54 protein-coding genes (1 of these 54 running past the window's edge) are annotated in these 54,755 nt (G+C 73.5%); 25 read left to right on the top strand and 29 right to left on the bottom strand.

All coding sequences use genetic code 11. The annotated features are described in order from the left end of the window. The 6 genes from fabD to ACLBX8_RS21940 all read left to right on the top strand — a co-directional run. A protein-coding gene (gene fabD, locus ACLBX8_RS21965) for an ACP S-malonyltransferase (RefSeq protein WP_447715746.1) crosses the window boundary here: on the top strand, positions 1-601 show its 3' portion. The gene continues 344 nt to the left of window position 1, outside the view; only the last 601 of its 945 coding nucleotides appear in the window; its start codon lies off the left edge, out of view; its stop codon occupies positions 599-601. Positions 602-631: 30 nt separating this feature from the next. After that, positions 632-1,369, top strand: coding sequence for a 3-oxoacyl-[acyl-carrier-protein] reductase (gene fabG / locus ACLBX8_RS21960; RefSeq protein ID WP_020095203.1), 738 nt, complete (start codon positions 632-634; stop codon positions 1,367-1,369). Positions 1,370-1,701: 332 nt separating this feature from the next. Next, a complete protein-coding gene (locus ACLBX8_RS21955; RefSeq protein ID WP_007559070.1) occupies positions 1,702-1,941 on the top strand; it encodes an acyl carrier protein in 240 nt (79 codons plus the stop codon). 183 nt (positions 1,942-2,124) lie between these two features. After that, positions 2,125-3,387: a beta-ketoacyl-ACP synthase II gene (gene fabF / locus ACLBX8_RS21950; protein WP_447715745.1), complete on the top strand. Its 1,263-nt coding sequence runs from the start codon at positions 2,125-2,127 to the stop codon at positions 3,385-3,387. Positions 3,388-3,733: 346 nt separating this feature from the next. Then, positions 3,734-3,985 carry a DUF4926 domain-containing protein gene (locus tag ACLBX8_RS21945; RefSeq protein ID WP_447715744.1) on the top strand — a complete coding sequence of 84 codons (252 nt, stop codon included), beginning with the start codon at positions 3,734-3,736 and terminating at the stop codon, positions 3,983-3,985. Beyond that, entirely contained in the window at positions 3,982-4,323 is a 342-nt protein-coding gene (locus ACLBX8_RS21940) for a DUF6883 domain-containing protein (RefSeq protein ID WP_447715743.1), read from the top strand. Before ACLBX8_RS21945 ends, ACLBX8_RS21940 begins: the two co-directional genes overlap by 4 nt. Before the next feature lie 7 nt (positions 4,324-4,330). Here ACLBX8_RS21940 and ACLBX8_RS21935 read toward each other — a convergent pair whose 3' ends face one another. From ACLBX8_RS21935 to ACLBX8_RS21920, 4 genes are all read right to left on the bottom strand, one after another. Further along, positions 4,331-5,044, bottom strand: a complete 714-nt coding sequence (locus tag ACLBX8_RS21935; protein ID WP_447715742.1) for a YidB family protein — start codon at positions 5,042-5,044, stop codon at positions 4,331-4,333. A gap of 74 nt (positions 5,045-5,118) precedes the next feature. Beyond that, positions 5,119-5,319: a hypothetical protein gene (locus tag ACLBX8_RS21930; RefSeq protein WP_020095200.1), complete on the bottom strand. Its 201-nt coding sequence runs from the start codon at positions 5,317-5,319 to the stop codon at positions 5,119-5,121. 85 nt (positions 5,320-5,404) lie between these two features. Next, positions 5,405-5,674 (bottom strand): hypothetical protein, encoded by a 270-nt coding sequence (locus ACLBX8_RS21925; protein WP_447700656.1) that lies wholly within the window; start codon positions 5,672-5,674, stop codon positions 5,405-5,407. A 97-nt stretch (positions 5,675-5,771) separates the two neighbouring features. Further along, a complete protein-coding gene (locus tag ACLBX8_RS21920; RefSeq protein ID WP_447715741.1) occupies positions 5,772-7,787 on the bottom strand; it encodes a hypothetical protein in 2,016 nt (671 codons plus the stop codon). A gap of 199 nt (positions 7,788-7,986) precedes the next feature. Here ACLBX8_RS21920 and ACLBX8_RS21915 point away from each other — a divergent pair, with 199 nt between their 5' ends. The 4 genes from ACLBX8_RS21915 (at position 7,987) to ACLBX8_RS21900 (ending at position 10,799) form a co-directional block, all read left to right on the top strand. Further along, positions 7,987-9,009 (top strand): hypothetical protein, encoded by a 1,023-nt coding sequence (locus ACLBX8_RS21915; RefSeq protein ID WP_447715740.1) that lies wholly within the window; start codon positions 7,987-7,989, stop codon positions 9,007-9,009. A 79-nt stretch (positions 9,010-9,088) separates the two neighbouring features. Continuing rightward, positions 9,089-9,337 (top strand): hypothetical protein, encoded by a 249-nt coding sequence (locus ACLBX8_RS21910; RefSeq protein ID WP_020095196.1) that lies wholly within the window; start codon positions 9,089-9,091, stop codon positions 9,335-9,337. Positions 9,338-9,499: 162 nt separating this feature from the next. Next, on the top strand, positions 9,500-9,856 hold the full coding sequence (locus ACLBX8_RS21905) for a hypothetical protein (protein ID WP_026605252.1): 357 nt from the start codon (positions 9,500-9,502) through the stop codon (positions 9,854-9,856). Positions 9,857-10,547: 691 nt separating this feature from the next. Then, positions 10,548-10,799: a hypothetical protein gene (locus tag ACLBX8_RS21900; protein ID WP_056523875.1), complete on the top strand. Its 252-nt coding sequence runs from the start codon at positions 10,548-10,550 to the stop codon at positions 10,797-10,799. 51 nt (positions 10,800-10,850) lie between these two features. On the opposite strand, the gene ACLBX8_RS21895 is transcribed toward ACLBX8_RS21900, so the two are convergent. The 3 genes from ACLBX8_RS21895 to ACLBX8_RS21885 form a co-directional block, all read right to left on the bottom strand. Then, positions 10,851-11,093, bottom strand: a complete 243-nt coding sequence (locus ACLBX8_RS21895; RefSeq protein WP_447683216.1) for a hypothetical protein — start codon at positions 11,091-11,093, stop codon at positions 10,851-10,853. Positions 11,094-11,175: 82 nt separating this feature from the next. Beyond that, positions 11,176-11,397: a hypothetical protein gene (locus ACLBX8_RS21890; protein WP_447699065.1), complete on the bottom strand. Its 222-nt coding sequence runs from the start codon at positions 11,395-11,397 to the stop codon at positions 11,176-11,178. A gap of 99 nt (positions 11,398-11,496) precedes the next feature. Continuing rightward, positions 11,497-11,676 carry a hypothetical protein gene (locus tag ACLBX8_RS21885; protein WP_020095191.1) on the bottom strand — a complete coding sequence of 60 codons (180 nt, stop codon included), beginning with the start codon at positions 11,674-11,676 and terminating at the stop codon, positions 11,497-11,499. Positions 11,677-11,773: 97 nt separating this feature from the next. On the opposite strand from ACLBX8_RS21885, the gene ACLBX8_RS21880 reads away from it, so the two are divergent. After that, positions 11,774-11,992 carry a hypothetical protein gene (locus tag ACLBX8_RS21880; protein WP_210383195.1) on the top strand — a complete coding sequence of 73 codons (219 nt, stop codon included), beginning with the start codon at positions 11,774-11,776 and terminating at the stop codon, positions 11,990-11,992. Positions 11,993-12,087: 95 nt separating this feature from the next. Here the strand turns inward: ACLBX8_RS21880 and ACLBX8_RS21875 are convergent, their stop codons facing one another. The 5 genes from ACLBX8_RS21875 to ACLBX8_RS21855 all read right to left on the bottom strand — a co-directional run bounded on the left by ACLBX8_RS21875 (position 12,088) and on the right by ACLBX8_RS21855 (position 14,520). Further along, entirely contained in the window at positions 12,088-12,501 is a 414-nt protein-coding gene (locus tag ACLBX8_RS21875) for a PilZ domain-containing protein (RefSeq protein ID WP_447715739.1), read from the bottom strand. A 128-nt stretch (positions 12,502-12,629) separates the two neighbouring features. Next, the gene (locus ACLBX8_RS21870; protein WP_020095188.1) at positions 12,630-12,812 is read right to left on the bottom strand and encodes a hypothetical protein; all 183 of its coding nucleotides are present in this window, start codon (positions 12,810-12,812) and stop codon (positions 12,630-12,632) included. A 281-nt stretch (positions 12,813-13,093) separates the two neighbouring features. Further along, entirely contained in the window at positions 13,094-13,468 is a 375-nt protein-coding gene (locus ACLBX8_RS21865; RefSeq protein ID WP_447715738.1) for a hypothetical protein, read from the bottom strand. Between the two features lie 85 nt (positions 13,469-13,553). Further along, positions 13,554-13,829: a hypothetical protein gene (locus ACLBX8_RS21860; protein ID WP_026605251.1), complete on the bottom strand. Its 276-nt coding sequence runs from the start codon at positions 13,827-13,829 to the stop codon at positions 13,554-13,556. 223 nt (positions 13,830-14,052) lie between these two features. Next, positions 14,053-14,520: a MucR family transcriptional regulator gene (locus tag ACLBX8_RS21855; RefSeq protein ID WP_020095185.1), complete on the bottom strand. Its 468-nt coding sequence runs from the start codon at positions 14,518-14,520 to the stop codon at positions 14,053-14,055. Positions 14,521-14,838: 318 nt separating this feature from the next. Here ACLBX8_RS21855 and ACLBX8_RS21850 point away from each other — a divergent pair, with 318 nt between their 5' ends. The 5 genes from ACLBX8_RS21850 to ACLBX8_RS21830 all read left to right on the top strand — a co-directional run bounded on the left by ACLBX8_RS21850 (position 14,839) and on the right by ACLBX8_RS21830 (position 16,411). Continuing rightward, entirely contained in the window at positions 14,839-15,045 is a 207-nt protein-coding gene (locus ACLBX8_RS21850) for a hypothetical protein (RefSeq protein WP_026605250.1), read from the top strand. Between the two features lie 33 nt (positions 15,046-15,078). Further along, entirely contained in the window at positions 15,079-15,264 is a 186-nt protein-coding gene (locus ACLBX8_RS21845; protein ID WP_012318898.1) for a hypothetical protein, read from the top strand. A 52-nt stretch (positions 15,265-15,316) separates the two neighbouring features. Next, entirely contained in the window at positions 15,317-15,571 is a 255-nt protein-coding gene (locus ACLBX8_RS21840) for a hypothetical protein (protein WP_020095183.1), read from the top strand. A gap of 141 nt (positions 15,572-15,712) precedes the next feature. Further along, positions 15,713-15,946 carry a DUF6894 family protein gene (locus tag ACLBX8_RS21835; protein WP_026605249.1) on the top strand — a complete coding sequence of 78 codons (234 nt, stop codon included), beginning with the start codon at positions 15,713-15,715 and terminating at the stop codon, positions 15,944-15,946. A 39-nt stretch (positions 15,947-15,985) separates the two neighbouring features. Next, complete coding sequence (locus ACLBX8_RS21830) at positions 15,986-16,411, top strand: hypothetical protein (RefSeq protein WP_091980288.1); 426 nt, start codon at positions 15,986-15,988, stop codon at positions 16,409-16,411. Positions 16,412-16,427: 16 nt separating this feature from the next. Here ACLBX8_RS21830 and ACLBX8_RS21825 read toward each other — a convergent pair whose 3' ends face one another. Both ACLBX8_RS21825 and thrS read right to left on the bottom strand, forming a co-directional pair. Continuing rightward, on the bottom strand, positions 16,428-17,438 hold the full coding sequence (locus ACLBX8_RS21825; RefSeq protein WP_447699066.1) for a diguanylate cyclase domain-containing protein: 1,011 nt from the start codon (positions 17,436-17,438) through the stop codon (positions 16,428-16,430). A 277-nt stretch (positions 17,439-17,715) separates the two neighbouring features. Further along, entirely contained in the window at positions 17,716-19,743 is a 2,028-nt protein-coding gene (gene thrS, locus ACLBX8_RS21820; protein ID WP_100251996.1) for a threonine--tRNA ligase, read from the bottom strand. Between the two features lie 999 nt (positions 19,744-20,742). Between thrS and ACLBX8_RS21815 the strand changes: the two genes are divergently transcribed. Then, on the top strand, positions 20,743-21,648 hold the full coding sequence (locus ACLBX8_RS21815; RefSeq protein WP_447715737.1) for an NAD(P)-dependent oxidoreductase: 906 nt from the start codon (positions 20,743-20,745) through the stop codon (positions 21,646-21,648). A 60-nt stretch (positions 21,649-21,708) separates the two neighbouring features. Here the strand turns inward: ACLBX8_RS21815 and ACLBX8_RS21810 are convergent, their stop codons facing one another. The 3 genes from ACLBX8_RS21810 to ACLBX8_RS21800 form a co-directional block, all read right to left on the bottom strand. After that, positions 21,709-21,945: a DUF6894 family protein gene (locus ACLBX8_RS21810; RefSeq protein ID WP_020092366.1), complete on the bottom strand. Its 237-nt coding sequence runs from the start codon at positions 21,943-21,945 to the stop codon at positions 21,709-21,711. Between the two features lie 72 nt (positions 21,946-22,017). Next, complete coding sequence (locus tag ACLBX8_RS21805) at positions 22,018-23,940, bottom strand: ABCB family ABC transporter ATP-binding protein/permease (protein WP_091680197.1); 1,923 nt, start codon at positions 23,938-23,940, stop codon at positions 22,018-22,020. An 87-nt stretch (positions 23,941-24,027) separates the two neighbouring features. Then, positions 24,028-24,222: a DUF1127 domain-containing protein gene (locus ACLBX8_RS21800; protein WP_447715736.1), complete on the bottom strand. Its 195-nt coding sequence runs from the start codon at positions 24,220-24,222 to the stop codon at positions 24,028-24,030. 104 nt (positions 24,223-24,326) lie between these two features. Between ACLBX8_RS21800 and ACLBX8_RS21795 the strand changes: the two genes are divergently transcribed. Beyond that, positions 24,327-25,661: an aminotransferase-like domain-containing protein gene (locus tag ACLBX8_RS21795; RefSeq protein ID WP_091680198.1), complete on the top strand. Its 1,335-nt coding sequence runs from the start codon at positions 24,327-24,329 to the stop codon at positions 25,659-25,661. Positions 25,662-25,671: 10 nt separating this feature from the next. Here ACLBX8_RS21795 and ACLBX8_RS21790 read toward each other — a convergent pair whose 3' ends face one another. Beyond that, on the bottom strand, positions 25,672-27,168 hold the full coding sequence (locus ACLBX8_RS21790; protein WP_447699205.1) for a LysM peptidoglycan-binding domain-containing protein: 1,497 nt from the start codon (positions 27,166-27,168) through the stop codon (positions 25,672-25,674). Between the two features lie 227 nt (positions 27,169-27,395). Between ACLBX8_RS21790 and ACLBX8_RS21785 the strand changes: the two genes are divergently transcribed. The 3 genes from ACLBX8_RS21785 (at position 27,396) to ACLBX8_RS21775 (ending at position 33,378) form a co-directional block, all read left to right on the top strand. Then, the gene (locus tag ACLBX8_RS21785; protein ID WP_091925932.1) at positions 27,396-27,992 is read left to right on the top strand and encodes an LOG family protein; all 597 of its coding nucleotides are present in this window, start codon (positions 27,396-27,398) and stop codon (positions 27,990-27,992) included. A 34-nt stretch (positions 27,993-28,026) separates the two neighbouring features. After that, complete coding sequence (locus tag ACLBX8_RS21780) at positions 28,027-29,805, top strand: methanol/ethanol family PQQ-dependent dehydrogenase (protein ID WP_091680204.1); 1,779 nt, start codon at positions 28,027-28,029, stop codon at positions 29,803-29,805. Between the two features lie 411 nt (positions 29,806-30,216). After that, entirely contained in the window at positions 30,217-33,378 is a 3,162-nt protein-coding gene (locus tag ACLBX8_RS21775; RefSeq protein ID WP_447715735.1) for an autotransporter domain-containing protein, read from the top strand. Here the strand turns inward: ACLBX8_RS21775 and ACLBX8_RS21770 are convergent. Next, on the bottom strand, positions 33,362-34,282 hold the full coding sequence (locus ACLBX8_RS21770) for a LysR family transcriptional regulator (protein WP_447715734.1): 921 nt from the start codon (positions 34,280-34,282) through the stop codon (positions 33,362-33,364). The genes ACLBX8_RS21775 and ACLBX8_RS21770 overlap by 17 nt on opposite strands. A 92-nt stretch (positions 34,283-34,374) precedes the next feature. Between ACLBX8_RS21770 and ACLBX8_RS21765 the strand changes: the two genes are divergently transcribed. After that, complete coding sequence (locus ACLBX8_RS21765; protein ID WP_447715733.1) at positions 34,375-35,265, top strand: aldo/keto reductase family oxidoreductase; 891 nt, start codon at positions 34,375-34,377, stop codon at positions 35,263-35,265. A gap of 158 nt (positions 35,266-35,423) precedes the next feature. Here the strand turns inward: ACLBX8_RS21765 and ACLBX8_RS21760 are convergent, their stop codons facing one another. The 7 genes from ACLBX8_RS21760 to ACLBX8_RS21730 all read right to left on the bottom strand — a co-directional run bounded on the left by ACLBX8_RS21760 (position 35,424) and on the right by ACLBX8_RS21730 (position 42,574). After that, complete coding sequence (locus ACLBX8_RS21760) at positions 35,424-36,653, bottom strand: ABC transporter substrate-binding protein (RefSeq protein ID WP_447715732.1); 1,230 nt, start codon at positions 36,651-36,653, stop codon at positions 35,424-35,426. Positions 36,654-36,915: 262 nt separating this feature from the next. Next, entirely contained in the window at positions 36,916-37,803 is an 888-nt protein-coding gene (locus tag ACLBX8_RS21755; RefSeq protein ID WP_447715731.1) for a 3-keto-5-aminohexanoate cleavage protein, read from the bottom strand. An 18-nt stretch (positions 37,804-37,821) separates the two neighbouring features. After that, positions 37,822-38,580, bottom strand: coding sequence for an SDR family NAD(P)-dependent oxidoreductase (locus tag ACLBX8_RS21750; protein ID WP_447715730.1), 759 nt, complete (start codon positions 38,578-38,580; stop codon positions 37,822-37,824). Next, entirely contained in the window at positions 38,577-39,527 is a 951-nt protein-coding gene (locus ACLBX8_RS21745) for a 3-hydroxyacyl-CoA dehydrogenase family protein (RefSeq protein ID WP_447715729.1), read from the bottom strand. Before ACLBX8_RS21745 ends, ACLBX8_RS21750 begins: the two co-directional genes overlap by 4 nt. Positions 39,528-39,591: 64 nt before the next feature. Continuing rightward, complete coding sequence (locus ACLBX8_RS21740) at positions 39,592-40,443, bottom strand: AAA family ATPase (RefSeq protein ID WP_056532716.1); 852 nt, start codon at positions 40,441-40,443, stop codon at positions 39,592-39,594. Between the two features lie 233 nt (positions 40,444-40,676). After that, positions 40,677-41,318: a hypothetical protein gene (locus ACLBX8_RS21735; protein WP_020092351.1), complete on the bottom strand. Its 642-nt coding sequence runs from the start codon at positions 41,316-41,318 to the stop codon at positions 40,677-40,679. Then, positions 41,315-42,574, bottom strand: coding sequence for a hypothetical protein (locus ACLBX8_RS21730; protein WP_020092350.1), 1,260 nt, complete (start codon positions 42,572-42,574; stop codon positions 41,315-41,317). Before ACLBX8_RS21730 ends, ACLBX8_RS21735 begins: the two co-directional genes overlap by 4 nt. 310 nt (positions 42,575-42,884) lie before the next feature. Here ACLBX8_RS21730 and ACLBX8_RS21725 point away from each other — a divergent pair, with 310 nt between their 5' ends. Then, positions 42,885-44,729 (top strand): cation:proton antiporter domain-containing protein, encoded by a 1,845-nt coding sequence (locus ACLBX8_RS21725; RefSeq protein ID WP_447699077.1) that lies wholly within the window; start codon positions 42,885-42,887, stop codon positions 44,727-44,729. Positions 44,730-44,791: 62 nt separating this feature from the next. On the opposite strand, the gene ACLBX8_RS21720 is transcribed toward ACLBX8_RS21725, so the two are convergent. Then, a complete protein-coding gene (locus ACLBX8_RS21720) occupies positions 44,792-45,199 on the bottom strand; it encodes a hypothetical protein (protein WP_447699078.1) in 408 nt (135 codons plus the stop codon). A gap of 335 nt (positions 45,200-45,534) precedes the next feature. Between ACLBX8_RS21720 and ACLBX8_RS21715 the strand changes: the two genes are divergently transcribed. Continuing rightward, complete coding sequence (locus tag ACLBX8_RS21715) at positions 45,535-46,710, top strand: vWA domain-containing protein (protein WP_447699079.1); 1,176 nt, start codon at positions 45,535-45,537, stop codon at positions 46,708-46,710. Positions 46,711-46,879: 169 nt separating this feature from the next. On the opposite strand, the gene ACLBX8_RS21710 is transcribed toward ACLBX8_RS21715, so the two are convergent. Both ACLBX8_RS21710 and ACLBX8_RS21705 read right to left on the bottom strand, forming a co-directional pair. After that, positions 46,880-47,200, bottom strand: a complete 321-nt coding sequence (locus ACLBX8_RS21710) for a 2Fe-2S iron-sulfur cluster-binding protein (protein WP_020092346.1) — start codon at positions 47,198-47,200, stop codon at positions 46,880-46,882. A 133-nt stretch (positions 47,201-47,333) separates the two neighbouring features. After that, a complete protein-coding gene (locus ACLBX8_RS21705) occupies positions 47,334-47,654 on the bottom strand; it encodes an Hpt domain-containing protein (protein ID WP_091680223.1) in 321 nt (106 codons plus the stop codon). A 288-nt stretch (positions 47,655-47,942) separates the two neighbouring features. Here ACLBX8_RS21705 and ACLBX8_RS21700 point away from each other — a divergent pair. Next, positions 47,943-54,755, top strand: a 6,813-nt coding sequence (locus ACLBX8_RS21700; RefSeq protein WP_447715728.1) for an apolipoprotein A-IV repeat region-like domain-containing protein, incomplete at its 3' end; no start/stop codon positions are given.

The raw sequence follows: 54,755 nt of genomic DNA, 5'->3' as shown, positions 1-54,755 counted from the left end.
GCTGCGCCTGCGCGGCGAGGCCATGCAGGCGGCCGTCGCGCCGGGCGCCGGCGCCATGGCGGCGCTGATCGGCACCGATCTCGAGGCCGCCCGGTCCGTCGCCGAGGCGGCGGCCGACGAGGCCGGCGACGGCGCGGTCTGCGACGTCGCCAACGACAACGGCGGCGGCCAGGTGGTGCTCTCCGGCCACCGCGCGGCCGTGGAGCGCGCTGTCGGCATCGCCACCGGCCGCGGGATCAAGCGCGCCGTGATGCTCAACGTCTCGGCGCCGTTCCACTGCCGCCTGATGGCCCCGGCCGCCGAGGCCATGGCCCGGGCGCTCGCCGGGGTCGCGCTGGCGGCCCCGCGCGTCACCCTCTACGCCAACGTCGCGGCCGCCCCGGTCACCGATCCGGAGGCGATCCGCGCGGCCCTGGTCGAGCAGGTCACCGGCACCGTGCGCTGGCGCGAGAGCGTCGCCGCCATGGCGGCCTCCGGCGTCGACCGGTTCTACGAGCTCGGCGCCGGGAAGGTGCTGACCGGCCTCGTCAAGCGCGTCGCCCCCCAGGCGAGCGCCGCCGCAATCGGCACCCCCGCCGACGTCGCCGCCTTCGCGCTCTGACCCGCGCGCTCTGATCCGACGGAGTCCCGCATGTTCGATCTCACCGGCCGCAAGGCCCTCGTCACCGGCGCGACCGGCGGCCTCGGCCAGGCGATCGCCCGGGCCCTGCACGCGCAGGGCGCCACCGTGGCGCTCTCGGGCACGCGGCCCGCGGCCCTGGAGGCGCTCGCCGCCGAGCTCGGCGAGCGCGCCAGCCCCGTCGCGGCCGACCTGTCCGACAAGGACTCGGTCGAGGGCCTCGTCCCGGCCGCCGAGGCCGCGATCGGCCCGCTCGACATCCTCGTGAACAATGCCGGCATCACCCGCGACAACCTCTTCATGCGGATGAAGGACGAGGAGTGGGAGCAGGTGATCGCCGTCAACCTCACCGCCGCCTTCCGCCTGTCGCGGGCCGCCGTGAAGGGCATGATGCGCCGCCGCTCCGGGCGGATCGTCAACATCGGCTCGGTGGTCGGCAGCACCGGCAATCCCGGCCAGGGCAACTACGCCGCCGCCAAGGCGGGGCTCGTGGGCATGACCAAGGCGCTCGCCGCCGAGGTCGCCTCGCGGGGAATCACCGTCAATTGTATCGCCCCGGGCTTCATCAGCTCGCCCATGACCGACGCCCTCAACGAGAAGCAGCGCGAGGGCATCCTCGCCCGCGTGCCCGCCGGGCGGCTCGGCGAGGGGTCGGAGGTCGCGGCGGCCTGCCTCTACCTCGCCTCCGCGGAGGCGGGCTACGTCACCGGCCACACGCTGCACGTGAATGGCGGGATGGCCATGTACTAGGGCGCGTATACCGGTTCCCGACCGGCGGGAACGGCGCGCGAATCACCCCCGCCGACACGCAAGTGCCACACCCATGAAGGCTTTCTGAACGGGCCCTCGCCAGGGCTGGAACCCTGTGCTACCACGCCCCGCAGCCGTACAGGGGGTTGACGGTTCAGCGGGTTTTCAGTCCAAGGCCCTCCGGCGGAGGCGTCCCGGCTCACGCGCCGGTTCACCTCAGAAGCACGCGCGATCGGACACCGGCCCGTCACAACAAGCCCGCAGGGGCGCGACGCGGCCACGGCACCACCCCGAGAAGACTGACAGACCAGAAGGACGAGGACGGAAGACCGATGAGCGATATCGCTGAGCGCGTGAAGAAGATCGTCGTCGAGCACCTGGGCGTGGAGCCCGAGAAGGTGGTCGAGAGCGCCAACTTCATCGACGACCTCGGTGCCGACAGCCTCGACACCGTCGAGCTGGTCATGGCCTTCGAGGAGGAATTCAACGTCGAGATCCCGGACGACGCTGCCGAGACGATCCAGACGGTCGGCGACGCCGTGAAGTTCCTGGAGAAGAACTCCGCCGCCTAAAGGCGCCGGGGACCGGGTTTGACGCGGCGCGGGTGAGGCGAAACAGCCCCCGCGCCGTTATGCGTTTCAAGGCTCGGAGTCGTGACGGGGCCCGCGGGGACCGATTCTGCCTCCGAGCGAGTTAGGACGATGCGCGACCGCGGCGGTGCCGGCGGGGCGGCGCCTCAAGACGGGACAGGGCACATGCGGCGGGTGGTGGTCACGGGTCTGGGGATGGTCACGCCGCTGGGCAGCGGGGTGGAGCACACCTGGAGCCGGCTGATCGCGGGCGACAGCGGCGCCGGCCCGATCCGCGGCTTCGAATCCGCCGACCTGCCCTGCCGGATCGCCGCGCAGGTCCCGTTCGGCGACGGCACCGACGGCACCTTCAACCCCGACCTCGTGATGGAGGTGAAGGAGCAGCGCAAGGTCGACCCGTTCATCGTCTACGCGATGGCGGCGGCCGACGAGGCGCTGAAGGATGCCGGCTGGGCGCCGAAGAGCCACGAGGACCAGTGCGCCACCGGCGTGCTGATCGGCTCCGGCATCGGCGGCATCGGCGGCATCTACGACGCCTCCGTGACCCTGCACGAGAAGGGCCCGCGCCGGATCTCGCCGTTCTTCATCCCGGGCCGGATCATCAACCTCGCCTCCGGCCAGGTCTCGATCGCCCACGGCCTGAAGGGCCCGAACAACGCGGTCGTGACGGCCTGCTCCACGGGCGCCCACGCCATCGGCGACGCGAGCCGCCTGATCGCGCTCGGCGACGCCGACGTGATGGTGGCGGGCGGCGCCGAATCGCCGGTGAACCGCCTCTCGATCGCGGGCTTCTCGGCCTGCCGGGCCCTGACCACGGGCTTCAACGACACGCCCGAGAAGGCCTCGCGCCCCTACGACCGCGACCGCGACGGCTTCCTCATGGGCGAGGGCGCCGGCATCGTGGTGCTGGAGGAGTACGAGCACGCCAAGGCCCGCGGCGCGAAGATCTACGCCGAGGTGGTGGGCTACGGCCTCTCGGGCGACGCCTACCACATCACCTCCCCCTCCCCGGACGGCGACGGCGCCTTCCGCTGCATGACCGCCGCGGTGAAGCGCGCCGGGATCGCGCCGTCCGAGATCGGCTACATCAACGCCCACGGCACCTCGACGCCCATGGGCGACGAGCTGGAGCTGAAGGCCGTGGAGCGTCTCCTGGGCGACGCCGCCGCGAGCGCCACCATGTCGTCCACCAAGAGCTCGGTCGGCCACCTGCTGGGCGCCGCCGGCTCGGTCGAGGCGATCTTCTCCATCCTCGTCCTGCGCGACAACGTCATCCCGCCGACGCTCAACCTCGACAACCCCTCCGTCCAGACCAAGATCGACCTCGTGCCGTTCGAGGCGAAACGCAAGCAGGTGGATGTCGTGCTGTCGAACTCGTTCGGGTTCGGCGGGACGAATGCGTCGCTGGTGATGCGGCGGGTCGCGTAGGCGCGTCGCCGTCTCGCTCCGCTTCGCGGCCCGGGTCTTCCGCAGGATTTGACCGCGCGCCGCCCCGACCCCGTGTCCGGCTACCCCGGCACCCGCCCCTTCGGCGTGATCCTGTCCACCGTGCGCGGCCGAGCGCACGGGCGAGCCGGTCCGGGGCCACCGGGCGGTAGGTGCCGCGGCCGATCAAGGGCTCGATCACGTCGCCGAGGCCGCCCGGGCGGAACCGGTCGATCAGCCCGTCGAGGCCGCCGACGGACAGCACCATCAATCGCCTGAGCCAGAGCGCGCGCCGGTTTCCGGATCCACGAACGCTTGCAAACCCGAGGCCGGCACATATCCTCCCACCATGGTGTTGGCTCGTGCCGATCAGTTCCGCCACGACGACCCGCGATCGGACCTTCGGGATCTGGATCGCGTCGCGCTGACGGTCGCCGTGGTCAGCGACGACGGCGACGCGCTCCCACCCGGCACGGAGGGCACCATCGTCAGCGTCTATCGCGACGGGGAGGCCTACGTCGTCGAGTTTCCCAATCCGCTCGGCGCCCTGGCGACGGTTCGGCCCGGCGACCTGAAGCGCATCGAACGCGCGCCGATGTGACGACTGACGTCGCGGCCGTTGCCTGGACCGTCGAGCGGTCCAAGATCGTCGGCTATCTGCTCAATCCCGCACACACGGACGGCGCCTCCAAGGCAAAATATCTTCTCGCGTTCGGCTACACGGTCAATGCACCCGAGCGGCTGGCCGACGATCTGGTGAGCCACGCCGTCGCCCACTGGCCCGGGCGCCGGATACTGCCCCCGATCGGGCAACCGCGCCTGATCTTCGAAGGACCCGTGAGAGCGCCGGACGGCCGCTCCATGTCGCTACGCGGCGTGTGGGAGGAGACCGCGCCCGTGCAACTGCGCTTCCTCACGGCCTATCCGTGGAAGCCCTGAAGGCGCGCTACCACCCCCGCCGCTCGGCCTCCCCCGGCACCCGCCCCTGCGGGGTGAGCGCGTGCACCACCTCCGGCAGCGCCTGGGCGAGCTGCGACAGCAGCGTCTCGCGGTCCATCCCGGTCTGCTGCTGGAGGGTGTCCACCGTGTCGGGGCCGAGCGCCCGGGCGAGCTGGTCCGGGGCCACGGGGCGGTTGGTGCCGTGGCCGATCCAGGATTCCATCACGTCGCCGAGGCCGCCCTGGCGGAAGCGGTCGACCAGCCCGTCGAGGCCGCCGAGATCCCCCTGCCCGTACGGGGCGGCGCGGCTCGGCGGCGGGGCGTCGCCGGGGCCGTCGAGCATGCCGGAGAGGTCCGAGAAGTCGCCGGGCGGCAGGGACGGGTCCGACGGCCCGCCCGGGCCGCCGTCGCGGCGGCCGCCGTACTGGTCCCAGCCGCCGATGTCGCCGCCCTCTTCCGGAGGACGGCGCCCGCCGGCATCGGCGGGGTGCTGGCCGGGATCGCGCCCGTAGGGTCCGGCGCCTCCGGAGCGGTCGGCCTCGGGGCCGGGCTCGCCCTGGCGCCCGCGGCCGAAGATGTCGCCGAAGCCGCCGCTGGCGCCCTTGGCCAGCAGGAGCATCAGGAGTGCCTTGACCAGGGGCGACATGCCCCCGGACCCCTGCTTCTGCCCGCCGAACACCTGACCGAGCACGCCGCCGATCGCCGATTCGAGCAGTCCCATGCGCGTCTCCCCCTAGGCCCGGGCCGGACGGGCCCGGGCGAACAACATTCCGGGGCGGGCGCGGGTTGCCTCGCTCAGCGGGCCGGCGTCGCGAGCGCCGCCTGCGCGGTGCCGCCACCGGTCGTGGCGTCGGCGGGCTCGACCAGCGGCACCGTCGCGGCCGAGAGGATCAGTCCGGCCAGGAACAGGCCGGTGGCGGCGGCGCCGGCGCGGGGGCGCGGCAGGCGAACGGCGCGGCGTCGCGCGGGATGGGGACGGTCGACGGTCCTGGGCATCGCGGCCTCTCCGGGTTCGGGGCGGGCCCTCGGGGCCCTTTCTGCTGGAAAAACGCCGTCGGGGGGCGGAGAGGTTCCCGCGCCGTCAGGTCCGGCCGGCGAGGCGGCGTCCCAGCGCCCCGAGCAGGCAGGCCGCGCAGTAGACCGGCAGCATCAGGGCCGCGCCGTCGAGCCACAGGCCGGGCAGCCCGGGCACGAACCCGGCGATCGCCGCCGCGGCCACGAACCCCGCGACCACGCAGAGCCCCAGCGAGGCGGCGAGGCGGTCCGGCCAGCCGACCAGCGCGCCGACCACGAGGCCGAGCGCGGCCGCCCCGGCGAGCCCGGGCCAGAATCCGGCGAGCAGCAGCGTCACGGCCGTTCGGCCTCCCTGCGGGCGCGATGGTGGCGCGCGGCCGGGCGCGCGGATGGGCGCGGCCCGGCTGGCGGACGCGCGGCGGAGCGGATCTCCCTCACGGCAGCAGCGCGAAGACGACGGGGCCGGCCAGCCCGTCCGGCCCGGCCGTGACCTGCTCCGGCCGGGCTCCGGCCTGGAGGAGGTAGTCCACCACCGCCTGGGCGCGCAGGCGCGGCAGGTCGACCGGCGGCTCGTCGGGGGCCTCGGCGGGCTTCTTCGCCGCCGCCTTGCCGGGTCCGGCCGGCTCCTTCCTGGCCGCGCCCGCCTTGCTCCGATCCTTCGTCGCGTCCTTGGCCGCGTCCTTGGCCGCGATTTTGGCCGCGTGCGTCGCGGCTTCCTTGGGCGCCGGGGCCGGCGGCGCGGGGGTGGCCGGCTTGGCGGCGTCGGCGACCCGGGTCGGCTCGGCGGTCGCGCCCTCCCCCGGTGCCGGTCCGGCGGCCGGGGTCGCGGGCGGCTTCGCCGGGTCGGCGGGGCCGGAGACCGCGACGCGCAGCGACGGGCAGGTCTTCGCCAGGGCGGCCAGCGCGTCGAGGGTCGGGTAGAAGGCGGGCGTGAGCGCGGCGCCGCCCGCGGGGAAGTGCAGGTCCGCCCCCGCCAGGGCGGCGGTGAAGTCGGCGCGGCAGGTGGCGGGGTCGCGCCGCTCCGCCGCGTCCCGGGCCGTGACGCTGGCCTGCCCGGTCCAGCCCGGGGGCAGCGCCTCGGCGAGCCGGTCGGGGGTGCGCGCGGCGCCCTCCCGGTAGAGGCTCTCGCCGGTGAGCGTCACGGCGCGGTCCGAGACCGCGACGGTCCCGTCCGCGAGGTTCGTCACCAGCGGGGCGGCGGCGGCCAGCGCGTCCCCGAGATCCGGCGGGGCGCCGTCGGCGAGGCGGGTGCGGTCGATGACCGGCTCCCGGAACAGGCGCGGGCGCAGGGCGGCCAGTACCCGCTCCCGGGTCGCGGCGTCCGGCAGGTGGCCGGTGAGGGTCACGGCGTCGGCGGTCCGGCGGATCGCCACCCGGTAGGGCGAGAGCGGCCGCGCCGTGAGCGCCACCCGCCCGGCCGCCACGCCGGCGGGCCGGCCCTCGCGCATCAGCGCCTCGGCGTCGGGGAGCGCCTGCCCGTCGATGGCGTCGCCGGTCACCGAGACCGCCCCGTCCCGGAACACGACCTGCCCGGACTGGATCAGCTCGGCGAGCTTGAACGCGAAGGCGATGAGGCTCTTCGGGTCGATCGCCGGGTCGAGCCCCCGGGCGGCCAGGAGCCGGTCCTCCACGGTACCGCCCGCGGCGGCCTCGGTGGCGGCGCGCAGGGCGGCCTCGCGGTCGGCCGCCGAGGGGGCGAAGCCGTCGAGGACGATGCCCCGGCCCGATTTCTCCACGGCGAACCGGTACGCGGCCACCTTCGGGGGCAGGATCTCGACCCGCCCGACGCTGAACCCCTCCGGCGGGTCCGACAGGGCGGCCCGCAGGGCCTCGTAGGCCGGCACGTCGAGGGCCTCGCCCGACAGGCTGAGCACGGTGTCGCTGAGCGCCGCCCGCCCGCCCTTGGCGAGGCCGGAGAGCCGGGCCGCGAGGAACGCGGCCGCGCCGGCGAAATCCGGCGGCGCGCCCCGGGCGGCCCGGGCGGTGTCGTCGAGGCCGGTGCCGGGATCGAGGGCGCCGGCGATCCGCGCCTCCAGGGCCCGCCGGCCGATCTCCACCGGGCGGCTGCCTTCGAGGGCGATCCGGTTCTGACCCGTGCGGATCGCCGCCCACTGGAAGGGCGCGGCGGTCTCCACGATGCCGAGTTCGGAGACGATGCGGCGCGGGCCGTCGAGGGCCGCGAGGCGGGACAGCACGGTGGCGCGCTCGGCGACGTCCGGCGCCTCGCCGGCGGCCACGAGGTCGCGCCCGACGGCCTCCAGGCGCAGCCACGGCTCGCCGGTGGCGGTGGCCGTGCCGGCGGCGATCGCCGCGCCCTCCGCCGCGAGGCCGTCGGCGATCCGCGGGGCGGCGTAGAGGGTCGCGCTCGCCCAGATCAGCGCGAGGGCCGGGAGGCCGGCGAGCCAGCCGGCGCCGCGCAGGCCTTGGGCGAGAGTTTCGGGCAACGGCACGGTCGCAGGTTCGGGCGCGGGTCGGGACGTGGGGGCAGGCGGATCCGGTGCCGAGAGCACACCGTCTTTCCGGCAGCATGAAGGCCGGCGGTCTCCTTTCTCCCACGGGTCAGCGCCGCGCCGCGTCCCCGCGCCGCCGGAACCGGCCGGACGCCCTCCGGTTTCCGAGCCAGACCCCGTCCCCGCTGAGGAGCGTGCCATGCGATCCATCCTCGCCGCCGCCCTCCTGCCGGCGATCGCCGTCCCGGCCGGGGCCCAGAGCCTGTCGGCATCGCTGGAGCCGATCACCCCTGTCGCCAATCCGGGCCAGCTGAGCCTCGGCGGCAGTTCCACCACCGGGCCGTTCCCGACCGTCTCGGCGCAGACCGGCGGCCTCGTGAATGCCGGCCAGCTGAGCTTCGGCGGGGGCGGCGGCGGTGGCGGCGGCCGCATCGGCGCGTCGGGCGGCCTCTCGGCCGGGACGACGCTCGGCGCCACGACCGCCGGTTCGGGCGGGGCGGGCCAGCTCGGTGGCCTGGGATCCACCGCGACCGGCGGTGCCGGCGTCACCGGCACGACCCTCGGGACCGGCGGGACGATCGGCGCCACCGGTGCCCGCAGCGGCCTCAGCGGCGCGTCCCGCACGGGCCTGGGCTCGACCGCGGGGAGCCTCCTGACACCGACCCTCGGAACGGACGGTCTCGGGGGTGGGTCGGGCCTGTCCCCCGGCCTGGGCACCGGGCTCTCGGGAGCCGGCCTCGGCGCAGGTGTCGGCGCAGGTGTCGGCGCAGGTGTCGGCGCAGGCGTTGGAGTAGGTGTCGGCACGGGCCTCAACGCTGCCGGAAGCCTCGGCTCCTCGCTCGCGACCGGCTCGTCCGGCGTCTCGTCGGCCGGTCTCGGTAGCGGCGTGGCCGCGTCGGGCATCGGCGCGACGGGCGCCACCCTGTCCCCCGGCGGTCTGTTCGGGCTGTTCGGACTGTTCGGGCTCGGGACCGGAACGGCCGCGAGCGGGGCCACGGCCGCGACGGTTTCCGGGACGGGCGGCGCCGGCACGGGCGGCGCCGGGATTCCCGGGACGCCCGGGTTGCCCGCGGACGATCCCGCCCAGGCGGCCCGCACCCTGCCGACCGGCGGCGGGGCGATCGGCGGTGCCGGCATCGGCGGCGCGGCGGCCGCGCCGGTCCGGACCGGCGACCTCTGCGGCGGGCCCTTCGCCGAAGCCTGCCTCGGCCAGGGGTTCTGAGCGGCCTCAGGGGCCGGAACCGCGCCGAACCGCTGCCGTTCCTTCTGTGCCGGCACCTCGGCCGGGACAGGAGACAGAGATGAACGTCATGCTGGGCCGCGTCTCGCTCGCGGCCGCTCTCGTGATCGGCGTCTCGGGCGCTGCCCTGGCGCGCGATGCCGGGCCGAAGGCCCACGGCGCCAAGGGCACGGCGGGCCTGCACGGGATCGGCTTCAACGAGCCGAAATTCCGCTCGGACCTGCGCACCGGCAAGGAGCAGCCCTATACGTGGCCGGTGAGCGACCGCTATCGCCCGGTCTCGCAGCCCTTCTACGGTCGGGCCTACTGAGCCGCCCGGCGCACGCTCCGCCGAATGGATGAGTGGCGGCGCCCCGCTCCGCCGCGCACAACCGGGGCCGGCCCCGTTCCGTCTTCGGAGCGGGCGCCGATCCGGCGATGGCCCAGAGGCACGGGGTCCGTGGCGTGCCGGCTCCCGAGGCAGGAGAGTGTGATGCATCCGCTGAACCGGCGCGTCGTCGCGGTCCCGGCCGTCGCGCTTCTGGTCGTCGCGCCCCTGCCGGGGCGCGCGGGCGAGTTCGCGCAGGTCCCGCCGGTGCCGGGCATGGCCCTGACCCTGCCCGATCCCGGCATGGCCAACGGGGCGCCCGCGCCCGCTCCGACGGCGGCACCGGCCCCCGCCGCGGCCGCGGAGCCGCCCGCTCCGGTCAGGGCGGCCTCCGTTCCGGCGGTCGAGCGCCGGTTCCGGGGCTTGGGCAGCGGGCTCTCGTCGATCGACGGGCAGCTCCCGAACCAGCGCACCGGCCAGCGTCACCAGCACGTGGTCCGCGACATCTGCATCGGCTGCTGATCCGATCCGCCTCCGGCGCGGCGCCGGTTAGTGCGGCGCCCGCGCTCGGGAATTCGCCTGGATCCAGCGCGGCGAGAGGATGTCGCCGGCCTCGGTGATGATCCAGGGCTGGGCCTCTCCGGATTCCATCGCCGCGATCGCGACGGCGAGGGCCTCGCGCAGGGTCGCGAACGGCCGCCCCTCCGCGGCGCGGGCCGGTGTGCCCTTGGGTCAGATGGTCAGTTCGGCTCGTCTGTCGAGGTCGGAGGGCGTCATCGGCGCTCTCGTGGTGCTTCGCAGGGTGCTTCGGCGGGATGTGGGCGTTCTACCGTGCCTGTGTGCGTGCCTGTGTGACGCGGATCTGGCGCCGCGGTCTCCGATTCGCGCCACGGGCCGCGACGCCAGCAACGCGCGCGCTCGCCCGGCGGTTTCGATCGGTCCGGGGGCGCGCGCGAAAAACAAATCACCCGCTCCTCAAGTTTGATTTGAGAACGCGTCGGTGGAAGTTTAGTTCATTTGCATCGAATGCATGCCGCTCGGGATCGGCGCCTGAATTCACGGCTGAGAATTCCCAGGAAACACTGCAATACCGTGCCGCCATGGCGATATGGTGCAATGCGATAAATGCATGCCGCGACGCACAAATCCGTGGTCTCATGCGCTGGTCGATCGCATCCCGCGGTCGACACCGCGATCGAACCGGAGACGCACCATGCGCACGATCCTCATCCTCGCGTCGGCCGCGCTCACCTCGGCGGCCTTCACGGGCCTCGCCGCCGCCGACGACCGCCTGCACCTGACGCCGCCGCTCTATCGCGATCAGGCCCGGCCCGCCCAGCAGATCCGCGCGATCCACGATCTGACCACCACGCCCCAGCCCGTCGCCGCGCCGGCGACCGTCAATCGGACGGTCTCGTCCCTCGGCCGGCCGATCGTCCAGGCCGCCGTCGAGGCGAGCCGCTGAGCCGGCTGCCGGAGACGGAGCGCCCCGGGCGGCTCCGTCTCCGGCCGACGCTCAGACGATGTGCAATTCCTGCGCGGCCACCGACGGTTCCACGCCGCGACGGATCAGGCGCCGCGTCCGCGCCCGCTGATCGCGCGCGGTACTGAGGGCAGTCCCCGCCGCGCGGTACCCCTCGAACCACAGATCCGCCCACGCATACTGCGCCGCCATCGCGAGCAGGACGGCGTTCTCGGCCTGTCTCAGGCCCAGCCGCAGGCTCTCATCCACCAGGCGGCCAACCTCCCCGTACATCATCTCCAACTCCGCGTCCGAACACGGCCGGCAGCGCCGCGAAGGGCCGCCGGCCACCCGCCCAGAGGCCGCTCGGCTCTCCCGCTCAGTGCGACGCCGCCCCGGCAGCGTCGCGAGCCGCGGCCGCCGCTTCCCGGGCCGCAACCTGCCCTCGCACCACTTTCGTGCGGACCGTGTCGGAGGCGCGGCGCGCCGCTCCGACGACGCTTCCGAAGGCCGTCCGGGCCTGCGCGAGACCGGTCCCGGCGACGTCGCGGATCTGGGTCGGGACCTCGTGGCCCGACGACTGTGCTATGCACTGCGCCATGCGCGGTCTCCTGTCGGCCGCCATCCGGGTGCGGCCGGCCCGTTTGTGCATCGCACATGGACCGACGTCCAGGGATCGCCCGCGCGTCGGCGCGACCGGTCAGATCTCCGTCTCGCGCCGGACGATCGCCTCTTCCCCGCTGCCCTTCTGCGCGAGGCCGACCTCGGGATCCTCGGTCGGGATCGTGGCCGGCGCCGCCTTGACGCGCTCCGCCGGAGGCTCGTCCGCCTCGCGCGCGTCCGGTCCGCGGCTCGTCGGGTCTGCGGTCTCGCGCGTCATGCGGTCTCTCCCTGCCTGCAGCCAACGCGACGGGGCGTGTGCGGGTCCCGGGGCTCCGTCACGATGGCGGGAGGCGCGACGCGGATCGCGGCTCTATATGGGAGGTGCGAGCAGGGAGAGTGGTGTGTTCACCGTCAAGGGGATTGATCCGTCCGGGCGCGTCATGACGTTCGCCTGCGGGACGGACGAGCAGGCGATGGAGAAGACCTGGGAGCTGGCCCGGCGCGGCTTCCGCGAGATCACGGTCGCCGATCCGAAGGGCAAGGAACTCTCCGCGGCCGCCTTCGAGCGCTCGCTCAACATCGACTGGGAGTGACGCGCGTCGGCGCGCGCCGGGAGCCCCGCCGCCCCCGAGCCTGCCGACGACACTCTGGCCGCGCCGAGCGCCGGTCGACCCGAGGCAGGCGCCTGTCAGGTCGCCTCGAGTTCGCGCCAGAGGTTCGCGCGGCCCGACCGCGCCGTCTCGGGGATGTCGGTTGTGGCGCCGATCTCCTCCGCCTTGCGCCAGATGGCGCGGCAGACGAGGATCTCGCTGCTCGCATCGATGCTGAGGATGAAGCTGTCCGGAACGATCTCGGCATCCGGGAGCGCGACCCGCACGCCGCCGGCCGACCGGTCGTAGACGATGCACGGCAAGCTTCGATGCTCGTCGACCGAGATGCTGCCGGTCTCGTTGAGAAGCGTGCGTGGAGCGCTGCGTCGTTCGAACATCACCGCCTCGAGAACCTCTGCCCGATAGGATCGGTCACCCGGGTTCAAGGGCGGTTTGCGAAATGCCTCGAATTGTCGGGAAGCTGCCGTCCCTGTGAATTCTGCGCTCTTCATGCGCGCTCGGCCGGAGGCCGGGTGCGCGGAGCACCGACGCCCGCGGAGCGACCGGGGTGACGGAGCCGCAGGGACGGAGACGGCCTCGGTCGGACCGCTCGGCGCGTGTGACCGGCCTCAGGATCGACCTACTCGGTCACGACCTCGACGAGGGTGGTGAGAAAGCCCAGCGCGACGGCCCCGATGCCGCCCATGAAGGCCGCATCCCACCCGGCGAACTCCCTCGACTGGGGCGCGCGCAGGAAGGCGAACAGCGTCACGGCGGCCCCGCAGACGACGAGAGCGAGGGCCAGCAGGATCGATCGAGACATGGCGTTTCCCTATGCGCCGGTCTCGCGGCCCTTGAGGGCTCTTGTAAACGGACGAGTGCGACCGGCTTGATCTGTTCAGTCTCGTCCGTCGTCGAAACATGACAGACGAGAGCGCGGTGAACAAGGTGTTCATCTGTTCTGCACTGCGGAACAGCGGCCGGAATGACGCTCTCATCTGATCCGCACAGGACTGAAGTCGCGCGCGGCCAGGGCTGCCCTTCACGAGGGGCATCGACCGGCCGGCCGCGGGGAGTGCCCCGCCGGGACGGGATCCGGCGCGGTCAGTCGATGAAGACGCGGACGCCGTCCGTGTTGAGCAGGTCGCGCTGGTCGGCGCACCATTGCTCCGGTCCGACCGCGGCGATCTCGTCCGCGACCCGCCGGCCCTCCTCGGCGATGGCGTTCCGGGCACGCTGGTGGCCGAGGCCGGCGTCGAGGGCTCGGCGGACCGTGCGGGACAGGCCCTCGGACACCGTGTCGTCGATGGTGTAGAGCTTGCGGCAGTGCAGGACGATGCCGGCCTGCGCGCCGACGATCCGCACGAGACCCCGGATCGTCTCCGCGCGCTTGGTGTCGTCTGCCTCCTCGGCAGCCCAGGCGGTGCCCGGCACGACCGCCGTTCCCAGGAGGGCGGCGAACAGCAGGGCGCGAGTCATCCGGGCATTCCTTCTGGCCGATGCCGGAGCCGTCTCCGGAACGCCGCACCGGGCGGGCCGCGCCCGCCCCGTCAGATTCGGCCGGTCACTTCCGGGCGGCCATCAGGTCGTGGGTCAGGACGGTCAGCTTGCCGATCAGGTTGCTGATATCGGAGCCCTTGCACGACCATTGCGTGCCGACCGCCTCGCCATCGGCCGAGACGGAGACGACCGCCACCGAGCGCAGGCGACCCTCGCGGGCCAGGGCCAGCTGATCCTGCAGCACGGCGATGATCGACGCGGTGTCCTCGTCCACGACCGCGGGCGCGATATGCGCCGGGAACGGCACGACCGAACTCGTCATCGTCTGCTCTCGCTTCATCTCGCCGACCCCTTCGGTAGCATCCTCGGGCCCCGGCGTGCGCATCAGCTTTGTGCAGAGTGTGGCAGCTTGTCCGTGTCCCGCGATGTCCTGGACGTGTGTGGCGACGATGCAACGGTCTCGGCGCGGCTCCGGGCCGCGCGGCGGAACGAGGCGCCGGGCTCCGCGGCGCTTCGTTACGAGGGGGCCCCGCCGAGCGGGGCGCCCCCGGAGGCCGTCATCCTCAGGCGGCCTTGCGGCCCTTGCGCTCGCGCTCGGCCATGGCGCCGGGCTGGCCCAGGCCGATCGCCTTGGCGAGGGCGGAGCGCTGCTCGGCGTAGCTCGGCGCGACCATCGGATAGTCCGCCGGCAGGCCGTAGCGGTCGCGGTAGCTGCGCGGATCCAGGCCGTGGCTGGTCAGGTGGCGCTTCAGCGTCTTGTATGTCTTGCCGTCGATGAAGCTGACGATCCCGTCGTGCCGGACCGACTTGCGGATCTGGGCCGCGCTCGGCTTCTCGACCTCGGCCTGCGGGACCGCCCCGATCTCCGCCGTCAGAGTCCCGGTGACGAGCCCGCTGATCGCGCCGTGCACGCGCGCGATCAGGGCCGGCAGCTCCGCGGCCGGCACCGGATTGTTCGACACGTAGGCGGCGACGATATCGCCCGCCAGCTCGATGAAGTTGGAGTTGGGCCCTGTGGTTTCTTCTGACACTGTAAGATTCCTGGTGTGCCCCTCGCCCGGGATCTGCTACTTTTGAGCACTGAATGCAAGTTACAAAACCGTTGGCGGGCCGCTTCCGGTGCATGATCGGGGTGCCCGCCGCGGAGATCGGCCGACCATTTCTGGCGATTTCCGGCGGAGTATTTCAGGGCGCCGTCCGAGTCGGCCTATCGACTGCGGTAGAGTTTCCGCTCTGCAGAACGACCAGAACGTGCATCTGGCGGACTTGAAGTCGGCCCGGGCCGGCCCGTGGGACGTTCCGCCGTCATCCGCGGTGACGCGGCGCCCCGGTCGTGGCATGGCGCGGCCATGCTGATGCTCGCCCTCCTCATCGCCCTGCTGGCCGTCGTGGTCGCCATGTTCGTGCTGCGGCGGTGGACCGGGCGGCTGGCCTCGCTCGCGACGCTCCTGGCCGGAGCGATCATGGTCCTGTGGCTCGCCGAGGTCGGACTGCTTCCCGGAACGCAGGGCCCGTTGACGGCGTACCGCCCCCTCGTGCCCGGGCTCGACCGGTAACGGTTCGGTAAGCGTACCGGCGGAGCATGGGGTATGCCCACGCTCTCCGCCCCGCGCCTGCTCACGTTCCTGGTGTCGGCCGTGCTGATCGGCCTCGCCGTCGCCAGCCTCTACACGCGCATCCCGATGGTCGGAAAAACCGTCGTGGCGCACCGGCAATGGTTCTTCATCGGCGCCTACGCCCTCCTCGCCCTCGGGGTGACCACCCGCAGCCTGTAGTGGACCGCGCCGCGGTCCGTTCGCCACCGCGCGCCGCGCCGCGGAGGCCGGAATGGCCCTGAAGACCACCTACCTCGTGCAGCCGTTCGAGCTGCACCGGAACCGCCTGCGGCCGGCCCGCCAGGAGCCCGCGCAGAGCGAGTTCGGCGCCCTCAAGAAGGCAGAGGCGCTGGCCGCCCGCATGCCCGGCGCGGCGGCCCTCAGGGTCGTGGCCGACGACGAGACCGGGGAACTCGAGGGCGTCACGATCCTCGGCCAGTTCGGGACCGTTCCGGACGATTTCGCCGAGAGCCTGCTGGGGGGCTGATGCCGTCCGCGGACGCCGACTTACATCCGGCCGCGTCTGGGGGTGCGACACGGGCGACCTCCGATTGCGGCCCTCCGGAAACTACGTAGAAACAGCGGAGACTGATCCTTGCGAGCTCCGGCGCTCGCCGAGCTCGCATCCGTGCCCCGCTATTTCATCGACCTCCACGACGGCGCCAACTTGGTTCGCGACCGCGACGGCTTCGATCTTCCGGATCTCGCCGCGGCGCGGGCGCAGGCGGTGCGCATCCTGACGCGGCTCGCGCAGGGCTTGACCGATCCGATGGAGCGGCAGGATTACGTGCTCGCCGTGCGCGACGAGCAGGGCGCGGTCCGCCTGCGCCTGCGGCTCTCCTACGATGTCGAGGGCGGCTGACGGCCCGGCCGCGCGCGGGTCGGGAAAGCGGGAGATCGCATGCGACGCTCAACAGGTCTGACCGGCCCGCTCGCGGCGGCGCTCGTGCTGCTCGTCGCCGCCGGACCGGCAGGGGCGCAGACCGCGCCGCCCCCGCCCACGGGATCCGCCGCGGCGACGGCCGACAACGCCGTGCTGCTGACGGTCTTCCTGCGCCACGACCAGTCCCGACCGCTGGCGGAGCTGAACGCGCAGCTCGCCAAGCAGGGCTTCTACAAGGCCTTCCCGCCGCCGGGCATCGAGGTCGTCTCGTGGAACGTCGTCATGGGGATCGGGCAGATCATCGTCCTGCGGCTGCCGGCCTCCCGCCTGCGCGAGGTCAACCGCGTCCTGGAGGATACCGCCTGGGGCGCGTACCGGACCGAGTTCTTCCCGACCTACGATTACAGGGCCGTGGGCCTCGCGGAGCACGAGAAGGCGCGCTGAGACCGTCCCGGCCGCCTCAGGCCGGAACCGCGCCGCCCGGACCGACCGGCCCGAGATCCAGCGCGTCGTCCCACAGGTAGGGGTGGCCGAGGCGCTTGGCCGCGTACATCGCCGCGTCCGCCCGCTCCACCAGGGCCTCAGCCCGGGTGGCGTGCAGGGGCGCGCAGGCCACGCCGATCGCCGCGCCGATGCGGATCGGCGATCCGGTCCCGAGATCGTACGGCTCGGCGAGGCGCGCCTGGAGGCGCAGGGCGAAGCCGAGGGCCGGCGCCGGCGCCGCGTCGCCGAGCAGGATGGTGAACTCGTCGCCCCCGAGCCGCGCGGCGCAATCCCCCGCGCCGAGCGCCGCCCGCAGGCGCTCGGCCAGGTGTCGCAGGAGCGCGTCGCCCACCGCGTGCCCGTGGCGGTCGTTCACCGGCTTGAAGCCGTCGAGGTCGAGGCACAGCAGCGCGCAGGGCGCGCCGTCGCGGTCGGCCAGGGTCCGGTCGAGCCGGGCCGCGAACAGGTGGCGGTTCGGCAGGCCGGTCAGCGGGTCGTGGTGGGCCATGTAGCGCAGGAGCGATTCCGCCCGGCGGCGCTCGGTCACGTCCTCCCACAGGGCGGTCCAGCCGCCGCCGGCCTGCGGGTGCAGCGTGATCGCGACCTGGCGCCCGTCCGCGAGCGTCTGGACCACGGCGTCGGTCGCGCCCCGGGCGAGGAGCCGCCGCCGCGCCGCCCAGAGGCCGCAGGGATCCCGGTCGGCCGGGACCGCCCCCGCGGCGCTCGCCGCGCCCACCGCCCGGGCATGCATGCCGGGCCGGATCCGGTTCGCGGGCGGGCCGAACAGGCGCCGGAACCCGTCGCTCACGAACAGCAGCCGGTCGGCGGAATCGAACAGGCACAGGCCGTGCGGCAGCGAGTCCAGCGCCTGGACGATGCCGGGTCCGAGCTTGCGCCCGCGGCCGAGCCCGTCCTGGCGCCGGGCGCAGGCCGCCTGCCGGTGGCGCCGCGCCAGCCTCGTCGCCGCCCTGCCCGCCTCCGCCGCCATGGCCGGTCCCCCGAAACGCCCGACAGCGTCGTCGGGCGATCGCCGGAACGTGCCGGCTCGGAAATTAGTCTCCGGTCTTCATAGAATGGGATTCCTTTCGCCAACCTTGACGAAAGTCGTGCGCGTTGAGCGATCTTCGCGGAGATTGACCATCCGCAAGTTGAGGTGGTGATCGCGGCGCGCGAACTCTGTCGGTCGACGGGTCCGCGCGGTCGGGCCGCGCCGCCGTCCCGGGTGCCGCCGCGCGGCCCCCGGGACGACGTCTATCGGCGGCGCGTCAGGGCGCGTCGTGCGGGCCGTGATGGCCGTCGAGCACCGTGTCGCTGGTCGGGACCGTCGCGGAGACGGCCTCGGCGCGGCGGATGTCGGGCGCGGTCGCCTCCTCCACGAAGGCCGCCACGGCCTCGCTCAGCGGCAGTGTGCGGGTCTGCTGGCTGCCGAGCCGCCGGATCGAGACCGTGCGCTCCTCCGCCTCGCGGCGACCGAGCGCCAGCAGCACCGGTACCTTGGCGAGCGAGTGCTCGCGGACCTTGTAGTTGATCTTCTCGTTGCGCAGATCCGCTTCGACCCGCAGGCCGGCGCGCTCCAGGGTGCGGATGACGTCCCGGGCGTAGGGATCGGCCTCGCCGGTGATCGTCGCCACCACCACCTGGACCGGCGCCAGCCACAGGGGGAAGTGCCCGGCGAAGTGCTCGATCAGGATGCCGGTGAAGCGCTCCATCGAGCCGCAGATCGCCCGGTGGACCATCACGGGCGGCTTCCGGGCGCCGTCGGCGTCGATGTAGAAGGCGCCGAACCGCTCGGGCAGGTTGAAGTCCACCTGCGTGGTCCCGCATTGCCAGTCGCGGCCGATGGCGTCGCGCAGCACGTACTCGAATTTGGGCCCGTAGAACGCGCCCTCCCCCGGGTTGACCGCCGTCTTGATCCGGCCGGCCGACTGCTCCTCGATCTGCGCCAGCACGCGGGTCATCACGTCCTCGGCGTGGTCCCAGAGGGCGTCGGAGCCGACGCGCTTCTCGGGCCGGGTCGAGAGCTTCACGACGATCTGGTCGAAGCCGAAATCCGCGTAGGTCGAGAGGATCAGGTCGTTGATCTTCAGGCACTCGTCGGCGAGCTGGTCCTCGGTGCAGAAGACGTGGGCGTCGTCCTGCGTGAAGCCGCGCACGCGCATCAGCCCGTGCATGGCGCCGGACGGCTCGTAGCGGTGGACGATCCCGAACTCGGCCATGCGCAGGGGCAGGTCGCGGTAGGATTTCAAGCCGTGCTTGAAGATCTGCACGTGGCCCGGGCAGTTCATCGGCTTGAGGGCGAACCAGCGCTTGTCCTCGGCCTCCTCGCCCGCGGACTGCGCGGCGAACATGTTCTCCCGGTACCAGCCCCAGTGGCCGGAGGTCTCCCACAGGGCCTTGTCGAGGATCTGCGGAGCGTTCACCTCGGCGTAGTCGCCGCGCAGGCGCCGGCGCATGTAGGCGATCAGCTCCTGGAAGATCGTCCAGCCTTTGGCGTGCCAGAAGACGACGCCCGGCCCCTCCTCCTGGAAGTGGAACAGGTCCATCTCGCGGCCGAGCCGTCGGTGGTCGCGGCGCTCGGCCTCCTCCAGCCGGTGCAGGTAATCGTCGAGATCGGCTTGGTTCGCCCAGGCCGTTCCGTAGATGCGGGTCAGCATCGGGTTGTTCGAGTCGCCGCGCCAGTAGGCCCCCGCGACCTTCATCAGCTTGAAGGCGGTGCCGACCTTGGCCGTCGAGGTCATGTGCGGGCCGCGGCAGAGGTCGAACCAGTCGCCCTGGCGGTAGATCTTCAGGTCCTCGCCCGGCGGGATCGCGTCGACCAGCTCGACCTTGAAGCCCTCGCCCTTGCCGGCGAACAGCGCCCGCACGTCCTCGCGCGTCCAGACTTCCTTCGTGAAGGGCGCGTCGCGCGCGATGATCTCGCGCATCTTCGCCTCGATCTTCGGGAAGTCCTCGGGCGTGAACGGGGTCTCGCGATGGAAGTCGTAGTAGAAGCCGTTCTCGATCACCGGGCCGATCGTGACCTGCGTCTCCGGCCAGAGCGCCTGCACGGCCTCGGCGAGCACGTGCGCGCAGTCGTGCCGGATCAGCTCCAGGCTGCGCGGGTCGGTGCGGTCCAGGAACTCGATGCGGGCATCGCGGTCGATCGGGTCGTCGAGGTCGGCGACCGTGCCGTCGAGCGCCATGGCGACGGTGCGCTTGGCCAGCGACTTGGCGATGCCCTCGACCACGGCCCGGCCGGTCGTGCCGGCGGCGATCTCCCGCGTGTTGCCGTCGGGGAAGGTGAGAATCGGCATGGTACGAGCGTCTCCGGGCTCAGTCCTGCATACGGGGCAGGTAAGCGGTTTCGAGGGAGCGGCCGTGTAGACCGATTTCTCGGGCGAGGGAACAACGGTGCGGCGCAACTTCACGCATCCCTGCCCTTCGTCCGCCGTTCGGGTGCGCGTGATCGTCCCCGCGCGCGCGCGGCGCCGGGGGCATGGCCCAGGAGGCGAGCACGAGGGACGCGGGACGCCGCGGGAACCCAGGTGTCGGCCAAGTACGCGCGGGATCCGATCCCCGCGGCGCCCCGCGGCATCGGCCGGGCATGGTCCCCGGTCGGTGCCGTCTGTCTCGTCGCGGCGTCTCCGACGTCCCGGTCCTGCGACTCCCCGTTAGCGGTCTCGGTCGAGGTGCGTGCACGCCGTGCCCGCACCTCCGGAACCCGCATCGGCGCCGTGGCCTTCCAGCCGTCCCCCGCCTCGTAGTGGGCGGGTCCGCAGGTCGCTCAGGGTCGGCCCAGAGGCGGGTCGGCGCGGGGGCATTTCCTCACCCCGCCGGGCAGAGTGCCGCCCGGTCTCACGCCCGCGTCCGAGGCACGCCCCGCACCGGTCCGTCGCCCGGGGCGATGGCGGCTGAGAGCCACCGACGCGGGCGCCGCCCCGTCCCCGGACCCGCACGGTCAGCCACCGGGCGGGCCCCCGAAGGACGCCCCGGGATCGCTCCCGGGCCGCCGCGGACAGGTGTGGTCAGGAAGCACAAAATAGGAACATTGTCAAGGCAAACTGAGCCGCTCGCCGCTGTCGACGCGCCTCTCGTCATCGCGAGCGCAGCGAAGCGACCCAGGGCGGCGCAACATCGGCAAGGTCGCGCTGCTGGATTGCTTCGCTCCGCTCGCAAGGACGTCGGTGCCGAGAAGCCATCGGCCGCAATTCCAGGGGCGGGGCTGGAAGACTGCCCCGTCCGGCGACATGCTGGCGCGGCGCCTCCCCCGCACGGACAGGGGGCGCCCGGACACTCGGAACAGGGACACCCGCATGGCCGCGCGCCTCGCCCTCCTCGGCCTCGGCGCGATGGGGCACCCCATCGCCCGCAACCTCGCGGCCAAGCGGGGCTCCGACGCCGAGACGCTCGTCGCGATCGACACCGACCCGGCCCGCCTCGCCGGCCTCGCCGCGCCGGGCCTCGTCGCCACCACCGATCCCGGGCAGGCCGTCGGCGCCGACGTGCTGTTCCTGTGCCTGCCGAACGGCGACGCCGTCGAGGCGGCCCTCCTCGGGGACGGCGCCCTGGCGGAGCGCCTCGCCCCGGGGGCGGTCGTGGTCGACCTCAGCACCATCGCGCACGCCAAGGCCCTCACGGTCGGCCGCGCCGTGGCGGCGACCGGGCGCGCCTTCGTCGACGCGCCCGTCTCCGGCGCGCCGGCCGGCGCCGAGGCCGGGACGCTCACCGTGATGTGCGGCGGCGGGGCCGGGGCGGTCGCGCGGGTGCGCCCTCTGCTGGAGCGGATCGGCACGACAATCCTGCATATGGGCCCGGCCGGATCCGGCCAGCTCACCAAGACGATCAACAACGTGCTCTACGACATCAACATCGCGGCGCTGGCCGAGGTGCTGCCGATGGCCGTCGCCATGGGGCTCGACCCGGATCAGGTCGCCCAGGTGGTCACGACGGGCACGAGCCGGAGCTACGCGGCGCAGTACTTCGTGCCGCGGATCCTCCGGGGCCAGTTCGACGAGGGCTACCCGATGGGGGCGGCCTACAAGGACCTCGTCGCCGCCGCGGCGGTCGCGGCGGAGAACGGCTTCCCGATGCCGGTCACGGCGGCCGCCACCGCCACCTACCAGACCGCCCTGCGCCAGGGCCACGGCGACCGGGACAAGGGCGCCATGGTGCTGCCGTTCGAGGACCTGCTCGGGGTCCGGGTGCGGTCGCGGCCGTAGGGGCCGGCCGTAGCGGCCATCGGGCGGTCGATCCCGACCGACCCGCCCGCGCCCTGGATCTTACGGCAGCTCGAGCACGTCCCTCAGCGGCACGACCGCCAGGACCTGCCCCGACGCGTCGGCGATCTCGAAGACCTGCCCGGCCAGCACCGCGCCGTCGACCCGCTGGATCTCCAAGAGCGCCCGGGCGGAGCGCTCGGCCTCGGTGCGGGCGGCGTCGAGGTCGGGCAGGTCGGCGCCGTCGAGATCCTCGACCAGCCACTGACCGTCCCGGATGTGCAGGTAGAAGTGCGGCATAACCGCAGAACCGCGCTTACCGCCTCCGGTTGCGTCCCGGCCGCGTTGCGCGGACCGCGTGTGGCCTTTCGGTCACTCCGCGGCCTCGGTCTCCGGCACGGCGGCGTGGCCCGTCCGGGGCGGGAGCACCGGCGCGTCGGCGCGCTGGAGCACCTCCAGGGCGGCGTCGGCCTCCCGCTGGCGGTCCCAGAGCGCCGCGTAGACGCCCCCGGCCTCCAGCAACGCGGCGTGGGTGCCGCGCTCGACGATGCGGCCGTGGTCGAGGACCAGGATCGCGTCGGCGTTGACCACCGTCGACAGCCGGTGGGCGATCACCAGGGTGGTCCGGCCGCGGCTGACCCGGTCGAGCGCCGCCTGGATCTCGGCCTCCGTGAAGGAGTCGAGCGCCGAGGTCGCCTCGTCGAGGACCAGGATCGGCGGCGCCTTGAGGATCGTGCGGGCGATGGCGACCCGCTGCTTCTCGCCGCCTGAGAGCTTCAGGCCGCGCTCGCCCACCGGGGTGTCGTAGCCCTCCGGCAGCCCCGAGACGAAGCGGTCGATCTGGGCGAGGCGGGCCGCCTCCCGCAGCTCCGCGTCGGTGGCGTCGGCCCGGCCGTAGCGGATGTTGTAGCCGATCGTGTCGTTGAACAGCACCGTGTCCTGCGGGACCATGCCGATCGCCGCCCGGAGCGAGGCCTGCGTCACCGCGGCGATGTCCTGCCCGTCGACGCTGATCCGGCCCCCTTGCGGCTCGTAGAACCGGAACAGCAGGCGCGAGAGCGTCGACTTGCCGGCGCCCGAGGGTCCCACCACTGCCACGGTCTGGCCCGCCGGGATCTCGAAGGTGACGCCGCGCAGGATCGGCCGCTCGGGATTGTAGGCGAAGCGCACGTCCTCGAACCGCACCGTGCCGCCCGCGACCGCGAGCGGGGCGGCGCCCGGCCGGTCGGCGATCTCGGGGTTCTGCCCGAGGATGCGGAACATGTCGTCGATGTCGATCAGCGCCTGTTTGATCTCGCGGTAGATCATGCCCATGAAGTTGAGGGGCATCGCGAGCTGCACCAGCATGGTGTTGGCGAGCACGAAGCCGCCGATCGTCGTGCGCCCGGCCAGGATGTCGCGCGCCGCGAGCCACATCACCACGGTCATGCCGAGCGTGAAGATCACCGCCTGCCCGGCATTGAGCACCGCCAGCGACACGTAGGTCTGCGTCGAGGCCTTCTCGTACTTGGCCATCGACTCGTCGTAGCGGCCGGCCTCCCGGGCTTCCGCGCCGAAATACTTCACCGTCTCATAGTTGAGCAGCGAGTCGACCGCCTTGGTGTTGGCGTCGGTGTCGGAGGCGTTCATCCGGCGGCGGATCGCGATCCGCCACTCGGTCGCCTTGTAGGTGAAGGCCAGGTAGGCCGCGACCGTCAGGAACGCGGTCAGCGCGTAGGTCCAGTTGAACTCGTAGGCCAGCACGCCGAGCACCAGCACGAACTCGACGATGGTCGGCACCAGGGTCAGCACCATCAGGCGCGACAGCTCCTCGATGCCGGCGCGGCCGCGCTCCAGCACCCGGGTCAGGCCGCCGGTCTTGCGCTCCAGGTGGAAGCGCAGGGACAGGCGGTGCATGTGCTCGAAGGTCTGGAGCGCCAGCCGCCGCACCGCGTGCATCGCCACCTTGGCGAACAGCCCGTCGCGCACCTGCGTCAGCGCCGACATGGCGATCCGCGAGAGGCCGTAGAGGGCGATCAGCAGCATCGGCGCGGCGAGGAGGCCGGTGGGCACGGCCTCGTCCTTGCCGCCGACCGCCGCGACCAGCGCGTCGGTGATCCACTTGAAGGTGAACGGCGTCACCATGGTCACCAGCTTGGCGGCGAGCAGCAGGCCGAAAGCCAGGAAGACCCGGCGCTGCAGGTCGGGCCGGCCGTGGGGCCAGAGATGCGGCCAGAGCCGCCGGTAGGTGGCGATCAGGCCGGGGCGCTCGGCCGGGATCGGCGTCCCGGCCGCGGGCGCGGTGTTGTCGGTCATGAAGGGTTCTGCGGGGCGGGATGTCCTGGCCCCGCATATAGGCCCGCTGCCGCGCCGGAGCACCCGCGCTGCGTGCAGGCCCCCGCCTCACGGCCGCCAGAACGGCTTCGCGACCTCGGCGCGCAGGTCCCAGGGCTCGAGGCCGGCGTCCCGGGCTTGGTCGGGGTGGAGCGCCGCCAGGGCGCGGCGGGTGCGGATCCGCTGCAGCCACGTGCGGAGCAGGGACGGGCGCGCGGCCGGACGGGTAACGGCGGGCGAGGAGGACAGGGTGACGGCTTGCATCGCAGACGATCCGGTGGCGGGAAGGCAGTCCGGCCGGGATTGCTGGCGGAGCATTGATCCGATACAAATATCGGATCAATCGAAACATTGATCTCGGAGCAATTATGCGCCCCGCGGATTACCGCACCGTCGCCGACGCGATCGCGGCCGACATCGCGGCGGGCCGGCTGCGCCCCGGCGCGCGGCTGCCGCCGCAGCGCGACTTCGCCTACGCGCGGGGCATCGCGGTCTCGACGGCGAGCCGGGTCTACGCCGAGCTGGCCCGCCGGGGGCTGGTGACCGGCGAGGTCGGGCGCGGGACCTACGTCCGCAGCGAGCCGGGGCGCGCCGGGTTGCTCCGCCCGGAGCCGCCCCCGGCCGCCCTCGACCTGCAGCGGACCCACTCGCGCCTGCCCGAGCAGGAGGTGGTCCTGGCCGAGACCCTGGCGGCGCTCGCCCGCGACGACGGCCAGATCGGCTTCACCCAGTACGGGCCCGCGGGCACGCCCTCGGCGCAGGCGATCGCCGCCGGGTTCCTGGCGCGGGCGGGCTACGCTCCCGATCCCGCCGACATCCTGTTCACCGGCAACGGCCGGCAGGCGCTGGCCGCCGCCCTGGCGGCCCTGGCGGCGCCCGGCGAGCGGATCGGCTGCGAGCCCCTGACCTATCCCGGGGTGAAGGGCATCGCGGCGCGGCTCGGGATCACGCTGATCCCGCTCGCCATGGACGCGGAGGGCGTCTGCCCCGAGGCGCTCCTCCAGGCCCACCGCGCGACCCCGCTGAGCGGCGTCTATCTCCAGCCGACCCTGCACAACCCCCTCGGCGCCACGATGGGGCCGGCGCGCCGGGCCGCCCTGGCAGAGGTGCTGGAGCGGACCGGGCTCACCGCCGTCGAGGACGCGGTCTACAGCTTCCTGGCCGAGGCGCCGCCGCTCGCCGGCCTCGCGCCGGACCGGGTGATCTTCGTGGACAGCCTGTCGAAGCGGGTGATGCCGGCGCTGACCGTCGGCCTGATCGCCGCGCCGCCTGCCCTCACCGACCGGCTCGCCGCCTCCGTCCGCCAGGGCGCCTGGACGGTGCTCGGCCTGTCGCTCGCGGCCGGCATGCACTGGATGGCGGGGGGCTCGGCCGCGGCGCTGGCCGAGGCCAAGCGCCGGGACGCCGCGGCCCGGCAAGCCCTCGCCCGGGCCGCGCTCGCCGACCTGCGGGTCGTGGGCGATCCGCAGGCCTACCACCTCTGGCTGGAACTGCCCGAGACGTGGCGGGCCGAGGCCTACGCGGCCGCGGCCCTGCGCCAGGGCATCGCCCTCCTGCCGGCCTCATCCTTCGCGGTCCATCCCGGCCACGCGCCGAACGCGGTGCGCCTCGCCCTGGCCTCGCCGTCGCGGGAGGAGCTCGACCGGGCGCTGCGCGGCCTGCGCCGGCTGGCCTTCGCGGGCGACGACCAGGTGGTGGAGTAGGCGCCGCCGCTCAGCCGCGCTTGTCGGTGGGGAGCACGAAGATCTGGCCCGGGTAGATCAGGTCCGGATCGCGGATCTGGTTCTGGTTGGCGTCGTAGATCACCGTGTAGCGCTCGCCCCGGCCGTAGGTGCGCTGGCTGATCCGCCAGAGGTTGTCGCCGCGGGTGATCCGGGCGGTGCTGATCTCCGGCACGAACACCGCGCCGACCCGGTCCGGCTCCGCCATGTCGGCCACCTGGGGGTTCGAGACGGCGGCCGGCGGCGAGGCCGCGGCCGGCCGGTCCCGGTCGGCACCGTCGCGCGCGGCCTGATCGGGGCCGGCACGATCCCGCGCGCCGCTCTGGGCGGGCGACGGTCCGGACTCGGCGGTCTCCCGGGCGGCGACCTGCGTCGGCTCCGGCACCGACAGGGGGACCGCGGCGCGGCTGGCGACCTTGCCGGTGGCCGGATCGACCTGGTCGATCCGCACCTGGTACTGCCCGGGCTTGATCCCGCGCCCGATCGTGAAGGTCGCCCGGCCGTCCGGCCCGATGCTGCCCGGGGCGATCATCGTGTCGTTGAGGTAGAGCTGGATCCGCGCCCCCGGCGTGCCGGTGGCCGTCACGAACAGGCGGCCGTTCCCCTGCACGTCCACGCTGGCGATCCGGGTCGGTCCCGGCCCGGACGCCGCGGCCTCGCGGGTCTCCCCGCTCCCGGCCGGACGGCCGGCCCGCGCCGCGTCGGCGTCCCGGGTACCCGGCTCGGAAGCCGGACCGGAGGATCTGGCGCCGCCCTTCGCGTCGGCCGTCGCGCCCGGCGCGCCGGGCTGCGACAGCACGACGGTCGCGGCGTCCGGGGCGGTCAGGGCCACGAGGGGCTGGCGGTCCCGGCCGGGGGCCACGTCCACCGCGACGCTCTGCTGCGACTCGGTCGCGCGCCCGTCCGCGCCGGTCATGCGCAGGCGGAGCGTGCTGGCGCCCGTCGGCAGGGCCGGCGGCACGATCGCGAACTGACCGTTGGAATCGGCCTTCGCCCGGGCCACGGGCTTGCCGTCGACCAGCATCTCGATCGCGGCGTCCGGCGCGCCGCGGCCGGCCACCACGGCGTCGCCGTTCGGCTCGACGCGGACGATGTCGAAGCGCGGCGCCTCGGCCGCATCCGGCAGGCGCGCGTCCTGGCCCGGACCGGCCTGCTGCGACCCGGCTGTGCCGGCCTGCGGCGCCCCGGGGGTGCCGGCGCGGGGGGGCTGCGGGAGCGCCGCCACGGGGCCCTCCCCCGGCGCCGGGCTCGCCCGGCCCGGCTTGTCGTCGCGGAAGTCGATCGTTGGGTCGGTGCGGCCGGCCAGGGCGCCCGGATCGGCGAGGCTGCGCAGGCTGCCGCTCGGCGCCGACGACGCGGACGGCTCGGGACCGCCGCGGCCGGTGAGCCGCCGCAGGGAGTCGCCGCCGAACAGCGCCAGCACGAGTCCCAGTCCGCCGAGAAGGCCGGCCAGCGCCAGGGCGAGACTGCGCCGCACCTGTCTCGACATCGCCACGAAGGCCTCCCCTTATCCTGCCGCCGCCCGGCGGGCGGCCGTCCGCCCGCGCGAAAAGCCGTCGACGGCGCCGCCCATAATACCGTACATGGTCCCCACACCAAGCCGTCCTGCCGCCCAGGCGGGTGAATCCCACGCGAATTCAGCAGTTTGGCACGTGGAGTGCTGGGCGCGGGGCGCGATCTGGACGGCTCGCAACGGACGCGCGAGGAGGACGCCGGATGGCTCCGGTGAGGACAGTCTGTGTCTATTGCGGCTCCGGCTTCGGCCGCGACCCGGCCTTCCGCGAGGCCGCCGAGACCCTCGGGACCGCGGTCGCGCAGGCCGGGATGGGCCTCGTCTACGGCGGCGGCGACGTCGGGCTGATGGGCACGGTGGCGCGGGCGGCGCTCGCCGCCGGCGGCCACGTCACCGGCATCATCCCGGATTTCCTCCAGGCGCGCGAGCACATGCTGGCGGACATCCAGGAGACCGTGGTGGTCTCCGACATGCACACCCGCAAGCGCCTGATGTTCGAGCGCTCGGACGCGTTCGTGACCCTGCCGGGCGGCATCGGCACCCTGGAGGAGCTGGTCGAGCAGCTGACCTGGGCGCAGCTCGGGCGCCACCGGAAGCCGGTGGTGCTGGTCTCGGTGGCGGAGTTCTGGGCGCCGCTGCTGGCCCTGTTCGAGCACATGCGCGGCCACGGCTTCATCCGCGAGGGCCTCGACCTGAGCTACCTCGTCGCGCGCGAGGCGGCCGAGGTGGTGCCGATGCTCCGCGCGGCCGGCCACGAGCCGGACCCCCAGGCCGAGAGCATCGTCCAGCAGCGCATGTAGGTGCGCGCGCCGCGCGGCGATGAGGATCACGAGGATGCGTGCGTCGATGCGTGCTTCACTGCTCGCGGCCCTGCCGCTCGCCGGCCTCGCCTCCGCGGCGGCGGCCGGCCCGTCGCCGGTCCTGCAGACCCTGGACTACGCCAACACCCGCTACTCGGCCCTCGACCAGATCGACGCCGGCAATGTCGGGCGCCTGAAGGTCGCCTGGACCTTCTCCACCGGCGTCCTGCGCGGCCACGAGGGTGCGCCGATCGTGGTCGGACACCTGATGTTCGTGCACACGCCGTTCCCCAACGTGGTCTACGCCCTCGACCTCGACCGGGGCGGGAGGATCCTGTGGCGCTACGCGCCGCGGCAGGACGCGAGCGTGATCGCCGTGATGTGCTGCGACACGGTCTCCCGGGGGCTCGCCTACGCGGACGGGCGGTTGTTCCTCCAGCAGGCCGACACCACCGTGGTGGCGCTCGACCCCGAGACCGGCCGGGTGCTGTGGTCGGTGAGGAACGGCGACCCGGGCCGGGGCGAGACCAACACCGCCACGGTCCTGCCGGTGCGCGGCAAGCTCATCGTCGGGCTCGCGGGGGGCGAGTACGGGGCGCGCTGCCACGTCACGGCCTACGACCAGGCGACGGGCCGGCGGCTCTGGCGCGCCTACGCCACCGGGCCGGACGCCGACATGCTGGTCGATCCGGAGACGACGACCGAGCTCGGGCGCCCGGTCGGCCGCGATTCCTCGCTCAAGAGCTGGGAGGGCGACCAGTGGCGGACCGGCGGCGCCTGCAGCTGGGGCTGGTTCTCCTACGATCCGGACCTGAACCTCGTCTATTACGGCACCGGCAATCCCTCGACCTGGAACCCGAACCAGCGCCCGGGCGACAACCGGTGGGCACAGGCGATCATCGCCCGCGACGCCGATACGGGCATCGCCCGCTGGGTCTACCAGATGACCCCCCACGACCAGTGGGACTACGACGGCGTCAACGAGATGATCCTCACCGAGCAGGTGATCGACGGCCGCGCCCGGAAGGTGCTGACTCATTTCGACCGCAACGGCTTCGGCTACACGCTGGACCGGGCCACCGGCGCGCTGCTGGTGGCGGAGAAGTTCGACCCCACGGTGAACTGGGCCAGCCGGATCAGCGTGGATCCCGCCGCGCCCGATTACGGAAAGCCGGTGGTCGACAAGCGCTACGCTCCCGGCGAGGCCGACGAGGACGAAGCAACCAAAAATATCTGTCCCGGGGCGCTCGGAGCCAAGAACCAGCAACCGGCCGCCTACTCGGCCAAGACGCGGCTGTTCTACGTGCCGACCAACCACATGTGCATGGATTACGAGGCGTTCCGGGTCACCTACACGCCCGGCCAGCCCTATGTCGGCGCGACGCTCACCCTGCACCCGCCCGAGGGCTCGGATCGGACCGGGGCGTTCATCGCCTGGGACGGCGCGAAGGGCCGGATCGCCTGGACGATCCCGGAGCCGTTCTCGGTCTGGTCGGGGGCGCTCGCCACGGCGGGCAACGTGGTCTTCTACGGCACGCTGGAGGGCTACCTGAAGGCGGTCGACGCGCGGGACGGGCACGAGCTGTACCGGTTCAAGACCCCATCCGGGATCGTCGGCAACGTCACCACCTACCTGCACGGCGGCAAGCAGTACGTCGCGGTGCTGTCCGGGGTCGGCGGCTGGGCCGGGATCGGCCTGGCGGCCGGGCTGACCGACCCCGCGGACGGTTCGGGGGCGGTGGGGGGCTACGCGGCCCTGTCGCAGTACACGGCGCCGGGCGGGCAGCTCACGGTGTTCGAACTGCCGCAGTGAGCCGCCCCGGCGGCGTCCGCACGCGCCGCCGGGCGATTCGCACGGCATCTCCCTGACCTTCCGAGGCACTCCCGCGCCGGGTCTGGCTGGACGCATCCCGGGCCGCCTCTCCTGTCCCGCATGACCCCGCCACCGGCGCCGGTGGCCGGTCTCGGGCGGGCCTATCCAGACGCGGCCGCGCCGCTCACGGCGATCGATGACCGGTCAGAAGTGCTGTTCGGGCAAATTCAGAAGTAAAAATTCCAATTTCTCAAATATAGTTATAAGAAATAAGCCGCCTCACAGAGTGTTGCTCAGAGGATACGAATCGAAAATGCGTCCGATTTTGAACGAACTATGACGATCTGACCTCGATGATCTTGGATATGGGGCGCGCGACCGGCCGGACGGGGCGGTGTCGGGGAGCGCGTCATGACACGAGGATATGGGGTCTCACTCGCCGCGCTGGCGGTCGTGCTGCTCGGTCCGGGCGCCCAGGCGCAGACAGCCGGCAACGGCGTCGACATCCTGTCGGGTTTCCGGCGGATCTGGATCCCCGGACGGACATACGACACCGGATCGCCCACGGCGCTCGGGGCGCCCCTCCTGCTGCGCAACATCCAGATCGTCGCCGAGCGGGCGCGGGAGCGGACCGGCGCGCAGGAGATCGCCGCCTATTACGACGACCGCCGCAACCAGAGCTACAGCGTCATCGACGGCCTCGGGCCGCTGACGCGGGCCTATCTGGCGGGATCGGGGGCGACCACCACGATCCCGGCCTTCGACGCGACCACGTCGCGCGTGCAGTACGTCGACCAGGGGACCGGTGCCGGCGTGACGACGTCGCCCCTCGGGAAGGTCGTGCAGCTGGTCAACGTGTTCCGGACCAACGCCTCCACCGGCCCGGCCAAGGACGCCTACAGCTATCCGCGCCCCTGGCGGCAGAGCCTGGACGGCCAGGGCCTCGGCCTCGTCGTGCCGCCCTCCCTTGGACCGGAGAAGAGCCCGACCCCCGCGACGGACGGCGGCTTCCCGAGCGGCCACACCAACGCCGCCTACCTGTCGGCCCTGGCCCTGGCCTACGCGGTCCCGCAGCGGTTCCAGGAACTGCTCACCCGCGCGAGCGAGCTCGGCGACAACCGGATCGAGGCGGGCATGCACTCGCCCACCGACGTGATCGGCGGCCGCGTGCTGGCGACCTACTTCGCCATCCGGGCGCTCAACGACCCGGCGAACGCGGCCCTGCTGGGCCAGGCCTTCGCGCAGGCGCAGAGCTACCTGAGCCAGGCCTGCGGCGGCCCGCTGGAGCGGTGCGCCCACGCGCTCCTGGATCCGGCCACCGACCGGTTCTCCGACTACGCGCGCAACAAGGCCGCCTACACGGCGCGCCTGACCTACGGCCTGCCTCCGGTCGGGCCTACGGACCGTCCGCCGGTGGTCCCCGTGGGTGCCGAGGCGCTGCTCGCGACCCGCTTTCCCTACCTCACGGCGGCGCAGCGCCGCGACGTGATCGCGACCACGGAGCTGCCCTCCGGCGGCTTCCTCGACAACGGGCTGGGCTACGACCGCATCAACCTGTTCGCCGCCGCCGACGGCTACGGCGCCTTCAACGGCACGGTCACCGTCACGATGGACGCGGCCCGGGGCGGGTTCTCGGCCTACGACGTCTGGCGCAACGACATCGGCGGCGCGGGCGGCCTCGCGAAGCTCGGCAGCGGGACGCTGGTCCTGACCGGCGCCAACACCTACGCGGGCGGCACGACGATCGGCGGCGGGACGCTCGTCGGCCATGCCGGCGCCTTCGGCACGGGCGCCATCGTCGACGACGCGGCGCTCGTCGTGGATCAATCGACCGACGGGACGCTGGCCAACGCCGTCTCGGGCTCCGGGACCCTGATTAAGACCGGGGCGGGCACCCTCACGCTCACGGGGCTCAGCACGCTGACGGGCGCCACCGCCGTGCAGGCCGGTCGGCTCGTCGTGAACGGCGGCCTCGCCCACTCGGTCGTGTCGGTGCTGCCGGGGGCCGAGCTCGGCGGCTCGGGCACGCTGGGCGGGATCGTCGCGCTCGCGGGCGCCACGGTGGCGCCGGGCAATTCCATCGGCACGCTCACGGTCGCCGGCAACGTCGGCTTCGCGCCGGGCTCGACCTACCGGGTCGAGGCCGACGCCGCCGGCCGGGCCGACCGGATCGCCGCCACCGGCACCGCCACCCTGTCGGGCGGCACCGTCCAGGTGCGCGCCGCCTCCGGCGCCTACAACCCGCGCACCACCTACACGATCCTCTCCGCCGCCGGCGGCGTCTCCGGCCGGTTCGCCGGCGTGACCGCGAACCTCGCCTTCCTCAACCCGGGCCTGCGCTACCGGACCGACGCGGTCGACCTGACGCTCACCCGCAACGACGTGCCCTTCGCCGCCAGCGCCACCTCGCGCAACGGCGCGGCCGCCGCCAACGCGATCCAGGCGATCGGCGCCGGCCGGCTCTACGACGCGGCGGTCGCCTTCACGGCCAACGAGGCCGGCAGCGGCTTCCGGGCGCTGGCCGGCGACATCCACGCCGGCACCGTGTCCACCGCCTACGAGACCGCCTTCTTCGTGCGCGAGGCGGTGCTCGACCGCCTGCGCTGGGGCGATCCCGGTGCCGGGCTCGACGCCGGCGCCCTGCCGGCCGCCGACGCGGCCGACCTGCCCGGCCGGGCCCCGGTGGTGGCGACCGTGCCGGTGCGCACCCTCGACCCGCAGGTGTTCGGGCTCTGGGGCCAGGGCTTCGGCGCCTTCGGCACGGCCGATGGCGGCGGCAACGCGTTCGACCTCGACCGGCAGATCGCCGGCTTCGCGGCCGGCGCGGACGTGCGGCTCCCCGGCGGGCTGCGCTTCGGCGCGGTCGGGGGCTACACGGAGGCCTTCCTCGACAGCGCGGGCCGGGCGGGCGGCGCGAGCCGGGCGGAGAGCGCGACGCTCAGGAGCGGGTTCGGCGGCCTGTACGGCGGCTACGAGCTCGGCCCGCTGTCGCTGCGGCTCGGCGCGCTCTACGCCGACACGGACGCGCGCACCCGCCGCGCGGTGCAGTACGGCCTGTCCGACACGCTGAGCGGGCACGGCGGCGGCTCCACGGTGCAGGGCTTCGGCGAGATCGGCTGGAGGATCGCGCTGGGCACGCCGGCGGCGCGCTTCGTCGAGCCGTTCGCGGGCGGGGCCTATGTCGGCATCCGGCGCGGCGCCTTCGCGGAGGCCGGGGGCGCGGCGGCGCTGGCGAGCTTCGCGCGGGACTACGACCTCGGCGCGGCGACGGTGGGCGTGCGGGCGCAGGCGCGCCTGGACCTGGGCCTCGGCCTGCCGGTGACGCTGCGGGGTCTCGTCGGCTACCGGCGCGCGTTCGGCGACGTCGTGCCTACGGCTCTGCTGGCCTTCGGGGCGGGCGGCCCGGCCTTCCTGAGCGCGGGCGTGCCGATCGCCCGGGACGCGCTGGTGGCGCAGGTGGGCCTGGACCTGGCGGTGGCGCCGGACGCGAGCCTGGGCGTGGCCTACACGGGCCAGACCGGAGCCCGCGCCCAGGATCAGGCCGTGACGGGCCGCTTCACCCTGCGGTTCTAGCGCGCGACGCCTGCGCGCCGACGAAGTCCACGAAGGCGCGCAGCGGCGCCGGCAGGTGCCGCCGGCCGGGATAGTAGAGGAACGGGCCGGAGAAGACCTGCCACCAGGGCTCCAGCACCGGCACCAGGGCGCCGCTCGCGAGCTGCGGCCGCAGCCAGTCCTCGAACAGGTGGACGATCCCGGTGCCGGCGACCGCCGCCTCGACCGCGAGGTCGCTGGCGGCGACCCGCACGATCAGAGGCCCGGAAGGGTCCACCCGGACGATGGTGCCGTCGTGCTCGAACTCCCACGGCGCCGTCAGGGCGCCGCTGGGGAAGCGCCCGAGCAGGCAGGCATGGCCCAGGAGATCCCGCGGGTGCTCCGGCCGGCCGCGCTTCTCGAGATAGGCGGGCGCCGCCGCGGTGGCGAAGCGCTGCCGCCGCGGGCCGATCGGCACGGCGATCATGTCCTGCTCCAGCCGCTCGTCGTAGCGGATGCCGGCGTCGCAGCCCGCCGCCAGCACGTCCACGAACCCGTCCTCGACCACCACTTCCAGGCGGATCTCCGGGTAGGCCGCCAGGAAGGGCGGCACGAGCGCCGGCAGCACCAGCCGGGCAGCGCTCAGCGGCACGTTGAGCCGGAGCGTGCCCGCGGGACGGTCGCGGAACCCGTTCACCACGTCGAGGGCGGATTCCACCTCGGCGAGCGCCGGCCCGAGCCGCTCCAGCAGGCGGGCCCCCGCCTCGGTCGGCGCGACGCTGCGGGTGGTGCGGTTCAGGAGGCGTACCCCCAGGCCCGCCTCCAGCCGGCGCACCGCCTCGCTGAGGCGCGACGCGCTGCCGCCGCCGGCGCGGGCGCCTTCGCGGAAACCGCCGGCCCGCGCCACGGTCACGAAGGCGGCGAGGTCCGTGAGATCCTGGGTCATCGTTCGAGAATCCGCACGGCCCGTGCCGATTGTTACGGCTTATCGGCGCAAAGCGTGGCGTCTACATCCGGAGCGCCAACAGGAGATCCGTCATGACCGCCATCACCGCCATCACCGCCGACATCGCGCAGGCCGGGACCTTCCCCCTCGGCGGCCGGAAAGTGAAGCGGCTCGGCTACGGGGCCATGCAGCTCGCCGGGCCCGGCGTGTTCGGACCGCCGAAGGACCGCGCGGCGGCGGTCGCGGTGCTGCGCGCGGCCGTGGCGGCGGGGGTCGACCACATCGACACGAGCGACTTCTACGGGCCGCACATCACCAACCAGATCATCCGCGAGGCGCTGCACCCCTACCCGGACGGGCTCGTGATCGTCACCAAGGTCGGCGCCACGCGCGGGGCCGACGCCTCGTGGAACCCGGCCTTCTCGGCCGCGGACCTCACCCGGGCGGTCCACGACAACCTGCGCAACCTCGGCGTCGACGCCCTCGACGTGGTCAACCTGCGCCTGATGTTCGACGTCCACGGCCCCGCGGAAGGCTCGATCGAGGCGCCGCTGACGGTGCTGGCGGATCTCCAGCGCCAGGGGCTGATCCGCCGGATCGGCCTGAGCAACGCGACGCCCCGGCAGGTCGCGGACGGGCGGCGGATCACCGACATCGTCTGCGTGCAGAACCAGTACAATCTCGCCCATCGGGGCGACGACGCCTTCATCGACGATCTGGCGGCGGCCGGGATCGCCTACGTGCCGTTCTTCCCCCTGGGCGGGTTCAGCCCGCTGCAGTCGGACACCCTGTCGGCGGTGGCGGCCGGGCTGGGCGCGACGCCCATGCAGGTGGCGCTGGCGTGGCTGCTGCGCCGGTCGCCCAACATCCTGCTGATCCCGGGGACGTCGTCCCTCGGCCACCTCCGCGAGAACCTCGCGGCGGCCACGCTCGCGCTCCCGGATGAGGCGATGGCGGCGCTGGATCGGATCGGGGCGGCGTGAACGGTTCCCGTCCGGACGCCTCGGTTGCGGTCTCCCTCACCGTCATCGCGAGCGCAGCGACGTGACCCAGGGCAGCGCGACGACGGCGGGCGTCGCGCCGTCTGGATCGCTTCGCTCCGCTCGCAAGGACGGCGGTGCGGAAAAGAGAGACCCGAGGCCTACTTCGCCGTCATGCCGGCCACCATCGGGCAGCCGCCCTCGCTCATCGGGCGGAAGGCCTGCTCGGCCGGGATCGTCTCCAGCACCTTGTAGAGATCCCACGCGCCCTTCGACTCGGACGGCGCCTTGGCCTCGAACAGGTACATCGGGTGGATCTTGCGCCCGTCCGGCCGGATCGTGCCCTTGCCGAACAGCGGGTCGTCGGTCGGCATCTCCTTCATCTTGGCGACCACGGCGGCGCCGTCCTTGGCCGAGTGCAGGGCCGCCACCGCCTTCAGGTAGTGCAGCGTGCTGGCGTAGACGCCCGCCTGGTAAGAGGTCGGCTTCTTGCCGGGCATGCGCTTCTCGAACCGCTCCGCGAAGGCCCGGGTGCCGTCGTTGAGGTCCCAGTAGAACGAGGCGGTGAAGGCGAGGCCCTGCGCCACGTCCAGGCCCAGCGAGTGGATGTCGGTGATGGCGATCAGCAGGGCGGCGAGCGTCTGGCCGCCCTGGCGGATGCCGAACTCGTGCGCCTGCTTGATGGCGTTGGCGGCGTCGAGCCCGGCATCGGCGAGCCCGATCACCTGCGCGCCCGAGGCCTGGGCCTGGAGGAGGAACGAGGAAAAGTCCGGGTTCGGGAACGGCGTGCGCACGCCGCCGACGACCTTGCCGCCGTTCTTCTCCACCACCGCCTTGGTGTCGCGCTCCAGGGCGAGGCCGAAGGCGTAGTCGGCGGTGATGAAGTACCAGGACTTGCCGCCGCGCTTGAGGATGGCCTTGCCGGTGCCGTTGGCCAGCGCCGCGGTGTCGTAGGTCCAGTGCACGGTGTTGGGCGTGCAGGCCGGGCCGGTGAGGTCGGCGGTGCCGCCGCCCGAGTTGATGAAGGCCTTGTTCTTCTCCTTGGTGATCTGCGCGATGGCGAGCGCCACCGAGGAGGTCGGCACGTCGAACACCGCGTCGACGCCGTCGCGGTCGTACCATTGCCGGGTGATGGAGGCGCCGACATCGGGCTTGTTCTGGTGGTCGGCGGCGACGACCTCGACCTTCAGGCCGTGCGCCTCCGGCTTGAAATCCTCGACCGCCATGCGGGCGGCGACCACCGAGCCCTCGCCGGTGGAGTCGAAGTAGACGCCGGAGCGGTCGTTCAGCACGCCGATCTTCACCGGCACGAGGTCGGCCGCGAGCGCCGCGCCGGCGCCGAGCGCGCACAAGCTCCCGAGCAGCGCCGCGGCGCGGTGGCGGAGCGTCATGTCTCTCTCCCTGTCGTGTCCACCCGGCGGCGTTGATCGCCGCTCGGAATGTTTCCGAAGGCAGAGTATCCGTGGCGGTCCGCGGCTGAAACGGGTGCGCGTGAGGATGCCGGCGATCCGTCAGGGGCAGCCTTCGCGAGGTGCTGCCCCCGTCTTTGCGAGCGGAGCGAAGCAATCCAGCAGCACCACGCTCGCCGAGGTCGCGCTGCCCTGGGTCACTTCGCTGCGCGCGCGATGACGGGGAGCGGCGGCGATCGGCCTCTCAACCGCCCCGCGGCGCCAATCCGAAGATCGCCCGCGCCTGATCGGGCGTGGCCGGCTCCCGGTCGAGATGGGCCAGAAGGCTCACGGCTTTCTCCACCAGGGCGGCGTTGCTCGGCGCGAGCGTGCCCCGGGACAGGTACAGGTTGTCCTCCAGCCCGACGCGGACGTTGCCGCCCATGCCGGCGGCGACCGCGAGGATCGGGAACTCCTCCCGGCCGATGCCGAAGGCCGACCAGACCGCGTCCTCCGGCAGTCGGGCGCGCATCGCCACGAGGGCCTCCGGCGTCGCGGGCGCCCCCCAGGGGATGCCGAGGCAGATCTGGAACAGCGGCGGGCGCGCCAGATGCCCCTCGGCGATCAGGTGCCGGGCCAGCTCGATCTGGCCGAGATCGAACACCTCGATCTCGGGCTTCACGCCCGCGTCGCGGATGTGGCCCGCCATCGCCCGCAGGTGGCCGGGGGTGTTGAGGAACAGGTGCTCGCCGAAATTCATCGTGGCGATGTCGAGGGTGCAGATCTCCGGCCGCAGCGCGCCGACATGCCGGGTGCGGACCTCCGGTCCCACGAAGGTCGTGCCCGGGCCGGCGACCGACGGGTCGGGGTCGCCCGGCACGAACCGGCCTCCCGCCCCCGTGGTCAGGTTGAGGATCACGGCGTCGTTCTTCTCGCGGATCCGCTCCACCACCTCGCGGTAATGGGCGAGCTCCATGCTCGGCGCGGCCGTCTCGGGGTCGCGGACGTGGATGTGGACCACGGCCGCCCCGGCGGCGGCGGCCTCGAGGGCTGATCGGGCGATCGCCTCCGGGCTCACCGGCACGGCCGGGTTCTTCCGCGGCGTGTCGAAGGAGCCCGTGAGGGCGCAGGTGATGACGGTCGTGCTCGCCATGTGTGTGCTCCCCGAGCGTCAGATCGCTCCGCCGTCGACCGTGATCGTCTCGCCGGTGATGTAGGCCGCGCCCGCGCCCAGGAAGAAGATCGTCTCGGCGATGTCCTCCGGGCGGGCCATGCGGCCGAGCATCGTGCGCCCCACGGTCGAGGCCTTGCGCTCTTCCGACCAGGGCTCGGTCCAGGGCGTGGCGACGAGGCCGGGCGCCACCGCGTTGACGCGCACGTCCGGCGCCAGCGCCCGGGCGAGGCTCCGGGTCAGGTTGATGAGTCCGGCCTTGCTCGCCGAGTAGGCGACCGACGAGCCGCGCCGCCCGAGGCCGGCCACCGACGCGGTGTTGACGATGGCGCCGCGGCTCGCCTTGAGGGTCGCGGCCGCGGCCTTCGCGCAGCGGAACGGCCCGAGCAGGTTGGTCGCCAGGATCGTGGCCCAGAAATCCTCGGTCATCGCGTCGAGGTCCTCGAAGGCGATGGGCGTGGTCGTGCCCGACGTGCCGGCATTGTTGACGAGCACGTCGAGGCCGCCGAGCCGGTCGATGCCGGCCGCAACCATCGCCTCGGCCTCGCCCGCCCTCGACACGTCGCCGGGCAGCGCGATCACCGCGAATCCGGCTCCGGCGAGCCGGGCGGCCTCTTCGGGGCCGCGGGGATCGTCCGGCAGGTGGTTCAGCGCCACGGTGGCGCCGTTGCGGGCGAAGATCGCGACGGTCGCGAGCCCGATCCCCGACGAGGCTCCGGTGACGAGGACGCGCCGTCCGGACAGGTCCGCTCCGATCATGATCCCTCCATCCGGCCGATCCCGGCCATCGCCGCCTTGAGCGCCAGGAGCTTGCGGTCGCGCTCGCGGAACAGCTCTTCCGGCGGCCGCCCGCCCCAGTCGAAGTAGCCCTTGCCGGCCATCACCCCGGTCCGGCCCTCGGCGCACAGGGCGTCGAGGGTCTCGGAGCGGGTGCGGGGCGGCGGCGGCGCGTAGCTGCCGTTGGCGAGCGCCCGCTGCGTCAGCTCCAGGCCGGTGAAGTCCGCCTTGGCGAGGTGGCCGAGGATCGGGATGCGCAAGGCGAGCCCGTGGACGATCGCGTCGTCGATGTCCCGCGGCGCGGCGACGTCCTCGTCGAGGAGCCGGAACACCTCGGCGCTGATCGCCTGCTGGATGCGGTTGGCGACGTAGCCGGGGATGAAGCGCTTCAGCACGATCGGGACCTGGCCCAGGCCGCGCACGAACTCGGCCATGGCGGCGACGACCGCCGGGTCCGTGCCGGGCCCCGGCACCACGTCGACGAGGTCGACGATGTAGGGCGGCGTGTACCAGTGCAGGATCAGCGCCCGCGCCTGCCGGCGCTCCGGGATCAGCGGGAAGACGTCGAGGTAGCTGGTGTTGCTGGCGAGGATCGCGTCGGCCGCGCAGAGCCGGTCGAGCTCGGAGAAGAGCGCGCGCTTGGCCTCCGGGTTCTCGGTGATCGCCTCGATCACGAGGCCCGCGCCCGAGACCGCCGCGTCGAGCGCCGCCTCGACCCGGACGGCCCGGGCCAGCCGCGCGGCATCCCAGCCCTCCGGGGCGGCGCCGGCCTCCCGCAGGGTCGCGAGGGCGGATTCCATCAGGCCGGGGATCCGCGCCCGGGTCTCGGGCCGCGTGTCGGTGATCCGCACGCCGTGGCCGGCGAGCGCCAGCACCAGGGCGATGCCGTGCCCCATCACGCCGCCGCCGACGATCGCGATCTCGCCCATGCCGCACGCTCCTGTCCCTGCCCCGGGCTCCTCTCGCGGGAATCCTCGGGTCGTCCGTCCGGCCTCAGCCGCCGCGCTGGTCCCGGCGCATCATGAAGGCCAGCTTCTCGAACAGGCTGACATCCTGCTCGTTCTTCAGCAGCGCCCCGTGCAGCGGCGGGATCAGCTTGCGGCCGTCCTGCTCGCGCAGGGTCTCGGGGGCGATGTCCTCGGAGACGAGGAGCTTCAGCCAGTCGAGCAGCTCCGAGGTCGAGGGCTTCTTCTTGAGGCCCGGCACCTCGCGCATCGCCAGGAAGGTCCGCAGGGCCTCCTCGACGAGGCGGTGCTTGATGCCCGGATAGTGGACGTCGACGATGCGCTGCAGCGTCTCGGAATCGGGGAACTTGATGTAGTGGAAGAAGCAGCGGCGCAGGAACGCGTCCGGCAGCTCCTTCTCGTTGTTCGACGTGATGATCACGATCGGCCGGCGCACGGCCTTCACGGTCTCGCCGGTCTCGTAGACGTGGAACTCCATCCGGTCGAGTTCGGTCAGCAGGTCGTTGGGGAACTCGATATCGGCCTTGTCGATCTCGTCGATGAGCAGGACCGGGCGCTCGGGCGCGGTGAACGCCTCCCAGAGCTTGCCGCGCCGGATGTAGTTGGAGATGTCCGAGACCCGGGGGTCGCCGAGCTGGGAGTCGCGCAGGCGCGAGACCGCGTCGTACTCGTAGAGCCCCTGCTGCGCCTTGGTGGTCGACTTGATGTTCCAGACGATCAGCGGCGCGCCCAAACCCTTGGCGATCTCCTCGGCCAACACGGTCTTGCCGGTCCCGGGCTCGCCCTTCACGAGGAGCGGCCGCTCCAGGACCACGGCGGCGTTGACCGCCGCGGTGAGGTCGGGGGTCGCGACGTAGGTCTCGGTTCCGGAAAAGCGCATCGCGGTCTCGGAGAGAGGGGCTCGGGCCAAGGGGTAGCGCGCCGCGCCGCCGGGCCGCAAGCGCCGAGCCCTCCCGGCCGTCCCAGTCGGTGCCGGCCGATGCGCCCACCGAACGGTCCACGCCGTCATCACGAGCGAAGCGAAGTGACCCAGAGCAGCGGGACGTTCGGAGGCGTGGCGCTACCCTGGATTGCTTCGCTTCGCTCGCAAGGACGGTGGCGCCGCGAGCGATCTCAGCCCTTCTCGTGCCAGACGCAGTTCCGGGCGAGGATCTCGAGGTTGACGTCCGACTTCTGCGGCTGCGGCAGGGTCTTGCCGTCCATGGCGAGGTCGATCTTGATCTCGACCTGGCCCTTCGCCTCGTTGGAGCGGCGGGAGAAGTAGCAGTACTGCTGGTAGGGCTGCTCGGCGCTGTCCTTGAAGTTCCAGCCGGTCACGATCTGCCCGTCGAGGTAGGGCACCTGCTTGAACACCGTGAAGGTCGTGTTCACCGCGGCCTTGGAGGCCGGGGCGGCGTCGTTGCCGAGCTGCGCCTTGGTGGGCGTCGGCGTCGCCGGCGCCTTGGGCAGGCCCTCGAGCTTCAGGGTGTTGTCGGTGAGCGTGACCTCGCCCTTGGTCTTCAGGGTCACGTCCGAGAGCGCCGCCTGCATGGCGGCGGCGATCTTCTCGGCGGCGGTGTCGAACTGGTTCAGGGTCGCCCAGCCGTAGGCCGCCGCGCCGACGCCGATGCCCGCGAGGCACGCGAAGGCGCCGAAGCCCAGCGCCCGGAACAGGAAGGCCCGGGCCGCGACGTAGCTCGAATCCGCCCGCAGGCGGGAATTCACCTGCTGGGCGAGGGCGATGTTCTCGGGGGTCCCGCTCGCGACGTAGTTCATGCGCCGGCTCCAGCGGCAGGGAGGGTCGGGCCCGGATGGGTCTGGTTCGGCAGCGCCTGCTGGCCCTGGGCCGGCCGGTTCATCGGGATCACCGCGCCCGACGCGTTGGCGGCGCGCGGCAGGATCGGCTCGGGGTGCGAGCGCAGGGCGTCGGCGATCGCGTCGAGCATGTAGGGGGCCGCCTCCGGGTTCACGGCGGCGCCGAGATCGTCCTCGTCCATGAAGGTCCGGCGGGTCGAGACCGCGCAGAGCGCCAGGATCGTCGACGCGAAGGCGGCGCAGACCGCGGGCAGGAACACGAAGATCCGCAGGAAGGCGTGGACCTGGCTCTCGGTCACGTCGATCGGGTCGACGCCGTAGACCATGGCGGTGAAGGAGTGGAGCTGCGAGCGGTTGACCGCGTTCCGGTAGCCCTGCTCGGCGTCGGCCACGCGCCGGTCGGCGGCGCCCGGATCGAGGGCGGCGCGCGCCTTGCGGGCCTCCTCCAGGTCCTTGATCATCCCGGCGCGGTCGGCGGACGCCTTGGCGACGCCCTGCGACAGGGCGGCGACGCGGGGATCGGCCACGCATTTCAGGTTCTGGTACTTCCGGCCCTTGCTGTTGGTGCCGAAGACCCGCTCGCAGCGCTGGGCCGGGAGGCCGGCGAGTTGCTGGGCGTTGTCGGCGGAGCGCTTCTCGATCTGGTCGAGCTCGGCCGTGTACTGCGCCACGCGCTCGTCGGCCGCCTTGATCCGGTCGCCGATCGTGGCGCGGTCGGCCTGGGCGTCCTTCAGGGCGGTCTTGGTCCGGGCCGCCTCCATCAGGCGGGGATGGAACATCATCTCGCCGAGCTGCGACACCGACTTGGTGGTCACGCCCGCCGCGAAGATGATGCCCAGCACGGCGAGGCCGCGCACGAAGTAGGAGCGCTGGGTCCGGGCCAGGATGCCGAGCGGCACGCGGCACAGCTCGACCGCGGCGTAGACCAGCGGCGCCAGCAGCATGAAGTAGAAGGCGTGCCAGTCGCCGTCGCTGTAGACGCCCGCGAACAGCCACGCGCCCCAGAGCGAGGCGCCGATCACCATGAACTCGACGAGGTACGCGATCGCCACGTAGCCCCACTTGATGCGGTAGCCCTTCTCGACGTGGCGCTGGTGCCGCCAGCGGTCCGACTCGAGCTTCCACTCGCGCTTCTCGCGCTCGAGGTCGCGGCTGGGGGGCGCTGCCGGACCGGCAAATATCGATTTGATGGAGATCATCGGCCTCGTCGCATCCATCCGGTCCAGTTCCGGGCCGAGCCCGGCCGAGCTTAACCCCCGGTTAACTCAGGCGTGTATGCGCGCATTGTGCCGATTTTGGGCCGCGTTGCACGCCTTCACCGCATGCCTCCTTTGGATGCCGTCCGCATCCCGCGTGCCGGTGACCGAAATGTCTCACCCGCGCCTGTATCCGGCTTGTGTCGGAACGCACATCCGCGGGGTCGATCGCGGCCGGAACCCGGTTGCCCCGGGGGCGCCGCCGACCCATGATCGCGCGGCCGTGAGCGGCGCTCCCCACCCCCGAGAGACGAGGTTCGATCCGCCGCCGATGCCAGAGGTCCACGCCGGCTCCTACAAGGAAGCGATCCTGTTTCTCGTCACAGCGGGCATCGTGGTGCCGCTGTTCCACCGCCTGCGGATCTCGCCGGTGCTCGGCTTCATCGGCGCCGGGGCCCTGCTGGGGCCCTTCGGACTCGGCCGGCTGGCCGACACCTATCCCTCCGTTCACCTCTTCACCATCGGCAACCGGGCCGAGATCTCGCACCTCGCCGAGTTCGGCGTGATCTTCCTGATGTTCATGATCGGGATCGAGCTGTCGTGGGAGCGCCTGCGGGTGCTGCGTCGGCTGGTCTTCGGCCTCGGCTCCCTGCAGGTGGGCTGCTCCGCGCTGATCCTCGGGGCGATCCTCTACGGGCTCAACGTGCCGATCACCGGCGCGGTGATCGTCGGCATCGGCCTCGCGCTGTCGTCGACCGCGGTGGTCCTGCCGGTCCTCGCCGAGCAGAAGCGGCTGAACGCGCCGACCGGGCGCACGAGCTTCGCGGTGCTGCTGTTCCAGGACCTGGCGGTGGCCCCGGCCCTGTTCGCGATCGCGGTGCTCGGCCGCGACGACGGCGGCGACAAGGGCTGGGCCCTCGCCCTGGCGCTGGGCCAGGCGGCGATCGCACTGGCCCTGATCGTGGTGGCGGGCCGCCTCGCCCTGCGCCCGCTGTTCCAGCTCGTGGCGCGCACGCGTTCCACCGAGCTGTTCATGGCCGCCTGCCTGCTGGTCATCGTCGGCACGGCGCTGACCGCGGCGGCGAGCGGCCTGTCGATGACGCTCGGCGCCTTCGTGGCCGGCCTGCTGCTCGCCGAGACCGAGTACCGCCGGGCCATCGAGGCGACGATCGACCCGTTCAAGGGCCTGCTGCTCGGCGTGTTCTTCGTCTCGGTGGGCATGAACCTCGACCCGGCGCAGCTGATGGCGACGCCGGGGGCGATCATCGGCCTGTCGCTGGCGCTCGTCCTGATCAAGGCCGCCGTGGTGATGATGGCGGCCCCCGTGCTGAAGATCCCCCGGCCGGTGGCGCTGGAGACGGCGCTCCTCCTCGGCCCGGGCGGCGAGTTCGCTTACGTGCTGATCGGCGGTGCCATGGCCACCGGCCTGGTGCCGGAAGAGGTCGGCGCGGCGGCCCTCGTGGTGACCACGGTCACGATGATCATGATCCCGGCGCTCGCCGCCGTCGGCCGCCGGCTCAAGCTGCGGGCGACCGCCAGCGCCCAGGCCACCGCCAAGGCGGAGCCGGTGCCGGAGCGCGTGGGGAACCGGGTGATCGTCGCGGGGTTCGGCCGCGTCGGCCGGCAGGTCGGCGAGATGCTGGAGCGGCACAAGATCCCGTACATCGCCCTCGATTCCGACGCCGCGCGGGTGGCCGAGCAGCGCCGCGCCGGGGCGCCGGTCTATTTCGGCGACAGCGGCAACACCGAGATGCTGCGCCGCTGCGACATCGCCACGGCCCGGGCGCTGGTCGTCACCCTCGACAATCCCCGCGCCGTCGAGGCGGCGGTGGCGGCGGCCCGCGCCGAGCGGCCGGACCTGACCATCGTGGCCCGGGCCCGCGACGCCCGCCACGCCTCCTCGCTCTACGAGCTCGGCGTCGACGACGCGGTGCCGGAGACGATCGAGGCCTCGCTGCAGCTGTCGGAGGCCGTTCTGGTCGATGTCGGCGTGCCGATGGGGCTGGTGATCGCGTCGATCCACGAGCGGCGGGACGAGTACCGCGCCCTGCTGAAGAAGCGCGAGGGCGAGTCGAAGCCGATCTTCCGGGCCCGCCGGACCGTCGGGAAGGCACTCGGCAAGGTCCCGGTCAAGCGGGAGCCCGAGCGCCAGGAGGCGGCCGGCCAGGAGGCCTGAGGGGGCGGCCTGAGGGGACGGCCTGAGGCGGGAGATCCGAGCGGAGGTCCCGGGGGCCCCGCTCAGATCAGGACCGGGTGCGCGTCCTCGTGCTTGGCCCGCCGCGCCGCGCGGCTGCGCGGCGCCGGCTCGAACCCGTCGGCGAAGCTGCACTGGTAGACCAGCTCGTCCGCCGGCCCGAGGCCGGTGACCAGGGGCACCGTCACGGTGTCGCCGGAGAAGCGCCAGCCGCGGGCGCCCTTGTCCCAGTAGAGCCAGACCGTCCCGGGATAGCCCCGCAGGGTGAAGACCGCGGCCTTGCGCGACAGGGCCTGCACCGCCCGCGGGGCGTACATGCCCTTGTCGCGGTAGGCGTCTCGTGTCGCCTCCGGCTGGCGGTCCATGAAGGTGTTGCGCACCAGCTGAATCGTCGCCCCCGGCTTCCCGAGAAACCGCTTGAATTCCGTCAGATTCCGCAGGATGACCGCCATCGCAGGTCTCCTCGCTAGCTCCGTGTCGGCCGCGCTGCCGCGTCCGCACACACTCGATGTCCCGAGTTGAGCGATTCCCATGACCGATTGAGTGACTGGGCGAGGCTTGTCCGGTCACATATCAACAGATTCGACGACTTATGCCCAGGTTATGAGTCCCATCGGGTCGGAGAGACTCGTTTGGGCGCCGGAATCGGCGCTGCCGACGGGGCTGAATCTTGTCGACCATCGGCGAAGACTCGGAAGTCCTTCGGAAAAGTCCTGCCACGCTCGGCGGCGCGCCGACCGATTCGCGCGGGCTTGACCCGGACGCCCGGCTGGCGCGTTCTCCCGGCATGCTGCTGCAGTTCTTCACGGCCCTCCGGGACGCCAAGGTCCCCGTCTCCCTGAAGGAGTACCTGACCCTGATCGGCGCCCTGGACCGGGGCCTCGCGGAGCACGACGTCGAGGCGTTCTACTTCCTGTCGCGCACCGCGCTGGTGAAGGACGAGGCGCATCTCGACCGGTTCGACCGGGTGTTCGGCACGGTGTTCAAGGGGCTGGAGACCCTGGGCGAGGCGGTCGAGCCCGCCGCGATCCCGGAGGAATGGCTCCGGAAGCTCGCCGAGAAGTACCTGACCGAGGCCGAGAAGGCGGAGCTGAAGGCGCTCGGCTGGGACAAGCTGTTCGAGACCCTGAAGCAGCGCCTCGCCGAGCAGAAGGGGCGCCACCAGGGCGGCTCGAAATGGATCGGGACCGGCGGCACCTCGCCCTTCGGCGCCTACGGCTACAATCCCGAGGGCATCCGCATCGGCCAGGACGGCAACCGCAACTTCCGGGCGGTGAAGGTCTGGGACAAGCGCGAGTTCAAGGACCTCGACGACGACCGGGAGATCGGCGCGCGCAACATGCGCCTGGCGCTGCGGCGCCTGCGCCGCTTCGCCCGGACCGGCGCGGCGGAGGAGCTCGACCTCGACGGCACGATCCGCGCGAGCGCGCGCCAGGGCTACATCGACGTGAAGCTGCGGCCGGAGCGGCGCAACGCCGTGAAGGTGCTGCTGTTCCTGGACGTCGGCGGCTCGATGGACTGGCACATCGAGCAGGCGGAGGCGCTGTTCTCGGCGGCGCGCTCGGAGTTCAAGCACCTCGCGCACTACTACTTCCACAACTGCCCCTACGAGGCGGTCTGGACCGAGAACCGACGGCGCCACGAGGCGAAGACGCCGCTCCTCGACGTGATCCGCACCTACGGCAGCGACTACCGGCTCGTCTTCGTGGGCGACGCCTCGATGAGCCCCTACGAGATCGCGACGCCCGGCGGCTCCGTGGAGCACTGGAACGAGGAGGCGGGTGCCACCTGGATGCAGCGGCTCCTCGACCATTTCCCGAAGGCGGCGTGGCTGAACCCGGTGCCCGAGACGCACTGGGGTTACACGCAGTCGATCGGCATGATGCAGCGGCTGGTCGCCGGCCGGATGTTCCCCCTCACCCTGGACGGGCTCGACGCGGCGGCGCGGGCGCTGGTGCGATGACAGGTGCGTTTACGGCCTCACAGCGCGACGCGACCGGAGGCGATGCCGTCCTCGCGAGCGCAGCGAAGCGATCCGGCAGCGCCGCATACGCGGACGTCGCGCCACCCTGGGTCGCTTCGCTGCGCTCGCGAGGACGGGCGGGGATCGCGCGACCGAGACGGCTTCCGTCTCAGCCCTGCTGGGACGGCGTCGTCACCACGAGGCCGTCCATCGCCGGCGTGATCTTGATCTGGCAGGAGAGGCGGGAATTCTCGCGGACGTCGCTGGCGAAATCCAGCATGTCCTGCTCCATGTCCTGCGCCTTGCCGACCGTGTCGATCCAGGCGTCGGCCACGTAGACGTGGCAGGTGGCGCAGGCGCAGGCGCCCCCGCACTCCGCGTCGATGCCCGGGACGTTGTTGCGCATAGCCGTCTCCATCACGGTCGCGCCGACGCTGCCTTCGACGGTCCGCTCCGTCCCGGCGTGGTCGACGTAGGTGATCTTGGGCATGCTGGGGGCTCCGGGCTCGCGTCGAGCGCAATCTGTCCGACGGGCGGCGTGCCTGCTTGGCGGCTGGAAACGCGGAATGCAAGCGCGGCATTAGACACCGGTCCCGGATCGATCGCCGCATTGGGCGACACCGTCAGGCGCGCGCCTCCGCGATCTCCGCCAGCGCCCGCGCGACCGCGGCCGCGAGGTCGTCGACCGGCACCGCCCCGGCGCCGGCGCGCAGGCGCGTCTCCGCGGCGTCCGCGAGCGCCCGCACGTGGATCGCCCCGACGCCCGCGGCCGAGCCCTTCAGGGTGTGGGCGAGGTCGGCGCGCTGCGCCCGCGGCAGGGCCGGGTCGGCGAGGCGCGGCAGGATCGACCGGCACTGGCCGGCGAACAGCTCCAGGACCTCACGGGCGAGGTCGGCGTCGCCGCCGGTCTGGGCCTCGAGTTCCGCGGGGTCGATGGCCTGCATGTTCGGGCTCCCGGCATCCGGATTCGTCGGGGATTGCGGATCTGATCCACACAATTCACCCCCTGATTCGCCGGGTGGGGATCGCGCCCGACCCCTCCCCTGCGGCAGGATGGTGGCGGCGGCGAGCGACGGGCCCGGTAACCATTCGGTTAACCTTTTCTGGGGCCGGTCGAGGGCTCGGGTATCGGCAGTCGCTGCCCGAGTTTAGTCTTGTAATGGTAAACGGGGCGTTGCGTCTCCGGCTCAAGCCTCTTCAGGCGCCGGTGAACCCGTGTAACGAGGCGTTGTATGGCGACCGAGAAGAAGCTGAAGGACCCGGCCGAGGCCGCGCTCTCTGCGATCGAGCAGGCGCTGAACCTCGACGCCCTGACGCCGAACGGCACCGACGGTCGCGCCGAGCCGCGCCTGCCCGATGTCGGTGACGCCGACCCGCTGCGCGACGGCGGTCTCGACGCCGGCCGGACCATGCCGCCGCGCCTCGACCTCGACCCGCCGCTCGCCTCCGACCTGCCGCCGCCGGGCCTGGACCGCCCCCGCCGCGAAGGCGGCCTCCTGCCCCCCGACCGCTCGCTCGTGGCCAACGACGACCGGCGCAACATCGGCATCCTGCAGCAGACCCTGCGGGTGCGCTCCTCGCCCAAGCCCTACCTGCTCGCCCTCGCGGCCGGCGCCGTCTGGATCGGCGCCCTGGTGCTGATCGCGTGGTCGAAGTCCGACGGCGACCTGCGCGCCGTCCTGTCGGGCCTCTCGGCCCTCCAGGCGAGCGTCGGCGCCGCGGCCCTGTTCGGCCCTGTGGTGCTGTTCGTGATCGCCGCCATGCTGGCGGTGCGCGCCCAGGAGATGCGCCTCGTCGCCCGCGCGGTCGGCGAGGTCGCGGTGCGCCTGGCCGAGCCCGAGAGCTTCTCCACCGACGCGGTCCTGACCATGTCGCAGACCGTGCGCCGCGAGGTGGCGGCGGTGGGCGACGGCGTCGAGCGGGCGCTCGCCCGGGCCGGCGAGCTGGAGACCCTGGTGCGCGGCGAGATCGCCACCCTGGAGCGGGCCTATTCCGACAACGAGATCCGGATCCGCTCCCTCGTGGACGAGCTGGTCGCCCAGCGCGAGGCGATCGTCACCAACGCCGAGCGGGTGCGCAGCGCCATCACCGGGTCGCACCAGAGCCTGAGCCAGGACCTGGAGGGCGCCTCCGACCGGATCGTCTCCGCGGTGACCGGCGCGGGCGAGCGCGTGACCGGCGCGCTGGAGACCCGCGGCGCCGCGATCACGGCCTCGCTGGGCGAGGCCGGCGACCGGGTGGTCAACCTGATGACCGCCCGCGGCAGCGACCTGATCGACACGCTGGCGGCCACCAGCCAGGAGGTGCGCGGCAGCTTCCAGGAGGTCGGCGAGACCCTGACCCGCAGCTTCGAGGACCGCGCCGGCACGGCGACCGGCGCCTTCCAGGCCGCCGGCACCGCCCTGGCCGAGCGCCTGTCGGAGAATGCCGGCGCCCTCACCCGGACCCTGGAGGAGACCGGCAGCCGCGTGAGCGACGCGCTGGAGCGCCAGGCCGGCACGGTGCGCGAGACCTTCGAGCGCTCCGTGACGGGGCTCGAATCCGCCTTCCTGTCGCGCGGCTCGGAGCTGACCGAGCGCTTCGGCGCCATGGGCGCCGAGATCACCGCCCGCTTCGCCGAGACCGGCTCGGCCCTGACCCAGGACATCGCCGGCCGCGGCCTCGCGCTGCGCGCCGAGATCGAGAGCGCCGGCCTGTCGGTCGCCGAGACGATCGAGGGCCGCGGGCGCGACGCCCAGGCCGCCCTGGCGCTCGCCGCCAGCGGCGCCGGCGAGACCCTGGCGGCTCGCGCGGGCGCCGTGCGCGACGACCTCGTCGGCACCGCCGAGCGGATCGCCGAGGCCCTGTCGGAGCGCGGCGGCGCCCTCGCCGAGCGGATGGACGGCATCGCGGCGCGCCTCGACGAGACCGTGACGGTCCGGGCCGCGGACCTGGAGCACCGGGTCGCGGCGGCGGCCGAGCAGGCCGGCGGCAGCATCGCGCACCGGACCGAGACGGTCGCGGCCAACCTCGAGGCCGCCTTCGCGGCCCTGGGCCGGGGCTTCGAGACGGGGGCCTCCTCCGCGGTCCAGTCGCTGCGGGGTACCGTCGAGGGCCTGTCGGGCGAGATCGACGGCCGCACGGCCGAGGCGGTCGCGGCGCTCCGGCGCGGGGCCGAGGCGGCCACCGATGCCCTGCGCGGCACGGCCGAGGACGCCACCGGCGCGGTCGAGGCCCGGACCCTCGAGGCCGTGCGGGTGTTCGAGCGCCGGGTCGCGGATTCCGCCGCCGCCCTGTCGGCGCGGACCGAGGAGGCGGCCGCCGCGCTGCGGGCCGCCGCCGATCAGGCGAGCCAGGCCGCCGAGACGCAGACGCGGGACGCCGCCGCCCGGCTCGCCGCGGCGCTGGACACCCTGCGCAACGCCTCCGGCGAGGTCACCGGCGCGGTCGAGGCCGAGACCGCGATCCTCACCGCCCGGTTCCGCGACGCCGCCGACCGGGCCGGCACCGAGCTCGGCGCCCGCGGCACGGACGCCGTCGCGGCGGTCCGCGCCGCCCTGGACGATCTCAACCGCGAGCTCGCCGCCCGGACCGGCGACGCCACCGGCAGCCTCGCCGAGGCCGCCCGCGCGATCTCGGCCGACCTCGCCGCCCGGATCGGCGAGATGGAGGCGGCCTTCGGCGAGCACGGCCGGAGCGTCGCCGAGCTGCTCGCCGGCCACGCCGACGAGACCCAGGCCCGGATCAGCGGCACCGGCCGCGACATCGTGCTCGCCGTGGCGAGCCAGGGCGCCCGCATCGCCGACACCCTCAGCCAGACCGGCGCGAGCTTCGCCGAGACCGCCGACGGCCGGGTCCGGGCGATCGACGAGACGCTCGGCAACCGCCTCGCCGCCCTGCAGGAGACCATCGCCCGCGGCGACATCCTGGCCGACCGGATCAACCGCGACACCGCCGCGCTGGGCGAGACCGTCGGCGCCCGGCTGGAGGAGATGGACCGCCTCCTCACCGGCAAGGGCGAGGCCGTCGCCGAGACGATCGCCACCCGGGCCCGCGAGGCCGGCAGCCTGATCGAGACCCATCTCGGCGGCCTGGAGACGCGCTCGGCCGAGCGGGCCGCCGCCATCGCGGCCGCCGTGGCGGCGCTGGTCGGCCAGATCGACGACCATCTCGGCAGCCGCGCGAACGCCGTGGACGACGCGCTGCGCGCCCGGACCGACGAGATGGCCCGCGTCATGGCCGAGGGCCATCGCGGCCTGATGGAGATGCTGGAGGGCCGCACCTCCGGGCTCGGCCAGGACATCGCCCGCCACACGGGCGAGATCGCCCGGCGGATCGAGGAGAGCGCCGGCCATTTCGACACCGGCGTCATCGGCCGCCTGCAGGCGATCGCCGAGACCCTGGACCAGCGCGCCCGCCTCGTGGACGAGAGCTTCGGCGTGCAGGCCTTCGAGGCGATCCGCCTGATCGAGGCGCGCACCCGCGCGGTGGACGAGGAGCTGGCCGGCCGGACCCGCGACCTCGTGGCGATGATCGCCGACCGGACCGGCGGCCTCGACGGCGCCATGGCCGAGCGCGTCCGCGCCCTCACCGGCACCATCGAGGAGGCCACCCGCGGCCTCGAGGCCGCGCTGGCGAACCGCGCGGATTCGATGATCCGCCTGGTGGACGAGCGCACCGAGAACGCCGACGCGGCGCTGGCGGCCCGCACCGAGGCCGTGCACGCGGCCTTCGCGGAGCGCGCCGACCTCATCGGCCGCCTGATCGACGAGCGCATCGCCGCCATGTCGGGCGAGCTCGACGAGAAGGGCCGCGCCGTGTTCGGGGCGATCGGCGGCCGGATCACCGAGCTCGCCCGCCTGCTCGACCGCGGCGGCACCTCGCTGGCCGAGCTCATCGACCAGCGCGGCGAGAGCGTGCTCGCCAAGCTCCAGCAGACCATCGCGGACGCCGAGCGGATGCTCGATGCCGGCGAGGGCCGCCTGGGCCACACCCTGTCGAGCCGCACGGCCGACATCAGCGGCCTCCTCGACGAGGGCGTCCGCTCGGTCCACACCCTGCTGGACGACCGCACCAACCAGATCCGCGTCCTGCTGGACGACCATGCCGGCACCCTGGCCGCCACTCTGGACGGCCGGATGGGCCCGATCCACGAGGCGCTGGACGGCCGCGGGCAGGCGATGGTCGCCGCCCTGGAGGGCGCGTTCGGCTCCGCCACCGGCGCCCTGGACGACCGCACCCGCCAGCTCGGCAGCCTGTTCGACGAGCGGCTGGGCCACCTCGAGAGCCTGGTCGACGGCCGCGGCACCCGCCTTGCCGACACCCTCACCGCCCGGGCCCAGGCCCTGCGCACCCTGTTCGAGGAGGCCCAGTCGGCCCTCGACGGCGTGGTCGAGGGCGGCGGCGGCCGCTTCGCCGCCGCGGTCGACGCCCGCATCCAGTCCCTCCGCGCGGTGCTGGAGGAGGCGCCCGCCGCCGTCTCGGCGCTGGTGGAGACCCGCGAGCGCCAGCTCGCCGCCACCCTCGACGCCCGCACGCAGCGCCTCCACACCCTGTTCGAGGAGGCCCAGGCCGGCCTGCGCGACCTCGTGGACGGGCGCGGCCAGGAGGTCGCCGACGCCATCGCGGCCCGGACCGAGGGCCTGCGCACGACCCTCGACGCGGCGCCCGCCCAGATGGCGGACCTGCTGGACACCCGCCTGTCCGACCTCCAGGGCCTGTTCGAGCGGGCGCAGGGCGAGATCGACCGCCTCGTGGACACCCGCGGCCGCCAGATCGCCGGCACCATCGAGCACCGCACCCAGGCGCTCCAGACCACGATCGAGGGCGTGAACCCGGCGATCGCCGGCCTGCTCGAGGAGCGCGAGAACCGCCTCGCCGAGACCCTCAAGGAGCGGACGGGCGAGCTGCAGACCCTGTTCGACCGGGTGCAGAACCGCCTCGGCGCCCTGGTCGAGGGCACCGGCCGCGACGTGTCCGAGCGGGTCGACGCGCGCGTCGAGACCCTGCGGGCGACCTTCGAGCAGGCGCGCGCCGCGATCGAGGGCCTGCTGGAGGACCGCGGCCAGGCCCTGGTGGCGGCCGCCGAGGGCCGGACCGGCGCCCTGGTGGAGGTGTTCGACGCCCGCCTGCGCGCCCTCGACGGTGCCGTCGAGGGCCGGACCGGCGCCCTGGTCGAGACCTTCGACGCCCGCCTGCGCGCCTTGGACGGCGCCGTCGAGGGCCGCACCGGCGCCCTGGTCGAGACCTTCGACGCCCGGCTGCGGGAGCTGGACGGCGTGGTCGAGGGCCGCACCGCGGCCCTGGCGCAGGCCGTCGAGGCGCAGAGCGAGGCCCTGGCCCGCGGCGTCGACGCCCGCGCCGACGCCTTCACGCAGCGCATCGACAGCCGCATGCGGCTGTTCGCGACCCTGGTGGCGCAGCGCGCCGACACCCTGGCCACCGCCTTCGACGACCGCCACGAGGCCTTCGCGGGCCTCATGGACGAGCGCACGGCGTCCCTGGTCGCCGCCCTCGACGAGCGGGCCCGCGCCCATGCCGAGCAGGTCGAGGCCCACAACGCGGCCCTGGCCGAGACGCTCAGCCGCCGCGAGGCCGCGCTCGCCGGCCTGATCGACGCCCGCACCGAGGCCCTCGGGGCCGGGTTCGAGCGCCGCGCCACGGCGCTCGGTGCCCTGGTCGACGCCCGCGGCGAGGCCCTGTCCCGACGCCTCGCCGAGAGCGCCGAGACCCTGGTGCGCGCCATCGAGGAGCGCGGCGGCGCGCTGCTCGCCAGCGTCGAGGGCAGCGGCCGCGCCGTCGGCGACAGCCTGGAGGGCCATGTCGAGCGCCTGCGCGGCGCCATCGACGGGCCGATGATGGACCTGTCGCGGGCCCTGTCGGACCGGGCCGAGGCGATCGAGCGGACGCTCGCCGAGACCGGAATGCCGCTCGCCGAGAGCCTGCGGGAGCGGACCGAGGAGCTGGCCGTGCAGTCGCGGGCCTCGGCCGAGCTGCTGCGCGCCGCCGTCGAGGACGGCGCGGGCCGCACCCTCTCGGAGTTGTTCGAGACCAACGACCGGATGGGCCGCGAGCTCGGCGCGCTGCTGCAGCGGATCGAGGCCGCCAACACGGCGCTGACCGACCTCGTGGCCGGCGCCGACACCAATCTCGGCGCGATCGAGCAGGGTCTCGCCGGCCGGATCGAGCAGGTCCAGGGGGCGCTGGAGCGCATCGCCGCCGAGACCGGCCGGGCCAGCGCCGGCGTCTCGGCCCAGGTCGAGGCCCTGCGCGGCGCCGCCGACGGGGCGCTCAGCGAGGCCTCGCGCCTCGCCGAGACCCTCGACGGCCGCGGCCGCTCCCTCGGCGAGCAGACCGCCGCGCACGTGGCGGCCCTCGACCGGGCCGCGGCCTCCCTGGCGGCCATCGAGGAGCGCCTCGACTCGGCCCTGTCGGGCCGCGAGACCAAGCTGACCGAGGCGCTGGCCGCGTTCGAGGCCCGGGCCGCCGCCCTGGAGCAGAACGGCACCGCCCTGGCCCAGACCATCGAGCAGACCCTGCGCGCCGCCGAGGAGCGTGCCCGCAGCGTCGGCGAGTCCCTGGCCCAGTCGGCCCAGGGCGCCGGGGCCTCGGTGACGAGCGCCTTCGCCGACCTGAAGGACAGCGCCAGCGCCGAGGGCGAGAAGGCCGCCCAGGGCGTCCGGCAGGTCATCGAGGAGGCGGCCCGCGAGATGCGCAGCGGCTTCCAGGAGGCCCAGGCCAGCTTCGGCGACTCCTTCTCGGCCCTGCGCGAGATGGCGGGCTCGATCCGCGGCGAACTCGACGCGACCCGCGCCGAGCTCGCCAAGGGCGTCCTCGAGCTGCCGCGCGAGACGCAGGACGCCACCGGCGAGATGCGCCGGGTGGTGGCGGACCAGATCAAGGCCCTCAACGAGCTGTCGTCCCTGGTCTCCCGCTCCGGCCGCGCGGTCGACGTCGCCCAGCCGCAGGCGCAGCCCCAGCGCCGGGTCGCGGAGAGCGGCGGCCGCGCCGTCGCGGCGGCGGCGCCCGCCGCGGCCCCGGTCGCACCGGCGATGCCGACGGCGGCC

It is taken from the genome of Methylobacterium sp. D48H (assembly GCF_053345715.1).
This window is presented reverse-complemented; position numbering and strand designations above follow the sequence as displayed.

Excerpts from the sequence above, each read along its gene's own strand:
- fabG (WP_020095203.1), top strand. The coding sequence starts at position 632 with ATGTTCGATCTCACCGGCCGCAAGGCCCTCGTCACCGGCGCGACCGGC.
- ACLBX8_RS21955 (WP_007559070.1), top strand. The coding sequence starts at position 1,702 with ATGAGCGATATCGCTGAGCGCGTGAAGAAGATCGTCGTCGAGCACCTG.
- fabF (WP_447715745.1), top strand. The coding sequence starts at position 2,125 with ATGCGGCGGGTGGTGGTCACGGGTCTGGGGATGGTCACGCCGCTGGGC.
- ACLBX8_RS21945 (WP_447715744.1), top strand. The coding sequence starts at position 3,734 with ATGGTGTTGGCTCGTGCCGATCAGTTCCGCCACGACGACCCGCGATCG.
- ACLBX8_RS21935 (WP_447715742.1), bottom strand. The coding sequence starts at position 5,044 with ATGGGACTGCTCGAATCGGCGATCGGCGGCGTGCTCGGTCAGGTGTTC.
- ACLBX8_RS21930 (WP_020095200.1), bottom strand. The coding sequence starts at position 5,319 with ATGCCCAGGACCGTCGACCGTCCCCATCCCGCGCGACGCCGCGCCGTT.
- ACLBX8_RS21915 (WP_447715740.1), top strand. The coding sequence starts at position 7,987 with ATGCGATCCATCCTCGCCGCCGCCCTCCTGCCGGCGATCGCCGTCCCG.
- ACLBX8_RS21910 (WP_020095196.1), top strand. The coding sequence starts at position 9,089 with ATGAACGTCATGCTGGGCCGCGTCTCGCTCGCGGCCGCTCTCGTGATC.
- ACLBX8_RS21905 (WP_026605252.1), top strand. The coding sequence starts at position 9,500 with ATGCATCCGCTGAACCGGCGCGTCGTCGCGGTCCCGGCCGTCGCGCTT.
- ACLBX8_RS21900 (WP_056523875.1), top strand. The coding sequence starts at position 10,548 with ATGCGCACGATCCTCATCCTCGCGTCGGCCGCGCTCACCTCGGCGGCC.
- ACLBX8_RS21895 (WP_447683216.1), bottom strand. The coding sequence starts at position 11,093 with ATGATGTACGGGGAGGTTGGCCGCCTGGTGGATGAGAGCCTGCGGCTG.
- ACLBX8_RS21890 (WP_447699065.1), bottom strand. The coding sequence starts at position 11,397 with ATGGCGCAGTGCATAGCACAGTCGTCGGGCCACGAGGTCCCGACCCAG.
- ACLBX8_RS21885 (WP_020095191.1), bottom strand. The coding sequence starts at position 11,676 with ATGACGCGCGAGACCGCAGACCCGACGAGCCGCGGACCGGACGCGCGC.
- ACLBX8_RS21880 (WP_210383195.1), top strand. The coding sequence starts at position 11,774 with ATGGGAGGTGCGAGCAGGGAGAGTGGTGTGTTCACCGTCAAGGGGATT.
- ACLBX8_RS21875 (WP_447715739.1), bottom strand. The coding sequence starts at position 12,501 with ATGAAGAGCGCAGAATTCACAGGGACGGCAGCTTCCCGACAATTCGAG.
- ACLBX8_RS21870 (WP_020095188.1), bottom strand. The coding sequence starts at position 12,812 with ATGTCTCGATCGATCCTGCTGGCCCTCGCTCTCGTCGTCTGCGGGGCC.
- ACLBX8_RS21865 (WP_447715738.1), bottom strand. The coding sequence starts at position 13,468 with ATGACTCGCGCCCTGCTGTTCGCCGCCCTCCTGGGAACGGCGGTCGTG.
- ACLBX8_RS21860 (WP_026605251.1), bottom strand. The coding sequence starts at position 13,829 with ATGAAGCGAGAGCAGACGATGACGAGTTCGGTCGTGCCGTTCCCGGCG.
- ACLBX8_RS21850 (WP_026605250.1), top strand. The coding sequence starts at position 14,839 with ATGCTGATGCTCGCCCTCCTCATCGCCCTGCTGGCCGTCGTGGTCGCC.
- ACLBX8_RS21845 (WP_012318898.1), top strand. The coding sequence starts at position 15,079 with ATGCCCACGCTCTCCGCCCCGCGCCTGCTCACGTTCCTGGTGTCGGCC.
- ACLBX8_RS21840 (WP_020095183.1), top strand. The coding sequence starts at position 15,317 with ATGGCCCTGAAGACCACCTACCTCGTGCAGCCGTTCGAGCTGCACCGG.
- ACLBX8_RS21830 (WP_091980288.1), top strand. The coding sequence starts at position 15,986 with ATGCGACGCTCAACAGGTCTGACCGGCCCGCTCGCGGCGGCGCTCGTG.
- ACLBX8_RS21825 (WP_447699066.1), bottom strand. The coding sequence starts at position 17,438 with ATGGCGGCGGAGGCGGGCAGGGCGGCGACGAGGCTGGCGCGGCGCCAC.
- thrS (WP_100251996.1), bottom strand. The coding sequence starts at position 19,743 with ATGCCGATTCTCACCTTCCCCGACGGCAACACGCGGGAGATCGCCGCC.
- ACLBX8_RS21815 (WP_447715737.1), top strand. The coding sequence starts at position 20,743 with ATGGCCGCGCGCCTCGCCCTCCTCGGCCTCGGCGCGATGGGGCACCCC.
- ACLBX8_RS21810 (WP_020092366.1), bottom strand. The coding sequence starts at position 21,945 with ATGCCGCACTTCTACCTGCACATCCGGGACGGTCAGTGGCTGGTCGAG.
- ACLBX8_RS21805 (WP_091680197.1), bottom strand. The coding sequence starts at position 23,940 with ATGACCGACAACACCGCGCCCGCGGCCGGGACGCCGATCCCGGCCGAG.
- ACLBX8_RS21800 (WP_447715736.1), bottom strand. The coding sequence starts at position 24,222 with ATGCAAGCCGTCACCCTGTCCTCCTCGCCCGCCGTTACCCGTCCGGCC.
- ACLBX8_RS21795 (WP_091680198.1), top strand. The coding sequence starts at position 24,327 with ATGCGCCCCGCGGATTACCGCACCGTCGCCGACGCGATCGCGGCCGAC.
- ACLBX8_RS21790 (WP_447699205.1), bottom strand. The coding sequence starts at position 27,168 with ATGTCGAGACAGGTGCGGCGCAGTCTCGCCCTGGCGCTGGCCGGCCTT.
- ACLBX8_RS21785 (WP_091925932.1), top strand. The coding sequence starts at position 27,396 with ATGGCTCCGGTGAGGACAGTCTGTGTCTATTGCGGCTCCGGCTTCGGC.
- ACLBX8_RS21780 (WP_091680204.1), top strand. The coding sequence starts at position 28,027 with ATGCGTGCGTCGATGCGTGCTTCACTGCTCGCGGCCCTGCCGCTCGCC.
- ACLBX8_RS21775 (WP_447715735.1), top strand. The coding sequence starts at position 30,217 with ATGACACGAGGATATGGGGTCTCACTCGCCGCGCTGGCGGTCGTGCTG.
- ACLBX8_RS21770 (WP_447715734.1), bottom strand. The coding sequence starts at position 34,282 with ATGACCCAGGATCTCACGGACCTCGCCGCCTTCGTGACCGTGGCGCGG.
- ACLBX8_RS21765 (WP_447715733.1), top strand. The coding sequence starts at position 34,375 with ATGACCGCCATCACCGCCATCACCGCCGACATCGCGCAGGCCGGGACC.
- ACLBX8_RS21760 (WP_447715732.1), bottom strand. The coding sequence starts at position 36,653 with ATGACGCTCCGCCACCGCGCCGCGGCGCTGCTCGGGAGCTTGTGCGCG.
- ACLBX8_RS21755 (WP_447715731.1), bottom strand. The coding sequence starts at position 37,803 with ATGGCGAGCACGACCGTCATCACCTGCGCCCTCACGGGCTCCTTCGAC.
- ACLBX8_RS21750 (WP_447715730.1), bottom strand. The coding sequence starts at position 38,580 with ATGATCGGAGCGGACCTGTCCGGACGGCGCGTCCTCGTCACCGGAGCC.
- ACLBX8_RS21745 (WP_447715729.1), bottom strand. The coding sequence starts at position 39,527 with ATGGGCGAGATCGCGATCGTCGGCGGCGGCGTGATGGGGCACGGCATC.
- ACLBX8_RS21740 (WP_056532716.1), bottom strand. The coding sequence starts at position 40,443 with ATGCGCTTTTCCGGAACCGAGACCTACGTCGCGACCCCCGACCTCACC.
- ACLBX8_RS21735 (WP_020092351.1), bottom strand. The coding sequence starts at position 41,318 with ATGAACTACGTCGCGAGCGGGACCCCCGAGAACATCGCCCTCGCCCAG.
- ACLBX8_RS21730 (WP_020092350.1), bottom strand. The coding sequence starts at position 42,574 with ATGGATGCGACGAGGCCGATGATCTCCATCAAATCGATATTTGCCGGT.
- ACLBX8_RS21725 (WP_447699077.1), top strand. The coding sequence starts at position 42,885 with ATGCCAGAGGTCCACGCCGGCTCCTACAAGGAAGCGATCCTGTTTCTC.
- ACLBX8_RS21720 (WP_447699078.1), bottom strand. The coding sequence starts at position 45,199 with ATGGCGGTCATCCTGCGGAATCTGACGGAATTCAAGCGGTTTCTCGGG.
- ACLBX8_RS21715 (WP_447699079.1), top strand. The coding sequence starts at position 45,535 with ATGCTGCTGCAGTTCTTCACGGCCCTCCGGGACGCCAAGGTCCCCGTC.
- ACLBX8_RS21710 (WP_020092346.1), bottom strand. The coding sequence starts at position 47,200 with ATGCCCAAGATCACCTACGTCGACCACGCCGGGACGGAGCGGACCGTC.
- ACLBX8_RS21705 (WP_091680223.1), bottom strand. The coding sequence starts at position 47,654 with ATGCAGGCCATCGACCCCGCGGAACTCGAGGCCCAGACCGGCGGCGAC.